Origin of the sequence: Nocardia sp. NPDC020380 (genome assembly GCF_044386975.1) — a bacterium.
GTDB lineage: Bacteria > Actinomycetota > Actinomycetes > Mycobacteriales > Mycobacteriaceae > Nocardia.
Genome location: NZ_JBIRVQ010000003.1, coordinates 679,452 through 736,312, shown reverse-complemented (window position 1 = coordinate 736,312; position 56,861 = coordinate 679,452). Strand labels below are relative to the sequence as shown.

Below are 56,861 nucleotides of genomic sequence, written 5' to 3'. Positions count from 1 at the left end.
CTGTTCACAACGCGGAAGTTATCCACATTCACCCAGCTGTGGCTGTTGCGCGCCGTCCGGGCGGTCCAAGCTTGAAGGGACCAATCGTATCGGCCGAAACGGCAAGGGGGAGAACGGTGTACGAAGCGAACCTGGCATTGATAGGGCGGGTTGTCACACATCCGACCCGGAGAGCGCTGCCCAACGGCGAGTCCGTGATCTCGTTCCGGCTCGCCAGTACATCCCGGCGATTCGATCAACCCACCGGGGATTGGGTGGACAGCGGTACGTTGTATCTGACAGTGAACTGCTGGCGTCGGCTCGTGGAAGGCGCCGAACAGTCTCTGCAGCGGGGCGACCCGGTCATCGTCTACGGTCAGCTGCGCACCAACGAGTACACGACACGGGACGGTGTGGAGCGCTGCGACCTGGAGATGCGAGCGCTGGCGCTGGGCCCCGATCTGGCTCGTTGCACGGCTCCCGTGCTGCGCAAACACTTTGGCCGCAGCGACCGGCCGGACCCCGTTCCACAGGCGGAACCCGATACCGATACTGCCGGAGAACCGGCAACACAACACAGTTAGGCTTGCCCATATGGCTGAGTTCATCTACCAAATGCGAGGGGTTCGCAAAGCTCATGGCGACAAGGTCGTACTCGACAATGTGACCCTGAACTTCCTCCCCGGCGCCAAGATCGGTGTCGTCGGTCCGAACGGCGCCGGTAAGTCGAGCGTGCTGAAGATCATGGCGGGACTGGACCAGCCGAACAACGGTGAGGCCTGGCTGGCGCCCGGCGCGACGGTCGGCATCCTCATGCAGGAACCGGCCCTCAACGAAGAGAAGACCGTCCGCGGCAATGTCGAGGAGGGCCTCGGCGAGATCAAGGTGAAGCTGGACCGCTTCAACGAGATCGCCGAGCTCATGGCCACCGACTACTCCGACGAGCTCATGGAAGAAATGGGCAAGCTGCAGGAGGACCTGGACCACGCCGACGCGTGGGACGTCGACTCCCAGCTGGAGCAGGCCATGGACGCGCTGCGCTGCCCGCCGCCCGAGGAGCCCGTCACCAACCTGTCCGGTGGTGAGCGCCGCCGCGTCGCGCTGTGCAAGCTGCTGCTGAGCAAGCCCGACCTGCTGCTCCTCGACGAGCCCACCAACCACCTCGACGCCGAATCCGTGCTGTGGCTCGAGCAGTTCCTCGCCTCGTACGCGGGCGCGGTGCTGGCCGTCACCCACGACCGGTACTTCCTCGACAATGTCGCCGAGTGGATCCTCGAGCTCGACCGCGGCCGCACCTACCCGTACGAGGGCAACTACTCCACCTACCTGGAGAAGAAGGCCGAGCGGCTCGAGGTCCAGGGCAAGAAGGACCAGAAGCTGCAGAAGCGCCTCAAGGAGGAGCTGGCCTGGGTCCGCTCCGGCGCCAAGGCCCGGCAGGCCAAGAACAAGGCCCGCCTCGGCCGCTACGAGGAAATGGCCGCGGAGGCCGAGAAGATGCGGAAGTTGGATTTCGAGGAGATCCAGATTCCGGCCGGCCCGCGCCTCGGCAATGTCGTGGTCGAGGTCGAGCACCTGGACAAGGGCTTCGGCGACCGGCAGCTCATCAAGGATCTGTCGTTCACGCTGCCGCGCAACGGCATTGTCGGCGTCATCGGACCGAACGGTGTCGGTAAGTCGACGCTGTTCAAGACGATCGTCGGCCTGGAGAACGCGGACAGCGGCACCGTCCGCGTCGGTGACACGGTCAAGCTGAGTTACGTCGACCAGAACCGCGCCGGCATCGACCCGAACAAGACGGTGTGGCAGACGGTTTCCGACGGGCTGGACTTCATCCAGGTCGGCAGCCAGGAAATGCCTTCCCGCGCTTACGTTTCCGCCTTCGGGTTCAAGGGCCCGGACCAGCAGAAGCCGGCCGGGGTGCTCTCCGGTGGTGAGCGCAACCGCCTGAACCTGGCCATGACCCTCAAGCAGGGTGGAAACCTGATCCTGCTCGACGAGCCCACCAACGACCTCGACGTCGAGACCCTGGGCTCGCTGGAGAACGCTCTGGAGAACTTCGCCGGGTGCTCCGTGGTCATCTCCCACGACCGGTGGTTCCTGGACCGCACCTGCACCCACATCCTGGCGTGGGAGGGCAACGACGACAACGAGGCCGCATGGTTCTGGTTCGAGGGCAACTTCGAAGCCTATGAGGCCAACAAGATCGAGCGCATGGGTCCGGAAGCGGCTCGCCCGCACCGGGTCACCCACCGCAAGCTCACCCGCGGATAACCGAACTCTCCGGGGCTCTCAGGGGTAAACCCCTGAAACCCGAAAGGCGGAGGACCGGGCTCTCGGGGGTAGACCCCTGAATCCCCGAAGGCGGAGGACCTGGGTCTCAGGGATAAACCCTTGAGGCCCCGAAGCCCGAAGGCGGAGGACCGGGGTTTCAGGGATAAACCCCTAAGACCCCGGGGAAGGACATTGCTCTCGCCCTCGCGGAGGTCTCAGGGGTGCGCTCCTGAGACCCCAAGGGGGACAAGGCGGGTCCGGACTCCGGCTGTGGGAGGGGTGGGCGTGCCGGCGTCTGTCCCGGGGCGTATACAAGTGACGTGTCCCGAGAGTCCGCGGTGGGCCCTCGGGGTCACGGTTCGCTTGGTGGTGACGGAGGTGTCATCGCCGGGCAAGCTGAGGGTTGTTTGCTGGATGGCTTGTGGTTTGCCAGGTGGCGTGTTGCGGCATTGCAGGTGAACGGCTATCGAGCAGCGAACTCGGCAGTTTCGCGTATGCATTTGTGTGTGAAATCCGTTTTGGTGCAAGGTTTGTCGTCCCCGACCTGGCGATTTCGGGCAGACCCGACACGAGCGATACCGTCCGGTTTGTCCGTATTGTGAGACGCGTTACAGCATTGGGAGGAATTCAGCCCGGTGCATCCGGCGTCCAGCTACTCTCGGAGCGGCGTCACTTTGTTACGGAACCGAATCCGAGGGAGTTGGCGAAATGACGGTCTCGTCCGAGTTGTCCAGTGCCGCGTGGGCTGCGAGTTTGCCCGCGTCTCTGCGTGGCAATCTGGTCTCGCTCGAAGAGGCGTATTTCCGACACGTGGATGCCGGGGACGCGGACTGCGCGATCCCGACGACCTCCACCCATATTTTCCGCTGCCACGTGGATCTCGCCATGCAGCGCACGCCCGGCACCGCCGTGGTCCGGGTGCATCACGCCGATGACGACGCGCAACTCGGCGTCGCCGTCCAGATGGTCACCGACGACATGCCACTACTGGTGGAGTCGGTCACCTCCTCGCTCAGCCGGCTGGGCATCAGCGTCAGCGAAATCGTGCACCCCATCTTCGAGGTCACCCGCGATGCCGCCGGCCGCCTGGAAACCGCTGTGCCACACGAGGTCGACGGCAACGGCGCCACGGGGCTGCGCGAGTCCTGGATGCATGTGCAGCTGCATCCGTCCACCAGCGCCGAGCAATTGGAGCGCGCCGCCGCCGCGCTGCCCGATGTGCTCACCGATGTCCGTCAGGTCATGGGTGACACCGAGGCCATGCGCGAGACCCAGGGCCGGGTCGCCGACGAGCTCGACGCGATCGCGGACAAGGGCATCACCCCCATCGGCGCAACCGATCTCACCGACTGCGCCAACCTGCTGCGCTGGCTCGCCGACGGTCACTTCACCGTCCTCGGCTACGCGCGCTACGAGCGCACCACCGTCGACGGACAGGCCAAATCGGTCATGGTGCCCGGCACCAGCCTCGGCGTGCTCGGGTCACCGGACGGCACCGACTTCCGCGTCCCCGACAACAGCGGCGACCAGCCGCTGCTCATGCTCACCCAGGGCCTGGTCCCGGCGACCGTGCACCGCGCGGTCTACCCCTACTTCGTCGGCGTGGCCGATTTCGACGAAACCGGTGCTGTCACAGGCGAACACCTGTTCATCGGCGTCTTCACCGTCACCGCGCTGCACGAGAACGTGCTCGACATCCCGGTCATCGAACGCCGGGTGCGGTCCATCATCGAAGCCAGCGGTTTCGACCTGGACTCCTTCTCCGGCCAGGAGATGCTCGAGGTCATCCAGTCCTTCCCGCGCACCGAACTGTTCTCCTCCGACGGAGACACCTTGCGCCGCACCGCCAGTGCGGTCCTGAACGTCGGCATGCGCCGCCAGGTCCGGTTGTTCATGCGCATGGACGGCTACGGCCGCTTCGTGGCCTGCATGGTCTACCTGCCGCGCGACCGCTACACCACGCGGGTCCGCCTGGAGATGCAGGACATCCTGGTGCGCGAACTGGGCGGTGAATCCATCGACTACTCGGCGCGGGTCTCCGAAAGCGACCTCGCCAGTGTGTATTTCACCGTGCGCCTGCCCGACCACGGCGCCGTCGCCGACACCTCCGAAGCCAACCGGTTGCGCATCCAGCGGCTGCTCGCCGAGGCCAGCCGCACCTGGGACGACCACCTGCGCGACGAGGCGGCCAATTCCAGCACTCTGGATCCCGTTGTGCTGGAACGCTATGTAGAGGGACTGCCGGAGAGCTACAAGGAGGACTTCGAGTCCTGCCGCGCCCTCGACGACATCGTCCGGCTGCAGGCCCTCCCGGACGGCAGCATCGACCAATACCTGTACCGCAATGCCGATTCCACCCCCGGAACCTGGCGCTTCACCCTCTACATCGGCGGCGCCGGCATCTCCCTGAGCCAGGTGCTGCCCGTCCTGCAGAGCCTCGGCGTCGAGGTCGTCGACGAGCGGCCGCACGAGGTGGAGCTGGAACACGGTCTCCGGCAATGGATCTACGACTTCGGCCTGCTGGCCCGGCCCGACTTGCTGCGCAGCGCGCTGGACCGCAATATGGACGCCGAACTCGTGGAATCGGCCGGCCGCCTGGACGCGCTCGACGCCCAGGTACGCGGACTGCGGGAACGCTTCACCGACGCCTTCGAAGCCCTCTGGTTCGGCCGCGCCGAAGCCGACGGCCTCAACGAACTGGTGCTGCGCGCCGGCCTGCACTGGCGCACCGTCTCCATCCTGCGGGCCTACTCGAAGTACCTGCAGCAGGCCGGATTCCCCTACAGCCAGGCCGCCATCACCCGGGTGCTGCTCACCTACCCGGACGTGGCAAAGATGTTCGTCGACCTGTTCGGCGCGCTCTTCGATCCGGACTCGGCCAACCCCGAGCATGCCCGCGACCTCGAGGGCGCGGTCCGGCACCGTATCGACGATGTGGTCAGCCTGGATGCCGACCGCATCCTGCGCGCCATCCTCGGCCTGATCAAGGCCACCCTGCGGACGAACTACTACGTCACCGACGCCGAGGGCCGCTCCCGGGATTACCTGTCGTTCAAGGTCGAACCGCAGGAGATCACCGAATTGCCCAAGCCCAGGCCGCAGTTCGAGATCTGGGTGTACTCGCCGCGGGTCGAGGGCGTGCACTTGCGGTTCGGTCCGGTGGCGCGTGGTGGGTTGCGTTGGTCGGATCGGCTGGAGGACTTCCGCACCGAGATCCTGGGTTTGGTGAAGGCGCAAGCGGTGAAGAACGCGGTCATCGTCCCGGTCGGGGCCAAGGGTGGCTTCGTCGTGAAACAGCCGCCGGCCGCGACCACGGATCCGGTGACCGATCGTCAGGCTCTGCAGACCGAGGGCGTCACCTGCTATCGCACGTTCATTTCCGGTCTGCTCGATGTCACCGACAATGTGGACCGGGTCAGTGGTGAGGTCATTCCGCCGGAGCGGGTGCTGCGCCGCGACAGTGACGACACGTATCTGGTGGTTGCCGCGGACAAGGGCACGGCGACGTTCTCCGATATCGCCAATGATGTGGCGAACTCGTATGGTTTCTGGCTCGGTGACGCCTTCGCTTCGGGTGGTTCGGCGGGCTATGACCACAAGGCGATGGGCATCACCGCCAAGGGCGCGTGGGAGAGCGTGAAGCGGCATTTCGCCGAGATGGACATCGATACCCAGTCCCAGGACTTCACCGTTGTCGGTGTCGGCGATATGAGCGGTGACGTGTTCGGCAACGGGATGCTGTTGTCGCGGCACATCCGTTTGGTGGCCGCGTTCGATCACCGGCACATCTTCCTGGACCCGACCCCGGATGCGGAGGCTTCCTTCACTGAGCGCGAGCGCATGTTCGCGCTGCCGCGTTCGTCGTGGGCGGATTACAACCGCGACCTCATCAGTGCCGGCGGCGGTGTCTATGACCGGACGGTGAAGTCGGTGCCGGTCAGTGAACAGGTTCGTGCCGCATTGGGTTTGGCCGATGGCATCACCGCGTTGTCGCCGCCGGAGTTGATCCGGGCGATCCTGAAATCGCCGGTGCAGTTGTTGTGGAACGGCGGTATCGGTACATACATCAAGGCCAGTACCGAGACCAATGCCGAGGTCGGCGACAAGTCCAATGACGCGGTCCGCGTGAACGCGAACGAGTTGCGGGTCACGGTGATCGGTGAAGGCGGCAACCTGGGCGCCACCGCACTGGGTCGTATCGAGTTCTGCCGTCACGGCGGCAAGATGAACACCGACGCTCTCGACAACTCCGCGGGTGTGGACTGCTCCGACCACGAGGTCAATATCAAGGTCCTGCTCGACGGCGTCGTGTCCAACGGCGAACTCCCCGAAGCCGAACGCAACCCCTTGCTGGCCGCCATGACCGACGAGGTCTCGGCACTCGTGCTGGCGGACAACGTGTCCCAGAACTACCTCATGGGTATGTCCCGGGCCGAAGCTCCGCGCATGCTGAACGTGCACAAGCGCCTCATCGAAGAGATGGAGGACAAGCGCGGACTGGACCGGGAACTGGAAGCGCTCCCCACCGACGCTCAGATGAAGCTGCGCTCGGAGCAGGGCACCGGCCTCACCTCGCCGGAACTGTCGAATCTGATGGCGCACGTGAAGCTTTCGCTCAAGGCCGACCTGCTGTCCAGCGACCTGCCCGACAGCACCTACTTCGCCGCCGGGCTGCCGCAGTACTTCCCGACCCCGCTGCGCACCCGCTTCGCCGCCGCCATCAAGCGGCACCGGCTGCGCCGCGAGATCACCACCACCATGCTCGTCAACGAGATGGTGGATCTGGGCGGCATCACCTACGCCTTCCGGCTGGGTGAGGAGATCGGGGCCTCCGCCTCGGATTCGGTGCGCGCCTTCACCGCCGCGACCCAGATCTTCGACCTGCATTCGGTGTGGAACCGGATTCGCGAGGCCGAGGTCTCCACCGGCATGAAGGACGCCCTGGAGCTGGAGACCAAGCGGACCCTCGACCGCGCGTCCCGCTGGCTGCTCAACAACCGGCCGCAACCCATCGCGGTCGGCGCGGAGATCCACCGCTACGCACAAGGCGTGCGGACGCTCTCGCCACGCGTCCCGGGCTGGCTGCGCGGACACCACATCGACACGCTGAACGAGCAGTCGCAGGCCATCATCGACCAGGGCGCGCCCTCGGAACTGGCCACCGAGGTCTTCGGACTGCTCAACCTGTTCCCGCTGCTCGATGTGCTCGATATCGCAGACATCACCGATCGCAGCGGCGAAGAGGTCGGCGCGCTGTACTACGCGCTCAACGATCACCTCAAGATCGACTGGCTGTTGCAGGCGGTCAGCCACCTGGAACGCGGCGATCGCTGGCACGCACTGGCCCGGCTGGCTTTACGAGACGACATGTACGGGTCGCTGCGCTCGCTCACCCTCGACGTGCTCTCCGCCGGCGACCCGGAGGAGACGGCCGAAGAGAAAATTGCATACTGGGAGTCGAAAAACCAGTCCCGGCTGGGTCGCGCCCGCGCGGCACTCTCGGAACTGTTCGAATCCGGAACCCACGACCTGGCCACGCTGTCGGTTGCGGCGCGGCAGGTGCGCAGCATGGTGAGCGGGGTGGGTGCGCAATCGGAGGTACCGCGTTGACGAGTGTCGGTTCGCTGAACGGCCATGGCAAGAGTGCGCTGAGCTCGGGGGAGGCCGTGTCCACGGCCTCCGGGGTCCGTCCCGATCAGCCCAAGCGCTTCCACACGAAGGTCGAGGTGCGCTGGTCCGATATGGACGCCTTCCAGCACATCAACCATGCGCGCATGGTGACCCTGCTGGAAGAGGCCCGCATTCCGTGGCTGTTCCTCGACGAACGGCCCACGGTCGAACTGCGGTCCGGCTGCGTGCTGGCCGACCTGCACGTGCAGTACAAGGGCCAGCTGCGGCACGAGGATTCGCCGCTGGACGTATCCATGTGGATCGAGCGGCTGCGTGCCGTGGACTTCACGGTCGGTTACGAGGTGCGCGCGGCCGGGTCCGCGCCGGACTCCCCGGCGGCCGTGGTGGCCTCCACGCAGCTCGCTGCCTTCGATATCGATACGCAGCGACTACGCCGCCTCAGCACCGAGGAACGCGACTACCTGGCGCAGTGGCTGGCCGACTGACAGTGGGCTCGGGACAACTCACGCTGTACGTTCCCGACCCGGCGGAACGCGAAAACCTCGCCACTTTCATCTCGCACGCGGTGCGGCTGGATCCCGCTTCGGTGATCCGGCTGCGCCGCCGCGGGGACCGCTACGTCTCCGCCTGGGCCGCAACCGGGTTCGAGGCGCTCGCGGTGCGGACCGTGGTCGCGGAACTCGGCATGGACGACGTGACCGTCGGTGCGGACACCATCCTGGCGGGCCTGCACGGCCCCGACTCCGGCAATCCGCTGGATCTGGGCTTCGCCATGGACTCCTCTTGGCGCACCGCCCTGCCGCCGGAAGCGGGCTTCGTCCACATCGACGACGTGCCCGCCCGCATGCTCGTCGAATTGGCCGAGCGTGGCGCGCAATTGGCCCAGGAACACGGCAGTAGTCACGGCCCGCCCGCCTCCCTGCTGGACCAGACGGTCCTCACCGTCTCCGGCAGCGGCGAGAAGGTGGAAGTCCCCATGCGAGTGGTATTCGCCCTGGCCGCCATGGATTTCATCCCCCACGGCGGCGAGAAAACCGACTCCCGCCGCATCTCCGTCGACGAGATAGTCCGAGTCCGGGCCGCCCGCACCTGGCTCCGCCTCGACGCCCGCTACGGCTCGGTGGCCCGCCGCCGCGGCACCGGAATGCCCCTGCTCACCAGCTGATGCCCTGAGGCACGGCCGGTTTCGGTGTCAGTGCACGCCGAGCATGCGCAGGCCGGCAGTGATGACCGCGGCCGACAGGATGACGACGATCAGCGGTGCTTTGCGCCAGGCCAGCACCGCCGCGACGAGAACGCCTGCGGGCAGAGCGAATCCGAAGTTGCCCTTGCCGGAGGGCATGAGGGTGGTTACTGCCAACGCCGTCAGCAGTACGACGGAGGCGATCTCCAGGAGCTTGATCGTTCGCGGCGAGATCGTCACTCGCTTGCGCAGGGCCGGGCCCGCGAAGCGGAATGCGAAGGTGCCCACCGCCAGCGCGATCGCACCTGCCAGCAGCGTGCTACCCACCGCAGCCCGCCGATACGGTTGCGGATCGGGCCGCGTCATCTACCCCTGCTGCGGCCGTTTCGACAGAGCTGGAAACGATGCCGGTATCGCGCCCTGCGGGTACCGGTTCCGCATCCGCACTCGAATCAGGCTCTGCGCCGGACGTCTTGCCTGCGCGGCGCACGACCAGCAGAACGGCGGTCAGGGCGAGCAGGACGGGGATGCCGGCGCCCAGGAAGGGTGTGGCGAGGGCGGCCACTGCCGCACCCGCCAGAGCCGCTGTGCGCGTGGCGGGGTCGCGGAGGGCCGGCAGGACCAGTGAGATCAGGACGGCGGGGAAGACGGCGTCCAGGCCGAAGGCGTTGGGATTGGGGACTATCGAACCCAGTTCCGCGCCGATTGCCGCGCCGATGGGCCAGGCGGCCACCACTGCGAGTCCGCAGAGCCAGTAGGCGGCGCGGCGGCGTTCGCGGTCGGGCTGGGCCAGTGCCATGGCGACGGATTCGTCGTTCATGACGTGGGTGCCGAGGAGGCGGCGCCAGCCGGTGCCGACCACGTCCGGCACGGACAGGCCGTAAGGGACGTGGCGGGCGTTCACCAGCAGCCCGGCCAGCACGGCGGCGATGAGGCTGCCGCCCGCGGTCAGAATGCCGAGGAAGACGAACTCGGAGCCGCCCGCCACCACGGCCACGCTCATGAGCATGGGTAGCCAGGTGGGGAAGCCGGAGGTGACGGCGGTGGCGCCGTAGGACACGCCGATAATGGCGACTGCCAGGCAGATCGCCGCAATACCGGTCAGCACACCCCGATCCAGTGTTCGCCATATCGAACGCATGTTGTCTATAGTGAACGAAACAGCCCTGTCCGTCAAAGGGTCATTTCAGGCCCCGGCGCGGTACCGTCTGGAGCGATCATGACTGCCCACGACGACATGCCGCCCGCGCCCACCACCCCGCAGGAGACCATCGCCGCCGCCCTGCGGCGCGAACGCGCCCGCTCCGGAATCTCGCTCACCGAAGTGGCCAAGCGCGCGGGCATCGCGAAATCGACGCTCTCCCAACTGGAATCCGGCAGCGGCAACCCCAGCCTGGAAACCCTGTGGGCGCTGTGCGTCGCCCTCGAGATCCCGTTCTCCCGCCTGTTCGACCCGCCGCGCCCCCGCGTCCAGGTGATCCGCGCGGGTGAGGGCCCGGCCGTCCTCTCGGAGCACGCCGACTACCGGACCATCCTGCTCTCGGCGTCCCCGCCCAATGTTCGCCGCGACTTCTACCGCATCGCCGCCGAACCCGGCGAGGCCCGCCGCTCCGAACCGCACATGCACGGCGTCATGGAACACGTGGTGCTCTGCGCCGGCCGCGCACTGGTCGGCCTGTCCGATGCCCCGGAGGAACTCGGACCCGGCGACTACATCGCCTATCCCGGCGACCTGCCGCACCTGTTCCAAGCCCTGGAACCGGGTACCTGGGCCACCATGGTGCTCGAATCCTCTTGACGCGCAAGAAGATCTACGCGGCACCCTCGCCGAGGTACTGCAGCCACGTCGGATCCAGTTCCGAACTGGACGACAGCAGCCGCCAATGCGGGCCCTTGGGTGCCACCATCGGGTGATGCAGGGTCCAGCCCAGCTCGCTGAGCAGTTTGTCGGCCTTGCGATGGTTGCAGGGCGCACACGAGGCCACGCAGTTCTCCCACGAATGCGCGCCGCCGCGGCTGCGCGGGATCACGTGGTCGATGGTCTCGGCCTTGCCGCCACAGAAGGCGCAGCGGTACCGGTCACGGTGCATGAGCGCGGCGCGGGTCATGGGCACGCGAGCGCGGTAGGGGACACGCACGTAATTGCGCAACCGGATGACCGAGGGCAGCGACACCGAGGTGCCGGCGGAATGCACCACCGGGCCTTCCGGATTGTCGTGCACGGTCTGGGCCTTGTCGCAGATCAGCAGCACGATGGCGCGACGCGCGGAGAGCGCGGTCAGCGGTTCGTACGTGGCGTTCAACAGCAGGACGCGGCGTTTGGCCCAGCTGGAAACGGCGGGAGGTTCGGGCGGATGATGCGCAGCAGGATGATCATGATGCGCGCCCGGATGGGCAGGCTCGGGATGAGCGCCCGCATGAGAATGCTCGGGATAAGGCTCGGAAATTACTGCATGCAGCGGAGTAGCCCCCGACCCACGATTGTGGACGTCGGCGGGCTGGAGTTGTCGGTGTGTCCGCGCCTCTTGCCTGGCGCTGTGCCGCTGCTTCATGGGTATACCCCGAATTCGTATTCGTCCGATTGTGTGGTATCTCGGCAGACTGCCACCCAGTTGACCATGGAATGGCGGACATTGCCATCTCTTTCGACACATTGTCGGGCACATTCGGATGAACAGCCCGTAACCATCGGGGCGGGGGTCCGTTTCAGGCGGTCAGAGCCCCGAAAAGGTCCGCCTGAGAGGCTTGCGGCCGTCTCGTTCTGGACTGACGCAGCGGGGGAGCGAAGCGGAGGAGCGGAGGAGGGAAGAACGAGACTTCGGGGCCGCAAGCCCGCCGGAGCGGAGCGGAGGCAAAATAGGCACTGTGACTTCGGGTGAGCAGCAGACTGCGACTTCCTTCTACGAGGCAGTCGGCGGGGCGGAGACCTTCCGCCGGATCGTGGCCGCGTTCTACCGGGAGGTGGCGCAGGACGAGGTGTTGCGGCCGCTCTACCCGGAAGCGGACCTGGGCCCGGCCGAACGACGCCTGCGGATGTTCCTCGAGCAGTACTGGGGTGGACCGCGCACCTACAGCGACGAGCGCGGGCACCCGCGGCTGCGGATGCGGCACCACCCGTTCAAGGTCGGGCCGATCGAGCGGGACGCGTGGCTGCGGGCCATGCACATCGCGGTGGCGGAGATCGAGCCGGAGAAGCTCGACGACGCGCACCGCAAGCAGCTGCTCGACTACCTGGAGATGGCCGCCAATTCGCTCATGAACTCGCCGTTCTGAATTACTTACGCTGAACACCTACGCGCCCACAGTGTTTCCGATCACACCCCGCGTCCGCTGACTATTTGCTGAAACTGGACAAGTGTCGCCGACGGGCACGCGAAAGTCGGTGTGCTTTGGCACACTACGGCTGTGAGAGACGAATCCGCCGAAGCCGTGCCCTCGGTGCCGTGGTGGCGATCGGCCGTGTTCTACCAGGTGTATCCCCGCTCGTTCGCGGACTCCGACGGTGACGGCGTCGGCGATCTGGGCGGGCTGCGCGACAAGCTCGGCTATCTGGAACTGCTGGGGGTGGATGCGCTGTGGCTCTGCCCGGTGATGCGATCACCGATGGCGGACGGCGGATACGACGTCTCCGACCCGCGCGATATCGACCCGCTGTTCGGCGGGATCGCGACGCTCGACGAGGTCATTGCCGAGGCGCACGACCGGCGGATGCGGGTCGTCATGGATCTGGTGCCGAATCACACCAGCGATCAGCATCCGTGGTTCCGGGCGGCGCTGGCCGCCGGACCGGGCAGTCCGGAGCGGGCGCGGTATCTGTTCCGGGACGGCCGCGGGCCGAATGGTGATGCGCCGCCGAACAATTGGCCGAGCATCTTCGGCGGTCCGGCGTGGACCCGCGTCCGGGAGGCGGACGGGAGACCCGGGCAGTGGTATCTGCACATCTTCGCGCCGGAGCAACCCGATCTGAACTGGGAAAACCCCGAGGTCGCAGCCGATTTCGAGCAGGCCATGCGGTTCTGGCTGGACCGCGGCGTGGACGGATTCCGGATCGATGTCGCGCACGGCATGGCCAAACCGGCCGGGCTGCCCGATATGGCGGGCCTGGACACCCGGCTGCTCTCGCACAATGACGACGATCCGCGCTTCAACAATCCGGGCGTGCACCAGATCCACCGCCGCCTGCGCAAGGTGATGGACGAGTATCCGCACGCGGTGGCCATCGGCGAGGTGTGGGTGGACGACAACACCCGCTTCGGCGAATACGTGCGGCCCGACGAACTGCACATGGCCTTCAACTTCCGGCTGGCCGAAACACCCTTCCGGGTGGACCGGATTCGCGATGCCGTCGACAACTCGCTGAACGCGGTGGCAGCGGTCGGAGCCAGCGCCACCTGGACACTCTCGAACCACGATATCGAGCGTGAGGTCACCCGTTACGGCGGCGGCGCGGCCGGGCAGGCGCGGGCCCGGGCCATGATCCTGCTGGAACTGGCTCTGCCGGGCGCCGTATTCGTCTACAACGGTGCGGAATTGGGGCTGCCGAACGTGGACGACCTGCCCGACGCCGCGCTGCGGGATCCGGTGTGGGAACGGTCCGGGCACACGCAGCGCGGGCGCGACGGCTGCCGGGTGCCGTTGCCGTGGGAGGGTGAGCGGTCGCCGTTCGGATTCACCACAGGGACACCGTGGCTGCCCATGCCGCCCGCGTGGGCGCAGTTGACCGTGGAGAAGCAGCTGGAACGGCTGGACTCCATGCTGTCGCTGTATCGGATGGCCATCGAATTGCGGGTGGTGCGGCCGGAATTCGCGGGGCCGGGGCTGGAGTGGTACGGAAGTCCTCCCGGCTGCCTGGCTTTCCGGCGGGACGGCGGGCTGCTGTGCGTGCTGAATGCCACCGATTCGGCGATCCTGTTGCCCGCCGGGGACGTTGTGCTGGCCAGTGCCCCGATTACTGCGAGGAAACTTCCGGCAAACTCGACTGCCTGGCTGGTGTGAAAGATGTTTGTTACGACACGGTCGCACTGACCCTTACCGGTCGTAGTAGTGAGGGGGGCATCGACTACCGTTGGGCCGTGAGCATTCTCCAGACAGTGCTGATCTACGTCGGCATCCCGCTTGCGATCTATCTGGTGATCGCCGGATTGTCGTTCCTCGGTAAGCCGCTGCCGGGCAAGAGGCCGGCGCACTACGAACTCGGTGAGAAGTGGACGCAGCCGCCGGTGCTGTGGAGCGCGACCGACGAGGTGACCGGTTCCGGTCATCACGACACTGCAGACTCGCATGGCAACCATGCGGCTATCGAATCCGCCGGTGCGGAGCTGATCGGAGGCCGGGCAAGTGGCAAGTTCTAATTGGCCCGCGGTGAACGAGGCCGAACTACCGCACGGATTCGCCGTCACCACCAGCGGACGCGTGTCCGGCGTGCACGAGGCCGGCGACATCTTCAGCGATGTGCCGTTCACCGATAACGAGCGCCTGCTCATGGACAACACGCTCACCGATGCCACCCGCGCCACCAAGGTCCGGTTCAACATCTACATCGGCGACCTCGGCTCGGACTCCGGCGCCGGCGCGGACGCGCTGTTCCCGACCACCCCGGAAGCCGCGCGCTCGGTGCTCATCGCCGTCGACCCGAACACCAACTCCGTCGAGGTGCGCTCCGGCCGCGATGTCGCCGAACGCGCCAACGACCGCGTCTGCCAGCTCGGCGCCACCGCCGCCCTGAGCTCCTGCCGTCAGGGCGAGCTCATCGACGGCCTGGTCTCGGCCGTCCGCGTCATGGCCGCCGCCATCGGCCGCGTCTGACCGGCTGTCTGAATCGCTGATGGGCAGTTTGGGGGCCTCGGGCCCCCAAACCCCCTTCGGGTTTCGCTGTGAGCAGATCGGGGCGCGGGATCGGTGTGCGGGAACTTAGGCTCGGGGGTATGTCCGAGAAACCGCGGTTGACCGCTATTCCTGGTGGGCGTGAGGATCGGCCGCGGGAGGCGCGGCGGGGTGCGGCGCGAGAGCCGTTGTGGCGGGAGGCGCTGGGGGAACAGCTTCGGAGTCTGCGGTTGGGGCAAGGGGAGAAGCTCACCGAAACGGCTGGGCGGGCCGGGATTTCGCCGCAGTACCTGTCGGAGGTCGAGCGGGGACGGAAAGAGCCCTCGAGCGAAATGATTGCCGCTCTTGCGGGGGCCCTTGGGACTACGTTGTGGGGGTTGACCCAGCAGGTGGCCGAGGAGCTGCAGCGGCGGCAGTTCGCGGCTTACAACTCCCCGGCTGCGCAACGGCCGGTTTCCGGGCCGGTGATGCTCGCACTCGTCGCGTGAATCAGCCTCGGGGGCCGAGGATTTGGTCGACGAGGCCGTAGTCGAGGGCTGATTGCGCGGTGAAGACTCGGTCTCGGTCGGTGTCGCGGCGGAGGGTTTCGACCGTTTGGTTGGTGTGTCTGGCCAGGATTTCTTCGACTTCGGCGCGGAGGCGGGCCAGTTCCTCGGCTTGGATGATGAGGTCGGGGATGGCGCCGCGGCCGCTGGCCGCGGGCTGGTGGAGGACGACGCGGGCGTGCGGGAGCATGGTGCGGCGGCCGGGGGCGCCGCCGGCGAGTAGGACCGCGCCGACGGCGATGGCCTGGCCCACGCAGGTGGTGATGACCGGTGAGCCGATGTGCTGGATGGTGTCGTAGATGGCGAGCATGGCGGACAGGTCGCCGCCCTCGCAGTTGATGTAGAGGCTGATGTCCTGGCCGGGGCTTTCCGCGTCCAGGTGCAGCAACTGGGCGATGAGGGCGTTGGCGACGCCGGAATCGATGGGGGTGCCCAGGTAGACGATGCGTTCGGTGAGCAGATGCGAGTAGACGTCCATGATCCGCTCGCCGCGCGGATGCTGCGCGATGACATTGGGAATGGTGTAGGAAGTCATGCCGAGATCCCCAGCTTCTGTCGTTGCGGGACGACCTGCCAGAACGAGTCGACGATGCCGTCGATGAATCCGTAATCCTTGGCCTGGGTCGCGGTGAACCAGCGATCGTGCAGCGAATCCTCGTAGATCTGGTCGAAGGGCTGCCGGGTGTCCTCGGAGATGAGCCCGAGCACGGTCTGCACGGTGTAGCGCAGATCGTCGGCCTGCACATCGACCTCCACCGCGCTGCCGCCGATCCCGGCCGAGCCCTGATGCATGAGGATCCGCGCGTGCGGCAGCGCGAACCGCCGCCCGTGCGTGCCCGCCGACAGCAGAAATTGCCCTGCGCTGCACGCCAATCCGAGCGCCAGCGTGGACACCTCGCAGGGGATCAGCCGCATCACGTCCCGGATCGCCAGCATGGCCGGCACCGACCCGCCGGGCGAATGGATCCACAGCGAGATCGGCGCCTCCGGATCCTCCGCCGCCAGGGTGAGCAGCTGCGTCATGAGCAGTGTCCCGTTGTCGTCGTCCAGCGCCCCGTCGAGGACGAGGACCCGCCGTCCGAAGAGTTGTTCCCGTGTCCGCCAGTTGAACATCGGAGTCGTGTTGTCTGCCATGACTTCACGGTGCCCGAACCACACCCGTCCCGGTGTGCCGCGCTGCTGTGAGCAGATCCGCTCACGGCAGCGCACAGCATCGGCCCAGATCAGTAGCTGTGGCAGGTGTCGGCGACGCGGTCGAACTTGGCGAGCGATGATGTCGGAGATCCGGCCCGTTCCACCCGTCCGACGGCGGTTCTTCAGTGACCTTTCAGGTCTTCAGTCATTCTTCAGCTGAACGAGGGAAGCCCCCGCCGCGAGAATGCGGCGGGGGCTCCCTGCGTCGGTGCCGCTGCTACTGCCGATCGAATTCCCGTGCGCGCAGCGAACGTTCGATACCCGCACGCCCTTCGACCACGAGGCGGCGGAGGGCCGGCGGACGCTCCTCGGCGAGGAACTTGTCGGCGACGGCGACCGCTTCGTCGGTGACCGCCCAATGCGGGTACAGCCCCACCACGACGGTCTGCGCGACCTCGCTGGACCGCCGCTCCCACACCGACGGGATCTCGGCGAAATACCGTTCGATGTAAGGCGTCAGCAGCTCGCCCTGCCCGACCGGAGCGAACCCGGCCACGATGGCGCGAGCCGTGATGTTCGGCACCGTGTCATCGCCCATGACGGTGCCCCAGGCGGCTTCCTTGACCACGGCCTGCGGGCGGGCGGCCCGCGCGGCAGCGGCCTGCCGGCGTCCCGCAGCGGTGGCGTCGCGGTCGAATTCGGCGTCGATGAAGGGGGTTTCGATGCCGTCGGCGTCGATCACACCCGACGCGGCGAGCGCCTGCACGACCCGCCAGCGCAGGTCGGTGTCGACGGTGAGCCCGGTGAGCCCGGCCGCGGCCGGATCGGCGTCGAGCAGCTGCCGCAGCACCGCGGTGTGGCGCTCGGCGAGCTTGGCGCCGGTGAGCGCGTTGACGAAGGCCAGCTGGTGGTCCGATCCCGGCGCGGCGGCGCGCGCCAGTTCCAGCAGCCGGTCGGCGTATTCGGGCCAGCCGGTCTGCGCGGCCCACTCCGGGTCGGCGTAGGCGCCGAGCGCGGTGTTGGCCTGCATCAGGAGTCGCTGCACCACACCGATTTCGGTCTCCGCGCCGACGCCGCGCTGCACCAGCGCCACGAAGTCGCGGGCCCGCAGTTCGGCCTGCCGGGTCATCTCCCACGCGGCCGACCAGCACAGCGTGCGGGGCAGCGGTTCGGCGATATCGGCGATGCGCGCGACCACGGTGTCCAGCGACGCCGGGTCCAGCCGCACCGAGCAGTAGGTGAGGTCGTCGTCATTGACGATGACCAGCTTGCCCTGCTCCACGCCCACCAGTTCCGGCACCTCGGTGCGCTCGACCGGGTTGACGTCGAGCTCGATGCGCTTGGTGCGCACCAGCTTTCCGTCCTGGTCGTCGTAGACGCCGATGGCGAGGCGGTGCACGCGGCGTTCACCGGCGCCCGGTTCCGCGCCTTCCTGGATGACCGCGAACGACGTGTACTTGCCGTCCGCCACGGTGAAGTCCGGGCGCAGGATGTTCAGGCCGGTGGTCTTCAGCCACTGTGCGCCCCAGGTGGACAGGTCACGCCCGGAGGCCTGCTCCAGCGCGCTCACCAGGTCGTTGAAAGTGGCGTTGTCGTAGGCGTTTTCGGTGAAGTAGGCGCGCAGGCCCGCCAGGAACGGCTCCAGCCCGACGTAGGCCACCAGCTGCTTGAGCACCGAAGCGCCCTTGGCGTAGGTGATGCCGTCGAAGTTCACCTCGACCGCGGCCAGGTCCGGGATGTCGGCGGCGATGGGGTGGGTGGAGGGCAGCTGGTCCTGCCGGTACGCCCAGGACTTCTCCAGATTCGCGAAAGTGGTCCAGGCATTGGTGTATTCGGTGGCGCCGACCTGGCAGAGCACGGAGGCGAAGGTGGCGAAGGATTCGTTCAGCCACAGGTCGTCCCACCACTTCATGGTGACCAGGTCGCCGAACCACATGTGCGCCATCTCGTGCAGCACGGTCTCGCAGCGGCGCTCGTAGGAGGCGCGGGTCACCTTGGAACGGAACACGTAATCCTCGAGGAACGTGACCGCGCCCGCGTTCTCCATTGCGCCCGCGTTGAATTCGGGCACGAACAGCTGGTCGTACTTGCCGAAGGCGTACGGCACACCGAAATTGGTGTGATAGAAGCCGAAACCCTGCTTCGTTTCGGTGAAAAGCCGTTCGGCGTCCATGAATTCGGCCAGCGAGGCGCGGCAGTAGATGCCCAGCGGGATATCGCCGTGCTCGTCGATGTAGCGGTCGGTCCACTTGGCGTACGGCCCGGCGATGAGCGCCACCAGGTAGGTGCTCATGCGCGGCGTGGTGTCGAAGGTGTGCTCGACCACGGTGCCGATCTTGCGGGTGGAGGTGACCGCGCCGTTGGAGATGACCTCCCAGTCCTCGGGCGCGGTGACGATCATGTCGTAGGTGGCCTTGAGGTCCGGCTGGTCGAAGCAGGCGAACATGCGCTTGCAGTCGGCGGTTTCGAACTGGGAGTACAGGTACACCTTGTTGTCGGTGGGGTCGACGAAGCGGTGCAGACCTTCACCGGTGTGCGAGTATTCGCAGTCGGCCTCGATCACCAGGGTGTTCTGGGCGGCGAGGCCCGGTAGCGTGATGCCTTCGGCCTCGTCGTAACCGCTGACGTCCAGGGCGGCGCCGTTCAGTACGGCCGACCGCACACCCGCGCCCACGATATCGATGAAGGTGGTCGCACCGGGGGTTGCCGTGAACTTCACCGTCGAGCGCGAGTGGAAGCTGTCGTCACGCGGTTCCTCGGCATTGGTGGGCTGCCCGGTCAGATCCAATTCGACCCGATAGTTCTCCACCTGTACCGTCGCGGCGCGTTCGATCGCCTGCTCGCGGGTGAGATTCGGTGCGGACAAGGGGGCTCCTTCGCTCTACGGAGAACTACGCGAACCTTGCCAGCTTGCCATGTCCGCGTACCGCCGCGCAGGCGTCCGCCCGGCCTGGTCGGGGACGCCGGAGGGCCGTCGGTAGGCTGTGGCGCGGTTGCACATCGCGCGCTCGCGCCCACCTGGAGGAGGACAGTTGAAGCATATTCACGCCGGTAAGGTGCGCGATCTGTACGAGGACGGCGATTCGCTGATCCTGGTCGCCTCGGACCGGGTGTCTGTCTTCGATGTCGTACTGCCCACACCGATCCCGGGTAAGGGCGCCATGCTCACCCAGCTGTCGAACTGGTGGTTCGGGTTCTTCGCGGATGTGCCGAACCACATCATCTCCACCACCGACGTGCCCGCCGAATTCGCGGGGCGCGGGGTCCGGGTCAAGCCGCTGAACATGGTGAAGGTCGAGTGCATCGCCCGCGGCTACCTGACCGGTTCCGGTCTGAAGGAGTACCAGCGCACCGGAACCGTGTCGGGTGTGCAGCTGCCGCCGGGTCTGCGCGACGGTGACAAGCTGCCCGAACCGATCTTCACCCCGACCACGAAGGCCGATCTCGGCAGCCACGACGAGGCGATCTCGTTCGACGATGTGGTGAACCAGGAGGGCAAGGAGGTCGCCGGGCAGCTGCGCGACCTGACCCTCGAGGTGTACACCCGCGGCGCCGAGCACGCCGCCGCGCGCGGGGTCATCATCGCCGATACGAAGATCGAACTCGGCTGGGACGGTGACGTTCTCACCCTCGGCGACGAGGTGCTGACCTCCGACTCCTCGCGTTTCTGGCCCGCCTCCGAATATGAGCCCGGCCACCCGCAGCCGTCCTTCGACAAGCAGTACGTCCGTGACTGGTCCACCTCCACCGGCTGGAACAAGGAGTACCCCGGCCCCGAGATCCCCGCCGAGGTGGTCGAGGTGACGCGCCAGAAGTACGCCCAGGCCTACGAACTCGTCACCGGCAACGCCTGGACCGGCTTCCAGGGCTAGCCGGCAAGTTCGACGCGGTCGGCGGCGAGGAAGTCGGCGACCAGGGTGGTCGAGCGGTTTTGGAGATCGGCGTACTGGGCGGCTCTTTCGGCGCCCCGGAGGACCTCGTCCAGGCGGAACCGGCCTGACGTGTCCAGACGCTGGCGGCGTTCCTCGGCGTCCGCCAGGACACCGACCCGGGATTCGGTGAGCCCGCAGTAGAGCGCGATGCCGCCGCTGAGCTGGGTGTCCAGCATGGTCTGCAGGACGGGGACGATCGGATCGTCCGCGGCCGCACCGCCCAGACCGAGCCACAGCATGCGTTTTCCGGCCAGGCGGGGTTTGCTGCGGCCGTAGGCGAAGCCGTAGTTCCAGACGCGGTCGATCCAGCCCTTGAGGACGGCCGGGACGCTGGTCCAATAGATCGGGAAGACCGCAATGATGATGTCGGCGGCCAGGATTCGCCGCATATGGTCCTCGACCTCGGGGGAGTAGGTCTTCTCGCGATCGCCCCAGTCGGGCTGGTCGGCGACGGTCATGCGCGGGTCGAAGCCCTCGGCGCGCAGGTCCAGCAGGTCGATGCGATAGCCCGCGTCCTCGAGCTGGGTGATCGTGCGGCGGGCGATGTGCATGGTCAGCGAGTCGGGCCGGTGATGGTCGACCACGACCAGCGCGGTGCGGGTGCCGTTGTTCGACAAGACATTCCTCCTGGAGACGGTGTTCGGTGACTCCAGTACATCCGCGATCCGGTGGACGATCCATGGGTGAAAGCCTCCGATCGATAGGAGTTCGTCTACGCTGGGCCGCATGGATCCGTTGAGTCACCTGCTGAGCGGCATCCGGGCCGAGGGCTCGGTACTGACCCACGCGGTGCTCGCGGCGCCGTGGACCATCCGATTCGCCGACCGCGCACCGCTGACCATGGTCACCGTGCTGCGCGGCGGCGGAGTGCTCGTGCTCGGCGACGGCACGGTGACGCCGCTCGCGGCGGGGGACACCGTGGTGGTCCGGGACCGGCAGCCGTTCTACGTCGCCGATCGTCCGGACTCCATCGGCGGACCGCACACCGAATACGAGATCGCCTGCTTCACACCGGATCCCGCATGCGAGGCCGAGGATTTGAGCGGAATCCGCTGGGGCGGTTCGGAAGACGGTGCGACCGCGCTCCTGGTCGGCGCCTACCGGACGTCGGCACGCCGCCACCAGCGCCTGGTGGAATCGCTGCCGCGGACGCTGCTGATCCGTGAGGACCTCGACGGCTGCGAATGGGTGGAATCCGCCGCGGCGCAAGCGGTCGCGCAGAGCGCCGGCTCGCAGGCCATGATGGACCGGCTGCTCGACTGGAACCTGGTGTGCACGCTGCGGCAGTGGTTCGCCGACGCCGGCCCCGACGCCCCCGCCTGGTACCGCGGCCTGAACGACCCCGTGCTCGCGCCCGCCCTGGAAATCATCCATACGGGCTTCGCGGCGCCCTGGACGGTAGCGTCGCTGGCCGCGCGGGCAGGCGTGTCACGGGCGCTCTTCGCTAAACGCTTCACCACTGTCATGGGCACCCCACCCCTGGCCTACCTCACGGCGCGGCGCATGGAGGAGGCCGAAGAACTCCTCACCGCAACGGATTTCACGACCGCGCAAGTCGCCGCCGCCGTAGGCTACGCCGACGCCTTCGGCTTCAGCGCCGCCTTCAAACGCCACACCGGCTCCAGCCCAACCGCCTTCCGTACCGCCGCCTGAATCCCGCAGTCGGGTCAGGGGTTTCAGGGGTTGCGGAGGTGGGCGGCGCGGAGCATGAGGTAGTCGCGTTCGGGCCGGCTGGCGGTGTGGCGGGCGGCGGCCGTGTAGGCGGCGATGGCTGCTTTGTCGTCGCCGGCCATTTCGTGCAGGTGGCCGCGGACCGCTTCGAGCCGGTGGGTGCCGGAGAGGGGTTCGTCGAGGGTGGTGGTGAGGTCGAGGCCGGCTTGGGGGCCGTGCACCATGGCGGTGGCCACGGCACGGTTGAGGGTGACCATCGGGTTCGGGGCGAGCTTTTCGAGGGTGTTGTACAACATCAGGATTCGTTCCCAGTCGGTGTCTTCGGCACGCGGGGCCTGGGCGTGCAGGACGGCGATGGCGGCTTGGGTCTGGTACGGGCCGGTGAGGCCGCCGGGGAGGGTGGCGGTGACCAAGCGGATGCCTTCGATGATGGTGTCGCGCTGCCACAGTCGCCGATCCTGTTCGGCCAGGGGGATGAGTTCGCCGTGCGTGCCGGTGCGGGCGGCGCGACGGGAATCGGTGAGCAGCAGCAGCGCGAGCAGGCCGGTCACCTCGGAGTCTTCGGGCAGGAGCCGGTGCAGGGCGCGGGCCAGCCGGATGGCCTCCGCGGCCAGATCGCCGCGCCGCAGCTCGGGTCCGGTGCTGGTGTGTCCTTCGGTGAAGATCAGGTACAGCACGTGTAGCACCGCCCCGACGCGTGTGCGCCATTCACCTTGGTACACAACGGCTTCGGGCGTGTCCCCGTCCGAGGGTGGGGCGAACGGCCGTTCCAGGCCGGCGAGTCGTTTCTTTGCGCGCGTGATGCGTTGCGCCATCGTCGCTTCCGGCAACAGGAAGGCGCGCGCTATCTCGGCGGTGGTGAGGCCACCGACGGCGCGCAGCGTGAGCGCGATGGCGGCCGCGGGTGAAAGGTCGGGGTGGCAGCAGAGGAAGAACAGCGTGAGCGTGTCGTCGCGGCCGGAATCAGTGAGCAGGTCGGAGTCCGCGCCGAACTCGTTGGCGCCGGGGATTTCTCGTAGCGCCGTGGCGGTCTCACGGTTTCGCCGCGCCACTTCGGCGCGCACGGTGTCGACGATCCGCCGCTGGGCGACCTGGATGAGCCAGCCGCGCGGATTCTCCGGGTACCCGTCGGCGGGCCATTGCGTCGCGGCGGCGAGCATCGCCTCCTGCAAGGCGTCCTCGGCGGTGGTGAAGTCGCCGTAGCGGCGCACCAGCGTGCCGAGGACCTGCGGTGCGAGCTCGCGCAGCAGGTCCTCGAGCCGGGTGTCCGGCATTACTGGTCGGCGGCGGGAGCGCTCATGACCTGGCGCACCTCGATGTACTCGCCGATCGGCTTGCCGCCCGGGCCGGGTGCGGCCGAGGCCTGGGCCGCGATCTCGCAGGCGCGCGCGGGGTTGTCCACGTCGACGATCCAGTAGCCGGCCAGGAATTCCTTGGTCTCGGGGAAGGGCCCGTCGGTGACGAGCGGCGCGGACCGGCCGTCCGAACTGACCACCCGGGCCTGGCTGGGATCGGCGAGACCCTGCGCGTCCACGAGTTCGCCGGATTTGGCGAGTTCCTCGCCGAGGGCGCGCTGGAAGTCGATGTGCGCCTGGATCTCCTCGGGCGTCCATTCGTTGATGGGTGTGTCGCAGTAGGCGGCGGGGCTGTAGGTCTTCAGCAGCATGTACTTCAAGATCGGCTCCTTCGTTCGGGACGCGCCGCGGTGGCACTCTCGTGCATTGGTCGGAGCCTGGCGCATCGATTCGACGTAGTTGCGATTCTCAGGGGGTGACGCTGGTCATAGTGGGCTCTTCGGGTCGGCGAGGCGGGCCGGGTCCACGGGTTCGCCGCTCAGGATGAGCTGTTTGATCCGGTCGGTGACGTCCCAGACGTTCACGTTCATCCCGGCCAGCACCCGGTCCGAGGAGCTCAGCCAGAACGCCACGAACTCGCGTTTGCCGAGATCGCCGCGCACCACGACGCGGGCTTCCCGCTGCGGCGCGACGTAGCCGGTGTACTCCATCCCGAGGTCGTATTGATCGGTGAAGAAGTAGGGCAGCTTGTCGTAGACGCCGGGTTTGCCGAGCATGGTGAGCGCCGCGACGGCGGGCTGATTCAGCGCGTTGGCCCAGTGCTCGACGCGGACGCGCTGCCCGAGGATCGGATGCTGCTGGTCGGCGATATCGCCGACGGCCACGATGTCCGGGTCGCTGGTGGCGAGGCTCTCGTCCACGAGGATGCCGCCCGCGGTGGACAGTCCGGCGTCGACGGCCAGTTCGATATTGGGCCGCGCGCCCACCGCGACCAGGACGGCGTCGGCCTCGATGACGGAGTCGTCGCCGAGCCGCACTCCGGTGGCCATCCCGTCGTGGGTGACGATCTCCGCGACCTTCACCCCGGTGCGCAGGTCGACGCCGTGTTCGCGGTGCAGTCCGCCGAAGACCGCGCCCATCTCGGTGCCGAGCGCCGCCTCCAGGGGCGTCTGCTGGGTCTCCAGGACGGTGACCTCGAGTCCCGCGATGCGGGCCGCCGCGGTCACTTCGAGGCCGATCCAGCCGGCGCCGATCACCACCAATCGCCGTGCGCCGCGGAACAATTCGAGCAGGGTCTCGCTGTCCTCGGCGGTGCGCAGCACGTACACGCCCTCGGCGTCCGCGCCGGGGAGCGGCAGCTTGCGGGGCCGGGATCCGGTGGCGAGGGCCAGTTTGTCGTAGGGGAGGGTCGTACCGTCGGGCAGGGCAATGGTTTTGGAGGCGCGGTCGATGCCGGTGACCGTGGTGCCGAGCATGACCTCGATGTGGTGGTCGCGGTACCACTGCGCGGTGTCCACGATGCAGTCGTCGACGGTTTTCTTGCCGAGCAGGCATTCCTTGGACAGTGGCGGCCGCTCGTAGGGCAGCCGTTCCTCCGCGCTGACGAGACTGACCGTCCCGTCGAAATCATTGGCGCGCAGGGCCTCCGCGAGCTTGGCCGCGGCCAGCCCCCCGCCCGCGATGACGAACCTGGATGTCGTGGTCATGCCGAAACCTCCTGCTTCGCGCAGTCGTGACGCCGCCGACGAGGCCGATACCCGACACTAACCCCCCGAACCGGAAATATCGGCGAGAATCCCGGTTGTTGCGCTTTGCAGGACGGCCGTGCCCGGCCGCAACCGTTTGCGAAAGGACTTTCCGTGAGTGACACCAAGAAGGACCGGGTCGACTTCTGGTTCGACCCGCTGTGCCCCTGGTGCTGGATCACCTCCCGCTGGATTCTCGAGGTCGAGAAGGTCCGCGATATCGAGGCGCATTTCCACGTGATGAGCCTCTCGGTGCTCAACGAGAACCGGGAAGGGCTGCCGCCGCAGTACGAGGAGCTGCTGAAGACCGGTTGGGGTCCGGTGCGCGTCGCCATCGCGGCCGCCAAGGAGCACGGCGAGAAGGTGCTGCTGCCGCTGTACACGGCGATGGGCACCCGGCTGCACAACCGCCGCGACGAGTACACGCAGGAGGACCGCGGCGACCGGCTGGCCGTCGTGATCCAGGAGTCGCTGGCCGAGGTGGGCCTGCCCGCCGATCTGGCCGCGGCCGCGAACAGCACCGACCTGGACGAGGCGCTGCGCGAATCGCATCACGCGGGCATGGACAAGGTCGGCCCGGATGTCGGCACCCCGACCATCCACATCAACGACTCGGCGTTCTTCGGGCCGGTGCTGTCGCGCATTCCGCGCGGGGAAGAGGCGGGCAAGGTGTGGGACGGCGCGGTCGCCCTCGCCTCGTTCCCGTACTTCTTCGAGCTCAAGCGCACCCGTACCGAAGACCCGAACTTCGACTGAGCGGTCCGGGTCTCCGATCGCGGGTCCGCGGGTTTCAGCTCGCGGGTCCGCGGTAGTCGTAGTAGGTCGTCGTCTCGCCGTATCCGCTCGGCATCGGTTGCGGATAAGCCCCGTACGGCGGGACGCCGGCCGGCGGTTGCGGCGGTGCCGGGCGCAGGAACATGCGCCCGTGCCGGCTGCGGTCGCGCAGCGCCGACATGCGCCAGGTGAGGACCGGGTGGGTGGCCATGGCATTGACCAGCCACACGAAGAAGCCCTTCTCCCGCGGTGCGCGGTCGGCCATTTCGTGGAATCCGACCAGCGAGTTCAGGTATTTGCCGCCCGCGAGGGTCTGCATGGCCGTGGCCGCGCCGTTCGGGCGATTGCAGAAGCCGTGATTGTCGGCGGTGTACTCCTGGGCGCGGATGAGCGTATTGCCGACGATGGGCAGGAACGGCACCAGGAACATGCCGAGCTGCCGCCAATACGAGACGTGCCCGGCCGCGATGTGCCCGACCTCGTGGCCGATGATGAAGGCGAGCGCGTCGGGTTGGCGTGCGGCGCCGCCGATTTCGAAGAGATCCGCGTACACCACGACGAACCGCCGGTATCCGTGTCCGGAGGCGAAGGCATTGATCTGCCCGTTGCCCAGCAGGACGTACGCGTCGGGCACCTTCTTCATGCCGTAGCGGGCGGCGGCCTCCTGCACCATGCGGTAGCCCTCGGGAAACTGGGTGGGTGACATCTTCACCCCGTTGACGCGCATGGTGGCGTAGGTGGTGCCGCGCCCGATCCACACCAGCAGCGGTGCGCCCAGGAACAACCCCACGTACTGGTTGATCTCGCCCAGCGCCACCATGAGGATGGCGAACAGGTAGCCGAGCACGGTGAGCGTCACCACGAGCACCAGCATGGGGATCTCCCAGCTGTGCCGGGCGGGCATGCCGTAGGGCGAGAGTCCCCGGGTCTGCTGCACGACCGGTGGCGGCGGTGGCGAATACGGTTGCTGCGGAGCCCATCCCGGCGGGCCGACCTGCGGGTTCCAGCCGGTCATCCCGGTGACGGGATTCCAGGCCGGGCCGGTGGCGGGCGGCTTGCCGGACTGCTGCCCATATTGATTGCCTGAGGTTTGCCCCCCGTAGGCGTTCGGCGGTGGAACTTGATCGTCGGACGTCATGGCGGCCACTTTATTCAGTTCTGACAGAATCGCAGCATGCGCGTATACCTGGGTGCCGACCATGCCGGCTTCGAACTGAAGAACACTGTCAAGGCCCACCTGGAGGGCCAGGGCCACGAGGTCGTCGACTGCGGCGCACTGGAGTACGACGCCCAGGACGACTACCCCGCCTTCTGCATCGAGGCCGCCCGCCGCACCGTCGCCGACCCGGGTTCGCTGGGCTTCGTGTTCGGTGGTTCCGGCAATGGCGAGCAGATCGCCGCCAACAAGGTGCCCGGCGCCCGCTGTGCCCTCGGCTGGAGCGTGGAGACCGCGCAGCTGGCCCGCCAGCACAACAATGCGCAGCTGCTCGGCATCGGCGGCCGCATGCACACCCCCGACGACGCGCTCGCGATCGTGGACGCCTTCGTCACCACCCCGTGGTCGAACGAGGAGCGTCACCAGCGCCGCATCGACATCCTCGCCGAGTACGAGAAGACCGGCATCCCCCCGGCCCTCCCCAACTGACCTGTGCCGGAAGGCCATACGCTGCACCGCCTGGCGAAAGAGCACCACAAGCGTTTCGCCGGCGGTCAGGTCCGAGTCTCCAGCCCGCAGGGCCGCTTCGCCGACGGCGCCGCCCGGCTCGACGGGCAGACGCTGCTGCGCGCCGACGCCTGGGGCAAACACCTGCTGCACCACTACGATTCGGGTGCCGTCCTGCACGTCCACCTGGGCCTGTACGGCAAATTCACCGAATCCCCGCTGCCCCTGGGCGAACCGGTGGGCGAGGTGCGCATGCGCCTGATCGGCGCGGGCCGCTCCGGTGAGTTCTACGGCATCGACCTGCGCGGCCCCGCCGCCTGCGAGGTGCTCCTCGAACCCGAGGTAGACGCGCTCACCGCCCGCCTGGGCCCCGACCCGCTGCGCCGCGACGCCGATCCGGACAAGGCGTGGGATCGCATCCGCCGCTCCCAGCGCCCGGTCGGCGCCCTGCTCATGGATCAGAAGATCCTGGCCGGTGTCGGCAATGTGTATCGCGCGGAAGTGCTTTTCCGCCACGGCATTTCACCGCAGCGTTCGGGCAATCGCCTGGATCGTGCCGAATGGGATGCGCTGTGGGCCGACCTCGTCGAGCTGATGAAGGTCGGTGTGCGGCGCGGCAAGATCGTGGTGGTGCGTCCCGAAGACGACCACGGCGCACCGGCTTACGCCAAGGACAAGCCCCGCACCTACGTCTACCGCCGGGTCGGCGAACCCTGCCGGTTGTGCGGGGCGACGGTGCTGCATTCGGTGCTGGACGCCCGGAACCTGTTCTGGTGCCCCGATTGCCAGCCGCGCTGAGAAAACCCCGCTGAAAACACCCAGGGCGGCGGATGACGTGATCGTCATGCGCCGCCCTGCGGGGTACGGGATGTCAGTAGTCGATGCGGTCCGTCTTGGCGAGCCAGGCATCGAACGGTGCGGTGCGGTTCGGCAGGTCCAGGTGCTCGATCGTGGTCGGCCAGACCTCGTCGGGCTTCTTCTCGAACAGCTCGTAGAACTTGCGGTCGTCGAACCCGGCTACCGCGGCGTCGTGGCGGTCGGCGGCGAAGACGATGCGGCTGACGCGGGCCCACAGGGCCGAGGACAGGCACATCGGGCACGGCTCGCACGAGGTGATCAGGATGCAGCCCTCGAGCGAGAAGGTGCCGAGCTGCTGACAGGCGGCGCGCATGGCGTTCACTTCGGCGTGGGCCGTGGGGTCCAGGTTCGTGGTGACCTTGTTGTGGGCGATCGCGACGATCTCGCCGTCCTTGGCGACCAGCGCCCCGAAGGGACCGCCGCCATTCGCCACATTGTCGGTGGCAAATTTGATCGCCTCGTCCAGCCAGGCGCGTTCCAGCTCCTGCAGACTCGTTTCTTGGGCGTGTGCGGTCACGGTCACTCCTTGATCCCTTACTGCGTGTGTGATGAATTACACCGAATACCGGAGGCCGCTATCTAGGGCGGTAAGCATGAAAACGTTCGCGGGCGGGGACCGGGTTTTCGTAGACACTCACAAAGGCCGTAACAACCTCGGCCGAAGCCCGTAACGAGATCAGCGCAGCACCGTCTTGGTACGCATCAGGAATTCGGCGAGATAGCCCTCGTGCGGCAGGCCGGGCGCCATCCAGGGGGTGGGATGGTCGCCGGCATAGACATTTGCGATGGTCGGCTCGGCCACCAGCGCGTCGATCAGCTCCGCGTCGGTGGTGACGGCGGTCAGAACGAGGGTATTGCGCAGGGGCCGGATTCCGGCGGCGCGATCCCAGGATGAGATCCACACACAAGGAAAACTCAATTCCGTGCCGAGCTGTTCCGCGAAGGGGTTGTCGACCTGATGGACGGCCGGTCGGAGCACGGCACGGCCGTCGCCGAGGTCGTCGACGATGGTGTCGCCGCCCAGCCACGCCTTGGTGCCCGCGGCCCGCTGCCGGAGATGGGCGTCCCAGCGGCGGGCGAGACCGATCGGCGCTACCGGCAGGACCGCGCGGTCGTCGGTCGCGGGCAGGCTGGGCAGGGCGGCGAGGCGTTCGGCGAGCGCGGCGGCCAGGGGTGCGGGGTCGCCTTCGACGAGTACGCCGGTGGCATTGACGCAGCCGACGCCGCCACCGCTGCTGATCGATTCCACGAGGGTGCCGAGGATCGGCTCCCAATCCGTCTCGGCGGTGATGAGGATCTTCGAGCGGCCCGGACCCTGCGGCAGGATGCGCGGATCGCCCGCGTACTTGCGCATCACCTCGTCACCGCCGTAGACCATGCCGAGGTCGGCGTGCCGGAGGATGTCGTCGGCGGCGGTGTGGTCGGTGGGCAGCAGGACGATTCGGTCGTCGCCGACGCCGGCCGCGCGGAGGGCGGTGATCAGCCGATGCGGCGTGAAGGGCTCACGCCGGGAGGGACGGACGGCGACGCGATAACCGAGCGCCACGGCGTCCAGCCAACCCTGGTGCACCGCAGGGTGATTGCCCGCCGCGTGGACGGCGAACACGTTTCCGCGCCGGGTCCACACCGCCGCGCCGCCGCGGGTCAGCGGATCGCGCCATGAGACGGCCGCGCCGGCCGGGCGCGCCTGCTGCACGCTGTGCTGGATCCGCGCCAGGGCCTGCGCGATATCGGCGGTGGCATTGCGCACGGCCGTGATCGGTATGCCGGTGGTCGCGCTGACGGTGTACTGGTACTCCTCCGGAGTCAGTCCAGCGATGGACTCGGTGGCGAAGGCCCGGCCCGCCTCCGCGAGCGCGGCGATGCGCGCGTCGAGGGGCAGTTCCGGCGCTCGGTGCAGCGTCTTCATCGTGCGGGTGACGTAGAGCGAGGGCGCGAGACTCAATGTCGCGACCGGGTTTCCGGTGAAGTCCTGGAGCGTCTCCACGCGCCGGGACCGATACGGACCGCCCGGGCCGAGGACATCGAGGGTCAGCATCAGTACACGCCTTCGATCACGGCCGCGCCGCTGAAGGAGGCGACGGGTGCGACGTCGGCGACGGAATCGCCGAAACCGCCCGCCGCCGGTGCGATCCGGGTGGCGTAATCGCGCTCGATATTGTTGACCAGCAGGGCAGTTCGGCTCATGTGGTGCACGACGATCTGCCCGCGCTCGCCGTAAGGAACAGCGCGGCCGGTGCCGGGGTCGACCACCCGGAATGTCGTGTACGGGGCGAAGGAGTCGAAGACACAGGGTTCGTCGGCGGCGAGGCCGGGGCGTTCCACCGCGGTGCCCAGCATCATGGTGCTGCCGTAGCCGCCGACCAGTTTGGTGTTCGGGAAGACCTCGTCGCGCAACAGATCCCGGGTGTCGGCGTCCAGACTCGTTCCGCCCCAGATGATCGTGCGGATCTTCCGGTTCACCAGTTCGACCAGGTCATCGTGCTGGGCGAGGCGTTCCAGCATGGGCGGGGTGGCGAACAGCACGCCCACGTCCTGGCTCGCCAGGATGTAGCCGATCTGCTCGATGAGATGGTCGGTGTAGGCGCTCGCCATGTCCATCCGGCCCTCGGCGATCAGCCTTTTCACCCAGCGCGGGTCCAGGTCGATGCCGAAGTTGAGGCCGCCGCGGGCCGCCGCCGTATCGACCGCCATGGCGCCGACATTGTGCGGTCCGGCGGGAACGGCGCTGAGCCAGTCGACATTCCGGGGTACGCCGTGGGCGTCGAGGCGTTCGCTGAACCATTCGATATTGCGGCGCTGCCATTCCGCGGTGAACATTACGCGTTTGGGTTGTCCGGTGGTGCCGCCGCTCTCGTAGACGGCGGCGGCGTGGTCGTCGCCGTAGCCGCGGGGAATCAGTTCGCGGACAGGGACATCGCGGAGTTCGTCCACCACATTGGGAAACAATCCGAGGTCGTCGAAATCCCGGATATCGGTCAGCGGATCGAAATCGAGGGTCTGCGCGCGCCGCAACCAGAATGGCGATCCGGTTTCCGGGTGGAAGTGCCACCGCATCATCTCCCGTACGAATTCCCCGAATTCCGCGCCATTGTGCTCGGCCATGAACCATCCTCTCCCAAGATGAAAAGTATTATGGCGCAACGAAATACGATTTCACACTGGAGGAGTCTACGAAATGCGCGGCCCGGCTCGCGTTCGGCTTCGTGGCTTCCACGCCTGGCCGCCGCCACCCGGTCGCGGGTGTACTCGCTCACGGCAGTTGTGAGTTGTTGCAAGGGAATCCCCTTGCCGGACAAGGAGTTCCCGTGGCCATCCAGCGGAAGCATATGATGTACGACTCGACGATCGTCGACGCCGATCCGGATACCGTCTGGTCTGTTGTCCGCGATGCCCTGCGGGTGGTGTCCATCGTCTCCGGGCCCGCGGCGAAGGACGTGCACTGGGTCGGAGACGCGTCACCCGAACGGGTTCCGGCGCTGTACAACTTCACGCTGGTGTTCAGCGACGGCCTCGTCCAGCAGGAGGTCGCCGGGCGCAACGAGCTGGAGCGGTCGCAGACCTACCGATCCATCGAACCGACCATGGGCGTGGACCTCTACGTCGGCGCCATCCGGGTGCGGCCGATCACCAACGACCCGCACCGCAGCTTCTTCGACTGGACGCGCGAACTGACCATCGCCGCCGACGCGGACACCGAGGTGGTCGAAACCATCATCGACATGATGTCGAAGCAGACCGACGCCATCCGTGACCACTTCGCCCAGCAGTAGCAGCGGCAACACCTCACCTGATGAAGGAGCAAGCCTTGGCTGAGACGTTGTCCGGTCGGCAGATCGAAATCGCCTGGCCCGAACTGGGTATCACGGTCACCGCGGAACTCGACGATCGCAATCCCGAACTGGCCGACGCGCTGTGGGAAGCGCTGCCCTACCGGAGCCTGCAGGGCCACGCGCTGGTCGCGGGACAGCACCTGTACCACGTGGCGCCGATCCCCTCACTGCTGCATCTGCCCGCGTCCACCCGGATCGCGGACCGGCGCGAGGCGCCCGACGGCACCGTATTCTGCTCCGCGCTACAGCATCTCGGCATCAAATACGGCACCCTCACCGAGCCTATGCCCGCCTCCCCGGTGGGCCGGATCCGCGACGAGGACCTGCCCGCGCTGCTGGACGCCGGGCAGCAGATCTGGGATTCGGTCTATTCGACCAAACAGCCGATCCTGGCCGAGGTCCGCAAGGCGGGTACGCCGGGCGGGCACCGCATTCCGCATCTGACCGCCGCCGATCCGGACGCGAACCGCCTCATCCATGACGTGTACACCGCGACCGAACAGGCCTGGCTCACCGAACCGCGCGAACTCGCCGACATGCACCGCGGGCTGATCCCTTCCGGGGCCGGGAGTTTCGAGACGGTCCTGCCCACCCTGTTGTTCGTGAACGGGGAGACCCGCCCGCTCGGCTACGCCACCTACGGCGGTCTGGTCCGCGCCGCGATCCAGGACATGCCGCTGGATTCGCTGCGGCACATGACCCGCCTGCTGGTCGGCATTCCGGCCGAATTCCTGGGCTACTGCGGCCTGGACGACCTGTGGTCCTTCACCCGGCGCTTCCTGGACTGCCTCGACCGGCTCGACCGCGACGACTTCCTCGCGGTGGTGAGCCAGCTGGCCCTCTACGTCAACTGCCTGGGCGGCTGGAATCTGCACCTGTTCCCGTGGGACGCGGGCGACGACCTGCGGCAGCTGCGGCCCGCGGAAGTGGGCCGGCAGTCGTGAACGAGCTGCCCGAGCGCACGGACGTCCTGGTCATCGGCGGGGGAGTCATCGGCACCTCGATCGCCGCCCGGCTCGCCGAGGCGGGTGTCGGCACCGTGCTGCTGGAGCGCGGTGCGCTCGGGTCGGGATCCTCCGGGAACACCGCGGGTGTCATCCGGACCTACTTTCCCGGCAATACGCTCATCAGCAGCCTCGCCGCGCGCAGCCTCGCGGCCTATCACGCGCTGGCCGAGCGGACGGGAAACGACCTGGGCCTGCGGCGAATCGGCTTCCTGGTGCTGCTCACCGAGGAACGCCAGCTGGAAGACTTCCGGCGCACCCGGGCCGCGCAGGGGGCGGCGGGGGTCGAGGTGGAACTCGTGAGCCGTTCCGAGGCAGTACAACTCAATCCGCTGCTCGATCCGGGCAGCATGCTGGCGGCGGCCTGGGCGCCCGAGGCCTATGCCTGCGACCCGGCCGCCATCGTCAGCGCCTACGCCACCCTCGCTCGCGAGGCGGGTGCGATCCTGCGCACCGAAACATCAGTCACCGGAATCGATCCCGACGGTCAGGTCCACACGACCGCGGGCAGCATCCGCGCCGGACTCGTTGTCTGCGCGGCGGGACCGTGGGCGGGGACGGTCGCCGCCGCGGCGGGCGTGCGCCTGCCGGTGAGCACGTACCCCGTCGACATGCTTCTCACCGATGCGCCCGCCGATTTCGCGGGTACCACGCTGCCGATGACATTGCACCCGTCCAGTCTGCGAATCCGATCCTGGGGAGACCGCATTCTCGTCGGAATGGGCCGCCCCGGGCCGGGCGAATCCCGGGAGGACTGGCTGCGGCGGGTGTCGCACCAGCTCGGCGCCACTTTTCCGGCCCTCGCCGGGCAACGCCTCGAGCACGGGTGGAGCGGGGACCTCGATGTCAGCCCGGACGGGATGGCATGCATCGGCCGCGATTCCACCCGCCCCTTCGTGTACGCGGCAGGGTTCTCGGGTCAGGGGCTGTGCCAGGCGCCCGCGGCGGGAGAGATCGTGCGTGACCTGGTGCTCGGCCGGAAGTCGTGGACCGACACCACCGGCCTGTCGACCGACCGCTGGCCCGCCGGCGCCGTCGCGGCCGGGTGAGAGAAGGAAATTGTCATGATCATCTTGGGGTGCAACGGTTTCACCCGCGTCTCGCAGTTCTTCGCCGAGCATTTCGGCGCCGTCGGCATCGACAAGCACTACCTCATGGGCCACGACGCGGGTGCGGCGCTGCTGGTGGACGGGGTGCTGGTCGCGGCCGTGGAGGAGGAGCGGCTCAATCGCGAGAAGAAGACCACCGATTTCCCGGTCGGCGCCGTGCAATGGTGCCTGGAGTCCGCGGGATTGCAGTTCTCCGACATCGATCTCATTGCCGTTCCATGGAATTGGTCCGCCGAGGTCGTGGACGAGCTGCTGGCCGATATCTCCGCCGCGCCGATGGCTCCGGACGCGAAGCAGTATCTGCTGAGCAATATCGCCGAGCTGGCCCGCCGAGTCGTCGGCCCCGAAGCGATCCTGGCCGATTTCGCCGCCCGGACCGGCTTCACCCCCGACCCGGACAAGGTGGTGTTCGTACCGCACCACCTCGCCCATGCGATGACCGGCTACTACCTGGCCGGTATGCCGGACAGCGCCTTCCTCGTCAGCGATGGTCGCGCGGAACGGTTTTCGGCGCTGCTGGGCGAGATCCGCGACGGGCGCATCCGCGTCTTCGAGGAGTCGACCATCGGCGCGGAATACTCGGTCGGCATCTTGTTCAGCGCGATCACCCGTTTCCTCGGCTTCGTGCCCAACAATGACGAATACAAGGTGATGGGCCTGTCGGGGTACGCCGCGCCGCCATCCCCGAACCCGTTCGTCGAGGAGTTCATCGAACTGCACGAGCACGGCCGATACGCCTTCCGCCGGCCGCTCGAAACGGACGACCCGCACAGCCTGGATCCCCTGTTCGAGCAGTTCTTCGGCCCGTTCCAGGACACCCTCGAATACAAGTCGCGGGTGGCCGCGGCGGCGCAGGAGATGCTGTATGTCCTGACGAGTCACCAAATCCGCGCGCTGGAAGCCGAATCGGATCTGAACCATCTGCTGTTCGAGGGTGGCGTGGCGCTGAACTGCCTCAACAACACTCCGCTGTTCGAGGGTTCGCGATTCGACGAGATGGATGTGAGTTTCGGCGCCAGCGACACCGGCATCGTCCTCGGCGCAGCGGTTTACGCGTGGCTCGAACACTCCGGCACCGCGGGTGAGCGGCAGGCAACGGCGCCGGTCACGCCGTATCTCGGCCCGGAGTACGACGATTCGGCCATCGAGCGGACCTTGCGGGAATTCGGTGATCGGGTGGGCTGGACCCGGCTCAGCGATGACGAGGTCGTGGATCAGGTGTCGAAACTGCTCACCGAGAAAGTCGTCATCGGCTGGTTCGAGGGCCGGATCGAGCATGGCCCAAGGGCTTTGGGGCATCGCAGCATTCTGGCGAATCCGAAGTTCCCGGATATCAAGGACGTCATCAATACTCGCGTCAAACATCGGGAACCGTTCCGCCCGTTCGCGCCGCTGGTGCTCGAATCGGAGGCGCCGAAGATCTTCGAGATGGGCCGCAAGACCCGTTCGCCCTACATGACTTTCGTCTTCCCGGTGCGGCCGGAATTCCACGAGGTCATTCCGGGCGCGACCCATGTGGACGGCACCTCGCGGGTACAGACCATCACCGATCGGGACACTCCGCGACTTGCCGCGCTGTTACGCCGGTTCACCGCGCTGACCGATGTGCCCTGCCTGATCAATACCTCGTTCAACGTGGCGGGCGAGCCCATCGTCTGCACGCCGGCCGATGCGCTGAACTGCTTCCTCGGCACGGAGATCGATTACGTCGTGCTCGGCAACTACCTGGTCACGAAGGCGGCTTCGGTCGTATGACACTCGGCCTCGACCCCGGGTCGACGACGACGCTGGTCCTGCTGCGGCACGGCGAGACCGCGTTGACGCCCGGGAAACGCCTCTCCGGCAGCGGCGGTTCGGATCCCGCCCTGTCGGAGACCGGCTCGCGGCAGGCCGAGGCCACCGCGGCCCGGCTCGCGGCGGACGGCACGGTGCGGGCGGTGGCGTCCTCGCCGCTGCGCCGCTGCCGGGAGACCGCCGCGGCCGCCGCGAACCGGCTGGGCCTGCCCGTCGAGATCGACGACGACCTGCGCGAGGCGGATTTCGGTGTGTGGGAGGGGCTTACGTTCGCCGAGGTCCGAGCACGCTACCCGGAAGAGATGGCCGCCTGGCTGCGATCGCCCGCGGCGGTGCCGGGCGAGACGGGCGAGCCGTTCGAAGCGGTGACCCGCCGAGTCGAATCGGCGCGGGACCGGCTGCTGACCCGGTACTCGGGGAGTACCGTCCTGGTCGTCTCACATGTCGCGCCCCTGCGGACGCTGATCCGGCTCGCGCTGGGCGCGCCACCCGAGTCGCTGTTCCGTATGGAGCTGTCGGCCGCGTCGCTGTCGACGGTGGTCTATCCCAGCGCCGGCGACGCGTCGGTGCGATTCCTGAACGACACCTCGCACCTGCGGTAAGCCGTCTGTCGGTTCGGACACATTTCGCGGACGTTTCCGGGAGCCGTTCCGTTTGTGCGATGAACCTATTCGTTCACGGGTCCCCGATCGGTTTGTCATAGGTTCCTGCAAACTATCTCTGGCCTGCGCACATCGGCTTGACCGAGGGGTCCACCGCGACGTAGTTTCGAGTTCACCGACTTGTGAGCTGTTGGAAGGAGGCGACGTCGGATGTCGATTATTTCCGACCTGCGTCACCTCGCTCACCGGTCTGCGTGGGTTCCGGGTCGTGTCGCGCACGGCTGCTGAGTAGCCCCTTCTCGGCTCCTTCCGATCTTTTTCACCGCTTCCGGCACGTCGCTGCGTGCTGCCTGCGCTCCGGGTACCCGGGCTGCGCCACCGAAAAAAGAAAGCTCCTGAGATGACGATTAGGTTCACGATCGCGCACCGAAATGAGGATGTGCCATGGTAGACGCGCGGATTACGGTCAATGGGAAGGTTCAACCCCTCTCTCCGGCCGCACCCCACACGACGGTCCTGGACTTCCTGCGTGATCGTGGCCTGACCGGGAGCAAGGAAGGCTGCGCCGAGGGTGAATGCGGCGCCTGCTCGGTGCTGGTGGCCCGGCCCGGCGTGAACCGGCCCACCGACTGGGTGGCGGTCAATGCCTGCCTGGTGCCGGCGGCCGCGCTCGACGGTCAGGAGATCGTCACCTCCGAGGGCCTCGGCGACCTCGATCCGACGGGCGTGCCCACCGAGCTGCACCCGGTGCAGCAGGAGATGGCGATGCGCGGCGGGTCGCAGTGTGGTTACTGCACACCGGGATTCATCTGCAGCATGGCCTCCGAGTACTACCGTCCCGGGCGCTGTGGTTCCGCGCCGGCGGCGGAGGCGGCCGAGCCCGAGGTCGAGGCGCACGGTCACGAGGATGACCACGAGCACGGCCCGAACGGCTTCGACCTGCACTCGCTGAGTGGAAACCTGTGCCGCTGTACGGGATACCGCCCGATCCGTGACGCCGCGTTCGCGCTCGGCGCGCCGAGCGACGAGGACCCGTTGGCGCAGCGTCGTGACGCGCCCGCGCCCGCGCCGGTCGCCACCGAATACTCCCAGGACGATCGCACTTTCCGCCGTCCGGAAACGCTGGCCGAGGCGGTGCAGCTGCTCCGCGACGTGCCCGGTGCGGTGCTGGTCGCCGGCTCCACCGACTGGGGTGTGGAAGTGAATATCCGTGCCCGGCGCGCGGATTACGTGATCGCCATCGATCGGCTCCCCGAATTGCGTTCGCTGCGCGTGGAACCCGATTACCTCGAGGTCGGCGCGGCCGTGCCGCTGACCGAGATCGAGCGCCGGCTCGACGGCAGTGTGCCGTTGCTGGCGCAGTTGTTCCCGCAGTTCGCATCCCGGCTGATTCGTAACAACGCCACCTTCGGCGGCAACCTGGGTACCGGTTCGCCGATCGGTGACAGCCCGCCGGCGCTGCTCGCGCTGGGTGCGTCGGTGGTGCTCGCCTCCGCCGACGGTGAGCGGGTCGTCGAGCTGGCCGACTACTTCACCGGTTACCGGCAGAGTGTGCGGCGGGCGGATGAGCTGATCCAGGCCGTGCGCATTCCGCTGCCGCTGGCGCCGGTGACCGCGTTCCACAAGATCGCCAAGCGCCGTTTCGACGATATCTCCAGTGTGGCAGTGGCTTTCGCGCTGGATATCGAGGACGGCATCGTCCGGTCCGCGCGTATCGGTCTGGGCGGTGTGGCCGCCACTCCGATCCGCGCCCGCGACACGGAGGCCGCGCTGGTCGGTAAGGCCTGGTCTGCCGAGGTCGTCGAGGCCGCCGCCGCGGTGCTGCAGTCCGAGGGCACGCCGATGAGCGATCACCGGGCCAGCGCCGCCTACCGCGCCGCGATGCTCGGTCAGAGCCTGAAGAAGCTGTACGCGCAAACCACCGAGGCGGTGTTGTCATGAGCGAGCTTGCGAGCGAATCGAAAACACAGCGTCCCTGGCTCTTGACGGAGCCGAGCGCTAGCGAGGCGGAGTCATGAGTCATTTGTCCGAACGCCCCGAGAAGCCCGTTGTCGGCGTACCGATGCCGCACGAGAGTGCGTCCCTGCATGTCACGGGGACCGCGCTCTACACCGACGACCTGGTGTATCGCACCAAGGATGTGCTGCACGCCTACCCCGTGCAGGTCATGAAGGCCCACGGCCGGGTCGTCGAACTGCGCACCGAGGCCGCGCTCGCCGTGCCCGGTGTGGTGCGGGTGCTCACCATCAAGGACGTGCCCGGCGTCAACGACGCGGGCATGAAGCACGACGAGCCGCTGTTCCCCGACGAGATCATGTTCCACGGCCACGCGGTGGCGTGGGTACTGGGCGACACCCTGGAAGCGGCCCGGCAGGGCGCGGCGGCCGTCGAGGTGGAGCTCGAGGAACTGCCCTCCACCATCACGGTGCGCGAGGCGATCGCGGCCGAGAGCTTCCACGGCGCCCGGCCCACCATGATCCGCGGCGATATCGACGCGGGTTTCGCCAACTCCGCGCATATCTTCACCGGCGAGTTCGAGTTCAAGGGCCAGGAGCACTTCTACCTCGAAACCCATTGCGCGCTGGCGCAGGTCGACGAGGCCGGGCAGGTGTTCATCCAGAGCAGCACCCAGCATCCCTCCGAGACCCAGGAAATCGTCGCGCACGTGCTCGGCCTGCACAGTCACGAGGTGACCGTGCAGTGCCTGCGCATGGGCGGCGGCTTCGGCGGTAAGGAAATGCAGCCGCACGGCTTCGCGGCCATCGCCGCGCTCGGCGCCAAGCTGACGGGCCGCCCGGTGCGCTTGCGGCTCAACCGGACCCAGGACCTGACCATGTCCGGGAAGCGGCACGGCTTCCACTCCAGCTGGAAGATCGGCTTCGACGCCGACGGCCGGATCCAGGCGCTGGACGCCACACTGACCGCGGACGGCGGCTGGAGCCTGGATCTGTCCGAGCCGGTGCTGGCCCGCGCGCTGTGCCACATCGACAACACGTACTGGATTCCCAACGCGCACGTGGCCGGTCGCATCGCCAAGTGCAATACGGTGTCCAACACCGCGTTCCGTGGTTTCGGCGGCCCGCAGGGCATGATCGTGATCGAGGACATCATGGGTCGCTGCGCGCCCCTGCTGGGCCTGGATCCGGCCGAACTGCGCGAGCGCAACTTCTACGCGCCGAACCAGTCCACCCCGTACGGGCAGCCGGTCGAGCAGACCGACCGGATCGGCAAGATCTGGCATCAGGTGCAGGACGACGCCGACTGGACCGAACGCCAGCGCGATATCGCCTCGTTCAATGCCGCGCACCCGAACACCAAGCGCGCCTTGGCGATCACGAACATCAAGTTCGGTATCTCGTTCAACCTCACCGCCTTCAACCAGGGCGGTTCGCTGGTGCTGATCTACAAGGACGGTTCCGTCCTGATCAACCATGGTGGCACCGAAATGGGCCAGGGCCTGCACACCAAGATGATGCAGGTGGCCGCCACCACGCTCGGCATCCCGCTGCACAAGGTGCGGCTGGCGCCGACGCGAACCGACAAGGTGCCCAACACTTCCGCCACCGCGGCCAGCTCCGGCGCGGACCTCAACGGCGGCGCCATCAAGAACGCGTGTGAGCAGCTGCGCAAGCGGCTGGTCCAGGTCGCCGCGACCCAGCTGGGCGGGAGCGCCTCGGATGTGCGCATCGTCGAGGGCGTCGCCCGGGTGCTGGGCAGCGACAAGGAACTGGACTGGGACACCCTGGTGCACACCGCCTACATGCAGCGGGTGCAGTTGTCGGCCTCCGGCTACTACCGGACCGAGGGCCTGCACTGGGATGCCAAGGGGTTCCAGGGCTCGCCGTTCAAGTACTTCGCGTACGGCGCCGCGGCGACCGAGGTCGAGGTCGACGGGTTCACCGGCGGCTACCAGATCCGGCGCGTGGACATCGTGCACGATGTGGGCGACAGCCTCTCGCCGTTGATCGACATCGGTCAGGTCGAGGGCGGATTCGTGCAGGGCGCGGGCTGGCTGACCCTCGAGGACCTGCGCTGGGACACCAGCGACGGCCCCAACCGCGGGCGGTTCCTGACCCAGGCGGCCAGCACCTACAAGCTGCCCAGCTTCTCGGAGATGCCCGCCGAGTTCAATGTCACGCTGCTGCAGGACGCCACCGAAGAGGGCGCGGTCTACGGCTCCAAGGCCGTCGGCGAACCGCCGCTGATGCTGGCCTTCTCGGTGCGCGAGGCGCTGCGGCAGGCCGCCGCCGCGTTCGGGCCGAGCGGGGTCAGCGTGGATCTGGGTTCGCCCGCGACGCCGGAAGCGGTGTACTGGGCGATCCAGGAAGCGCGCAAGGGCGATGCTTCTTCGAACGGCCACACCCTGCACGCCACCAATGGTCACGGCCTGAACGGCAACGGCCACAATGGAAATGGCAACGACAGCAATGGCAACGGCAAGAACGGTAACGGCACGAACGGGCATGCCGGCAACGGCAATGGCAACGGTAAGGCCCGGACCGACGACGCAAGCACCCTGAGCCGTGTCTGACATGACGTGGGTGGCCGCGGTCTCGCGGTTACGAGCACGCCGGGAACCCGGCGTGCTGGTGACCGTCGCGACCGTGCGCGGCCACGCACCCCGTAAGGCCGGCGCCAAACTCGTTGTGGGGCAGTCCGAGACCTGGGGCTCGATCGGCGGCGGCAATATCGAGGCCGTCGCCATCGATCGGGCGCGCGAACTGATCGGCCAGGCCGATCCCGAGACCGAACTCATGGAGTTCGCGCTCAATGACAAGGTCACCAACCGGCACGGCGTGCAGTGCTGCGGCGGCGCGGTCACCGTGCTGCTGGAACCACTGCCCGTGGTGCCCGCGGTGGCCTTGTTCGGTGTCGGGCACGTCGGGCTGGAACTGGCCCGAATCCTGGCCCGCCACAACCTCGATCTGCATCTCATCGACACCCGCCCCGAACAGCTCACCGAGGAACGTCTCGGTGTGCTCGCGGATTCGGTGGCGCAGATCCACGTGCATCACACGCTGCTGCTGCCCGAGGAAGTGCTCGCGGAACTACCGCGCGGCACCCACGTCCTCATCATGACGCACGATCACGCCGAGGACGCCGCGCTCTGCGATACCGCCTTGCGCACAGCCGATCTCGGCTCCATCGGGCTGATCGGCTCGGCGGCCAAATGGTCGCGGTTCCGGCAGCGCCTGGCCAACGAGGGCGGGCACGACGCGGCCACCATCGATCGGATCAAGACCCCGATCGGACTGCCGGAGATCACCGGCAAAGAACCCGCAACCATCGCTGTGAGCATCGCGGCGGATCTCCTGCTGACCTTCGAACGGGAACGGCAGCAAGCGGTTCCGGCGCCAGCGGTCGCGATACTCAACGCAAGCTGATATTCCACCGAAAAGTCACTGCGGCGGCGCACATCAGTGCGCCGCCGCAGTCTTGTTTCTGTCAGCCGGTGAGACCCGCGCGAGTACGCAGCCGGAGCAATTGCCAGAGGCCGACCGCGAGCAATGCCGCGGTGGCGATGATGTACACGTCGCCCAGCGCGTGTTCCCACCAGGACCAGTGCAGTTCGCGGTGATCGCCGTTGGGTACCAGGCCGGGACCGATCAGGAACACCAGGGTGAACGCGGCGATGGCGATCAAGGGGCCGCGCCCGGGATGCGTGGTTGCCCAGGCGACCGCCGTCACCAGCGCGGGCGCCACCCACACCCAGTGATGCGTCCACGACACCGGCGAAATCAGCAGCAGCACTGCCGCGTTCACGAGCAGCGCCGTCACGGAAAGGATGGTGATCGGCGGCGTTGCGGAGCCGGTGCCCTCGAGCGTGGCGTTCTTTCGCTCGACGGTGACCAGGTGATGCATCAGGACCGCGCCGGCGCAGACGAACGCCAAGCCGACCCCCAGCCACACCAGAGTGGTCGCGGAATGCGGTACGCCGAGCCGGAACACCATGCCCTTGATGGACTGATTACCGACATAGTCGGGCGAGCCGATGCGGTTGGTGTCGATCACGGCGTGGAACCAGTAGTCGCGCGATTCCCGTGGGAACACCAGGAATCCGGCCACCACCACCGCCGCGGCCGTTGCCGCCGAGGTGGCCGCGGCCTTCCAGTCCTTGCGGATGAGGAAATACAGCACGAAGGCCGCCGGGGTCAGTTTGGTGACCGCCGCGAGGCCGATGAGCACGCCCCGGGGCCACCGTGGCTTCACGGAGAGGCAGTCGAGGGCGACCGCGGCCATCAGGACCAGATTGATCTGCCCGAACCACAAGGTGGTTCGCACCGGTTCGATGGCGGTCATGGCGACCACCGCGGTGGTGGTCAGCGTGACCCGGGTGCGCAGTTCCAGGTCCGGCCGGATGCGGGACAGCACCAGCCCGATCGTCACCGCCAGGCAGGCCAGCGAGGTCGCCGTCACCATGAATTCGGCCAGCCACAGCGGCACCACGGCGAGCGGGATCATCAGCACCGCCGCCGACGGCGGATAGGTGAACGGCAGATCGGTGTGATTGGCGACCCGCAGCGTCGGCCCGTACAGCGTTTCGTGGTGCAGCCAGGCGCGGGTGTCGACCCGGTAGACCTGCAGGTCCAGGAACCCGTGCAGCGCCGAGAAGATCGCCGTGAACGCCACCGCGAGCAGAATTCCGAGCACAATCGGGATGCGGGGAAGGTATCGCTTTTCGTCTGTCTTCGTCTTGCGCAGCAAGCTTCGCTGCCCCGCCCGGATCGTGATCATCGAGACAGACACTAACCCTTCGGCCTTGCACGCGAGTAGTCCGGATTGCGTTGCGGGAGTGGCCTGTCGATGACGGGCCGGGTGTCGCTCGTCGCGTCCCGGCCACCCCAGTGCGCCAGCCGGCTCCCCGGCGTGGCGAACCAGGTTGTGTAGAAGACGAATACGACCGCCGCCAGTGCCCCCAGCACCGCGAACCCGGCGAGCACCGGGTACTCCGACATGGTGACCGGCAGGAAGCGATACGACAACAGCAGTCCGCAGAACACCAGGACGCCCAGCGACACGATCCGCGCCCGGTAGAGGTCCCAGCCCCGATCCGGGTCACGCAGCGCCGATTCCACCGTCAGGCACAGCACGATGCCCGCCACGAGATCGCAGCCGTAGTGGTAGCCGAAGCCCAGCGTGGCCAGCAGCGTGCACACGAACCAGAAAGCACCCGCCCAGCGCAGCCACCGCGGCCCGATCCGGGAGTGGATGAACAGTGAGGTGGCCCAGGCGGCGTGCATCGACGGCATGCAGTTGCGGGCCGTCTCCGAATCGAACAGCATCGGCTCCGGATTCGCCGTCAAGGCGGGTAGCACGTGCGGCCAGTCGCCGATCTGCAATCCGTGTCCCAGCGGGCCGTACGCGAACACCGGGCCGACCACGGGGAACAGCACGTAGCCGAGCGGGCCGATCACGCCGAGCACCAGGAAGGTGCGCAGCAGGCTGTGCCGCGGCCACGGGGTAGTGGTCACATTGCGCAGCTGCCACACCGCGACCACCATCGCCGCCACCGGTAGCTGGACGTAAACCACATGCAGGATGTGCGACGGGATCGGGCCGGCCGCATCGAGCAATCGGCCGACGAGCCAGGCGGGTTCGCCCAGTGCGTGATCGGCGAGCTGGACATATTGGTCGAGCACCCGCGGCCCGGCAATGATGCTGACCAGTAGCCAGGTGTCCGCAAGCTTCGAGGCCATGATCAACAAGGCGCCGAATGCGATGGCGTGCAAGGCCGTTCGCCGCCGCTGTCCCTGCCAGCGGAACGCCACCACGGTCAATGCGGTCAGCGCCAGCGTCGGGCCGGTCCCGATGGAGACATGCCACCCGCACAGCGCCTGCAATCCCAGCGCCAGCAGATCGAGCACGGCCGCCGCACTCAAGCTGACGATCCGGGCCCGCATCGGAACGCCGATGCAAGCCAGCCCCAGCCCCGCCCAGGACACGGCCGCCGATTGCGGGTTCCCCAGATAGTCGTCGAGCAGGCTGCGCAGCGGTCCGATGACCCCGTGCCAGCTGGCCCACGCCTGCGCGACCGCGAGCAGAGCCACCGCCGCGAGCACTCCGGCCGCCGGTAGCGCACGCGAAACGGTCCCGCCGCCGGACAACGACGAGCCGGAAACGTTCATCTCGTGGTCGACCAGCACTGTAAATCGATAACACAAGATAAACGGAGGCACAACTTCCGGTTACCGTTTGGTGTGTCGAGCATCACTCGCGCAAACGCGCGGGGAACCGCGGAAGAACAGAACAGCCCGGAGCCGAGCTCCGGGCTGTGGGCGATTCGTCTGCCCTAAAGCTTTTGCCGCGAATTCATGGCTGAGTGACGGCCTGCGGCCAGGGGCAGTCGAATGCGGGCAGCTTCGCGGCCAAGCACTCGCCGTTCAGCCGGTTCGCGCTGGCGGCCATGACGCCGGCGCTGACGATCGATCCGACGCCCGCGCCCAGCACTCCGCCCGCCACGCAGCCGACGGCGGTGCCGATCCCGATCGCGGGCAGCGAGGCCTGCCCTGCCTGCGCCTGCACGGCCGCATAGTCCTGGTTGTAGGTGTCGATGGCGTCGACCGGTTGCGCCGTGGGTATCGCCGCGTCGGCGGTCCCCGCCGACGCAACCACCGCGACTGCCGTCAGTCCCGCGACCGCAAGCGTGGAAATCGAAAGTAACGAAAGAGATTTCATGGGCAGATACTCGACGTTGCCGTTGAACACACCCCGGGTGTGACCTGTCGATACCCTGTGAAATCGCTGCGCCCGGACCGGCCCGTCCGGGCTGTCGTGGCTGGTAGAGAATGAATGATGGTCGGGGTGACAGGATTTGAACCTGCGACCCTCCGCTCCCAAAGCGGATGCGCTACCAAGCTGCGCTACACCCCGAAAGGACCCCGAAGGGTCTAGAGCGGGCGACGGGAATCGAACCCGCACCATCAGCTTGGAAGGCTGAGGTTCTACCATTGAACTACGCCCGCAGTCACCGCATCGGCCGGTCGGGAGTGCCGATCAGCGGATGTGCTGTGCGTTGAGCACTGTACCGAACCTCACTCGTGTAATGCCAATCCGGAGATGTTCCCGCACGTCGGAGCCGGTCGGGTGAGTTGTCCGGCGAGTCGCGGAAAACATGCCGAAATAGGGTGTAACACGGCGGTCACCTCAGCGATCTCACCTTCGTCGCCATTCGCGAGACAACGGGAACCTGTTCTGAATCAGGGGTTTTCGAAGTCGGGTGGCTTGCTAGGATCCTTTTTGTCCGGACGGGGGTATCTGGAAAGGGGGCGGTGAGCATGCACCAGAGGTGTGGGCGACCGCGAAGTAGTGAGTTCGATCCGAAGGGCGTGACCGGCGAAGCGGCCGGTCCGAGCATTTCGTACGCAGGGTGAGCCGCATGCCCATCCGACTCGACACTCGAACCACCGCGATCGTCGCGGCCACCATTCGAGAATGGGTGCGGGCAGTGCACCCCGGCGCGGGTTCCGGCGCCGAACCTGCCATACCGCTACAGGAACTGGAACGAGTCTTCGCCCAGATCATCGATGAGCTGCTGGAACTGGCGGGCTGCGAGCCCTTTCCGGTCCCGGCGGCCCGCGCCATCGGGCATCGGCTGGCCGAAGCGCCGTTCGACCGGACCCGCATGCTCGCGCCCGCCAGCCGCGCGCTGCTCGGTCTCGCGCCCGGCGAACCCGGCTCGCTGATCGCCACCCGCTGGCCGTTCATCGCCAGCCAGGCCATCGACAGCTATGCCGAGGCGCTGCAACAGCGGGCACTGATCCAGCAGGAACGCAGTCTCACCGAGAAGGTGTCGGTGCGGGTGCAGGAAATCGCGGCACTGCAGACGCGATTGCGGCACGAGGCCACCCACGACGCGCTCACCGATCTGGCCAACCGGTCACTGTTGCAGGAACGCGTGCGGATGATGGCCACCGATCCGGCGCGCGGCGTCGGATTGCTGCTCATCGACCTCGACGATTTCAAGGCCATCAACGACGGGTACGGGCACACGGTCGGCGACGAGGTGCTGGTCACCATCGCTCAGCGGCTGCGCGCGGTGTGCCCGCCGGAGACGGTGATCGGGCGCTACGGCGGCGACGAATTCGTGGTCGCGCTGCCCGCACGCCGGAACAGTCTCGGCGAGCTGGCCATGCGGGTGCTGGCGGCCCTGTGCGAGCCGGTGCCCACGGCCTCCGGGCCGGTGCCGGCGTCGGCGTCGGTCGGTACGTCCTTCTGCCCGCCGGGCCGGGAGTGTGATTTCTCCGATCTGCTGCGCAGTGCCGATCGGGCCATGTATTCGGCGAAAACCGCCGGCAAACGAGGGTTCGCGGTCTCGGAACTGGACGCTGAGGAGGCTGATCCAGCAGGGCCGCGTTCCCGCTACGCGGCGGTGGCCGGCTGATCGGGAAGCGCGAGCTCACAGCGCGTAGCAAAGGGCAGGCAAATTCTGCCGCGTAGGGTGGGTGGCGTGACTACGGTAGTCGTGCTGCTCATCGTGATGGTGCTCGTCCTGCTGGGAGTGGTCGCGGTCAACCGCGCCCAACGCTCCCAGGCCAACAACCAGCTCGCCGACGCGAAAGCCGATGCGCGCCGGGTCATCGAACGGCTGGGCGGTCAGGTCTACAACCTCACCGGCACCGACGATGCCTCGAAGCAGGCGCTGGCCGACGCGGGGGAGCGGTTCAATGCCGCCGGCTCGCAGATCGAACAGGCCACCACGGCCGCGCAGGCCCGGCTCGCGAAAGAGACCGCGCTGGAAGGGCTCTACTACGTGAGCGCCGCGCGGACCGCCATGGGCATGGACCCCGGGCCGGCCGTCCCGGAACTCGACGGCCAGCGCAGCGCGGGCCGCGTCACCGAGGACCGTGCCATCGATTACGACGGCCGCCGAATCGAAGCCTCCCCCAACCCTTCTGCCGCCACCCCCAACTACTACCCGGGTGGCCGGGTCGCCGGCCGTCCCGTCCCGGCCGGCTGGTACTCCGAACCGTGGTGGAAGACCGCACTTGTCGCCGGCGCCTGGGGCGTGGGCTCCGCCCTGCTCTTCAGCTCTCTGTTCAACGGCATGTCCGGCGTCGGCTACGACGCCGTCGGCTTCGAAAACGGTTACGGCGACGGCTATCAGGACGGCTTCGCGGCCGGCGACGGCGGTTTCGGCGGCGACCAAGCCGGCTACGACCAGGGCGGCTACGACCCCGGCTACCAGGACACCGGATACGACATGGGCGGCAGCGACTTCGGCGATTTCGGTGGCGGCGGCTTCGACGGCGACTTCTGACCCGCGGATCGACTTCTGATCCCCTGCACCGACTTGCGCCTCTGCGAGCAGTGCCGCGCCCGTCCCTCCCCCCTTCGGAGGGACGGGCGCGGCCGTCACCGGAGGAACGTCATCGCCTCCTCGACCACGCGGCCGGGATCCTCGGCAGTGGGGAAGTGGCCGACCTCCTCGAGTACGCACACCTGGAGATCGGTTGCGTACTCGCCGAATTCGGTCATGGTGCTGGTCGGGAACAACGGATCGCGATCACCGGCCAGCACCAGCGTCGGCACGCGCAGTCGTTGCCACCGGAATTGGCCCGCGAGCAGGAGCGGGATCTCGTGTGTCACGAGATTGCGGTAGTAGCTGACGGTGGCGTGCACGCGGGCGGGCTCCTCGAACTGCGCGAGGAATATGCCCCGGTCTTCCCCGGTCATCGTGTCCGACCGGTGAATCCAGTGGCGCAGTGCCCAATCCGGCGTCGCATGTGCCACGGCCAGCGATCCTGCCACGGGGGCGGCATTGGCCGCGATGTGCCACAGCCGGACAGTGCTCGCGAGCACCTGCGGCGTCGGTCGCAGGAACGGGCTCGCCGTATTGAGCGCGATATATCGTTCGACCCGCTCCGGAAACCGCAGGGCCAGTAGATAGCCCACCAGCCCGCCCCAGTCGTGCCCCATGGCCCGGAACCGGTCGACGCCCAGCCGGTCGAGCAATCCGATGATGTCGTCGGCCATGACATCGGGCCGATACCCGCCGGCCGGCGCTTCGGTCCAGCCCAGTCCCCGCAGATCCGGGCAGATGACGCGATACCGAGTTGCCAACGGCCCGAGGACATGCCGCCACTACCACCAGTGCTGCGGCCAGCCGTGCAACAGCACCAGCGGTTCACCCTGCCCCGCCAGCGCCACATGCACGCGCAGGCCGGCGACGTCCACGAACCGATGCTCGATGCCGTCGAGCACGGGCAGCTCCCGGCCGCCCGCCTCGCGGATTCCCTCCGCCGGATCGTTCGGGCGCGAGGTCCGGTGCGGTGCCGTACTGGTGGCGGTCATCGGAATTCCCCGGTGGGAGCTGCTTTTCCGTCGCCGGTAGTGGCGGTGTCGTGGAGGAAGGTGGCGATGGTGGATGCGAGAAGGGCGGGCTGGTCCTCGGGGGAGTAGGTGCGGGAATCAGGGATCAATTCCAGGCGGGCGTCGGGGAAGTCGGCGGCCAGGCGGTCGGCCCAGCGGCGGGTGAAGAAGCGGTCGTCGGCGGACCAGGCCAGCAGGACCGGGCGAGGGAAGGTGGCGAAAGACTCTGCGGCGGCGAGGGTGTGTGTCTTGTCGATGCCGCGGAGGACCCGGCGGAGGTCGGCACGAATGGCGGGGGACCGGTCGACGGGGCGGGTGTAGGAGTCGCTGGCGGCGGGGTCGATCGGTTTGCTGCTGAGCCAGCCGTAGGCATTGGGCAGGCGGCGGATCAGGTTCGCGCGCATGCCGATTCCGAGCATTGCCATGCCGCCGGGCAGCCGGGGCAGTAGCGACAGGTAGCTGTAGGCGGGTGGCGGGAAGTTCTCGTAGGCGTCGCAGGCGGTGAGGACCAGGCGGTGGATGAGGTCGGGGCGGGCGGCCAGGACGAGCTGGCTGATGGCGCCGCCGCTGTCGTTGCCGACCAGGGTGACCGGGCCCAGGTCCAGGGCCTCGAGGACGCCGATGACCAGCCGGGCGAGTCCGGGCGGGGTGAGGTCGTCGGCGCCGGGCAGCGGGCGGGTGTGCGAGCCGAGGGGCAGATCGATTGCCATGCAGTGGAATTCGCGGGCGAGCGGCGGGATCACGCCGCGCCACAGGTTGGCGTTGGACAGTACTCCGTGCAGGAAGACGACGGGTTCGCCGGTGCCGCTGTGGAATACGTCGAGGGCGCCCTGCGGCAGGGTGACGGTCTGCCGGGTGCCGAGTGCGGTGTCGCGCCAGGTGGCGCGGGTGTCGAGGGTGTGGTCCGTCATCCGATAACTCCCCTTGGTCAGTGACAGTGGATGAGGGCTTCAAACTAACAAACAGGCTGCCTGTTTTTCAATGGGTGGCGATAACATGCCTGGAAAAGGCGCAGAAAGGTGACGATGGCCAAGCAAGCCGAACGCTCCGAATCGACCCGCGCGGGCCTGATCGCGGCCGCCCGCGAACTGTTCGCCGAACGCGGGTACGCGGCCGTCGGCACCCCCGAGATCGTGGAACGCGCGGGCAGTTCACGCGGCGCGATGTATCACCAGTTCAAGGACAAGCAGGATCTCTTCCGCGCCGTCTACGAACAGGTGCAGCAGGAGATCATGGCGCAGATCGCCGAGGCCATGGCCGACGTCGACCGCAGCGATCCGGCCGCCGCGCTGAAATCCGGTCTGCACACCTTCCTGCTCTCCTGCACCGATCCCGAACGCATCCGCATCTCGCTCATCGACGCCCCGGCCGTCCTCGGCTGGCAGGAATGGCGGGCCCTGGACGAGCAGTACGGGCTCGGGCTGGTCATCGCGGGCCTCGAACAAGGCATGGGCACCGGTGCGCTGCGGACCGATCTCGCCGTCCGGCCGGTGGCCCTGATGATCCTGTCCGCGCTCGGCGAGGCAGCCCTCTTCATCGCCGGCGCCGCCGACCCCGAAACCGCCCGCGCCGAGACCGAACCCGCGATCTTCGCCCTGCTCGACGGCCTGCGCGCCGGATGAATCCGCCAAGGCTCCGCGAAACATCTTGGCTGGGGCCAGAATCGAGGGCGTGACGGACCTGGTGTTGAGCGCGGAACGGAGATCGTGGCTGGCCGAGCTGCTCGGGGACGAGAAGCGGTTACGGGCCGAGTACCCGCGCGTGGCCGAATATCTGGAGACCGCGGGGATGCTGCCGGGGAGCGGCGACGAGCGCGCCGACGCCGCCTTCGACCTGCGCATGGTGCACTACCTGACCGGCGGCGAATCCGAGACCGGGAATCCGTACTGGGACATCGTGGGGCCCGCCGTGTTCGAGCAGGAGGGGTGCCGGGTCGTCAATGGCGGCCGGGTGAAGGGGAGCGCGCGGCTGGGGTTCGCGCAGACGATTCTGCAGGCCGCCTACGCGTACGCGATTCCGTCGCCGGAGACCCTCGGCTGGGTGTCGGGATTCTGCGCCGGGCGGCCGCTGGTGGAACTCGGTGCGGGGCGCGGCTATTGGGCCGCACAGCTGGCGCGGGCGGGCGTGCGGGTGGACGCCTATGATTTCGAGCCGCCGGACGCGGCCGAGAACGTGTCGTTCCCGAGCGCTCAGGGTCAGCCGGACGTCTGGTATCCGGTGGGTGATGTCGCGCGCTTCACGGAAAGATCGCACGCCGGCGCGGATTACGTGCTGATGCTGTGCTGGCCGCCGGGCTGGGGAAACACCATGGCCTCCGACTCGCTGGCGGAATTCGCGCGCGCGGGCGGGGAGCGGCTGGTCTTCATCGGAGAGCCGAAGGGCGGGAAGACCGGGAACGACGCGTTTTTCGACGCGCTGGCCGCCGGATGGGAGCCCGCGGCGCAGGACGCGCGGTATGTGTCCTGGTGGAACCTGTCGGATGTCGCGCAGGGCTGGGTGCGGCGGACTTAGCCGATGCCGGCGGCGTGGCGCTATCCGGCGTTGTGGGGCGCTTCCGGCTCTCCCGGCGGTTCGATGCCCCAGTCGTCCAGGTTCATGCGGAAGACGAAGCCGTCGTAGCGGTCTCGGGGGTAGGAGATGTCGGCGACCATGAGGACGCGTTCCTCGGGGTCGAGGAAGCGCTGGTGGACGGCCTTCACCAGGTCGCCGGCCGGGGTGCCGAGCCATTGGGCGTGGGTTTCGGTGGGGAGGCGGTCGGCGAGGGTCTCTTCGAGGAAGCGGGCCGCGGTGGTGTCCTCGATCTCGGGCGGCTGGTAGGTGTCGGAGATGGAGATGGGGCGGCCGTCCTCGCTGGCGCGGGTGACGGTATGGGTGATCTCCTCGCCGATCTGCAGGCCGAGCCACGAAGCGAGGACCTCGGTGGCGAGGATGCGTTCGGTGTCCCGCTCGACCCGTACCTCGCGGTCTGATTCATTGCCGAAAGTGGTTTCCGGGCTTTCCAATTGCCGCTCCGGTGCGACCCGGATCAGATTCGGGCGATCCGTCACGAAGATCCCGCGCCGTTCCACCGTGCGGACCAGGCCTTGGCTGGCAAGCAATCTCACCGCCTGACGCACCACGATCGGCGAGACGCCGCTGCGTTCGGCGATGTCGGTGAGGCTGGGCAGGCGGCTGCCGGGAGGTAGCGCGCCGGTGCGGATTCGGCGTGCGTAATCGCCGGCGATGGAGACGTAGGCCGGTTCACCCATGGCGCTGAATCCCTTCGAATCTGCGGCATCTCGATGATGACGCGTGATTTCAGTATATGGGGGTGGGTATGCACAAATCGACAATGCGTATACGCATCTGCGCATACACTTGGCGTACGGGAGTTGAATCGAATCTGTGAAGGGGTAGCTGTGAGATTTCGACCGACTGCGGTCGGCTACGTGCGCAGCGATATCAGCGGTGCGCGACAAGCCTGGGACGAAGAACGGATCCGCAGTCGCGCAAAGCGACTCGGATACGACTTCGCCAAGATCGTGGTCGCGGACGCGCGATCAGGTGGCCAAGCGCAGGGAGGTGGAGCGTTACTAGCGGGACTGAAGTCGACCTTGCGGCGACTCGACGCCGAGGCCGTCATCGTCCCCAGTGCGAAACATTTTGCCGGTGAACAGGTCCCGTCCGACCTGGTGCAGCTCGTCGATGTGATCACCGTCGAACCCGAGGAGACCTACGCGCGCTGGGCCATACCGCCGATCCCGCCGGAAAAGTCGTGAATGTCAGGAATTCCCGCCGGCCCAATCGTCGCCGTGCTCATGGCGTAAATGCTCGGCGAGAATGGCGGCCTGCGAACGGCGGGCCAGGCCCAGCTTGCCGAGCAGCGCCGACACATAGTTCCGAACGGTCTTCTCGGACAGGAAGATCTCGGCGGCGATCTCCTTGTTACTGCGGCCGTGCCCGATATGCGACAGGATCTGCCGCTCGCGTTCGGTCAGATCCACACCGGCCAGCGGATCCGCGCGATCCGCCCGGTGCCGCAACCGCTCGGTGACCTCCGCGGCGGTCCGGGGATCGATGAGGGACTCCCCGGCCGCCACCCGGCGGATCGCCGTCACCAGCTGCGGGCCGCGGAGCTGTTTGAGCACATAGCCTTTCGCACCCGCCAGCACCGCACCCAGCAGCGCCTCGTCATCGGAGAACGAGGTGAGCATGAGGACATTCAGATCCGGCAACTCCGACAGGAGGTCACGGCACACGCTGACACCGTCACCGTCCTCCAGCCGGACATCGAGTACCGCCACATCGGGGCGCACGGCCGGCACCCGGCGCAGCGCCTCGGCAGCGGTACCCGCCTCACCGACGACCTCGATATCGCCCTCCGCCTCCAGGAGATCCTGGACGCCGCGGCGCACGATCTCGTGATCGTCGAGCAGGAAGACGCGGATCTTGGCTGAGTTGTCCACGGCAACATCTTCGCAGGTCTAGTAGGTGACCAGCCCGTGCGACTCGAACTCCTGCCGGGCCCGGCTCACCTGTTCGGCCGTCGGAGCCGGGGTGTCGGCGAGCACGAAGCGGCGGCCCAGGGCCTCCCACTTGGCGCGGCCCAAGGTGTGGAAAGGGAGTACGTCGACGCGCTCCACATTGCCGAGGGTGCCCGCGAACCGCGCGACTTCGCAGACTTCCTCGGGTGCGTCGGTGAGGCCGGGCACGAGCACGTACCGCAGCCAGACCGGCTTGTTCATCTCCGCCAGCCGCTCCGCGAATTCGAGAGTCGGCGCGAGCTCACGCGAGGTGAGACGGCTGTAGGTCCCGGGCTGCCCGGCTTTGATGTCCAGCAGCACCAGGTCCGTGGCCGCGAGCAGCTCATCGGACGCCAGGCGCCCCAGGTAGCCGGACGTGTCCAGGGCCGTAGGCAACCCGAGACCTCGGAACCCCCGCAACAGCCCGGTCGCAAAATCCGGCTGCTGCAACGGCTCCCCGCCGCTGATGGTCGCGCCGCCGCCACTCGCGCGGATGAACGGCACATACTTCGCCGCCTCCGCCACCATGGCGTCCACGGATTGCAGGGTTCCGTTGCCGCGCAACCAAGTATCGGGGTTCTGACAATAGAGACACCGCAGCGGACAACCACTGAGGAACGTGACGAACCGGGTGCCGGGACCGTCCACGCCGGTCGAGATATCCCAGGAATGCACGAATCCGCTGTCACTCGAGCCGCCGGTGGCGCACCCGGCCGGCGGCTCACCCAGACCGATGCCCGGCTGCAGCAGGAGCGTGGTCATCAGAGGCTCGCGTGGAAGGTGCGGTTGATGACATCCAGCTGCTGCTCGCGGGTCAGGCGCACGAAGTTGACGGCATAGCCCGAGACGCGAATGGTCAACTGCGGGTAGTTCTCCGGATGTTCCATGGCATCCCGCAACGTCTCCTGGTTGAGGACGTTCACGTTCATGTGGAACCCGGTGGTCGCGATATAGCCGTCCAGAACGCCCACCAGATTGGTGACACGCTCCTGCGGGCTGCGGCCCAGACCCTGCGGCGTCACCGTGCTGGTCAGCGAAATACCGTCCGTCGCATGCTCGTACGGCAGCTTCGCCACCGACATGGCCGAGGCCACGATGCCGTGCGTATCGCGGCCGTTCATCGGATTCGCGCCTGGCGAGAACGGTTCGCCCGCGCGCCGGCCGTCGGGGGTGTTGCCGGTCTTCTTGCCGTACACCACATTCGAGGTGATGGTCAGCACCGACTGCGTGTGCTCGGCATGCCGGTAGCTGGGGTACAGGCGGATCTTCTGCATGAACCGCATCACCAGATCGGCGGCGATGGAATCGACGCGGTCGTCATTGTTGCCGTACTGCGGGTACTCGCCCTCGATGCGATAGTCGGTGGCCAGGCCCGACTCGTCCCGCACCACACGGACTTTCGCGTACTTGATGGCCGACAGCGAGTCGGCGGCCACGGCCAGGCCCGCGATACCGCAGGCCATGGTGCGGCGGACATCGGTGTCGTGCAAGGCCATCTCGATGCGCTCGTAGGCGTACTTGTCGTGCATGTAGTGAATGACATTGAGCGCGTGCACATATGTCTTGGCGAGCCAGTCCATGAGCTTGTCCAGGGCCGCGTCGACCTCGTCGTAGTCGAGCAGCTCCGCGGTGATCGGCTCGAAGCCCCTCGCCACCACCTTGCCGGACTTCTCGTCGCGGCCGCCGTTGATGGCGTACAGCAGCGTCTTCGCGAGATTCACCCGCGCACCGAAGAACTGCATCTGCTTGCCCATCTCCATGGCCGAGACACAGCAGGCGATGGCGGTGTCGTCGCCGAAACGCGGGCGCATGAGCTCATCCGACTCGTACTGGATGGAGCTGGTGTCGATGGAGACCTTGGCGCAGAAACGCCTGAAGCCCTCCGGAAGTCGCGGCGACCAGAACACGGTCAGGTTCGGCTCCGGCGCCGGACCCAGGTTGTAGAGGGTCTGCAGGAAACGGAAACTGGTGCGGGTCACCAGCGGCCGGCCGTCGCTGCCGATACCGCCGAGGGATTCGGTCACCCAGGTGGGGTCGCCCGAGAACAGTTCGTCGTATTCGGGGGTGCGCAGGAAACGGACGATGCGCAGCTTGATCACGAAGTCGTCCACCAGTTCCTGGGCGCGCTCCTCGCCGATCACGCCGTCGGCCAGATCCCGCTGCAGGTAGATGTCCAGGAAATTCGCGGTGCGGCCCAGCGACATCGCGGCGCCGTTCTGCTCCTTCACCGCCGCCAGGTACGCGAAGTACAGCCACTGGATGGCTTCCTGCGCGGTGCCGGCCGGCTTGGACAGGTCGAAGCCGTAGGTGGCGGCCATGGTCTTCAACTCGGTGAGGGCGCGGATCTGCTCGCTGACTTCCTCACGCTGCCTGATGATTTCGTCGACGGCCCACAGGTCGTCGAGGCTGTTCTTGTCGGCCATCTTCTCCACGATGAGCCGGTCCACGCCGTACAACGCGACACGGCGGTAGTCGCCGATGATGCGGCCGCGGCCGTAGGCATCCGGCAGGCCGGTGACGATGCCGGCGCTGCGGGCGGCGCGAATATCCTCGGTGTAGGCGTCGAAAACGCCGTCGTTATGGGTCTTCCGGTACTTGGTGAAGATCTCGGTGACGTGCGGGTCCTCGTCGACGCCGTACGCGTGCAGGCTGTTCTGGACCATGCGGTAGCCGCCGTTGGGCATGATGGCGCGCTTCAGCGGGGCGTCGGTCTGCAGGCCGACGATGAGCTCGTTGGCCTCGTCGATATAGCCGGGGGCGTGCGAGGTGATGGTGGAGGGGGTGTGCGGGTCCACGTCGTGGATGCCGCGCTCGCGCTCGGCCGGGAACATGGCCGAGAGCTTCTCCCAGATGCCGAGGGTGCGGGCGGTGGGGCCGCTCAGGAAATCGCCGTCGCCGGTGTAGGGGGTGTAGTTCTGCTGGATGAAGTCGCGCACGTCGATCTGGTCGCGCCACAGGCCGCCCTTGAATCCGGCCCAGGCTGCGAGACGGGGTGCGTTGCCGATCATGGTCATCGTTGACTCCTTTTCCAGCCGAATGCTCCGATTCCATGCTGGACGGTCGCGACACTCGGCGGCAGAGACAAATGTCCCCAGGTTGCCGCTGAGTAGCCTTTCGGACATGCCGGAAGAACCATGGGGTCTCGTACCGGACGAACTACGCGAACTGACCGCCTCCCGGGAACGACTTCACGATCTCGTCGAA

The 56,861-nt window shown here is 67.5% G+C and carries 53 protein-coding genes, 2 tRNA genes and 1 pseudogene (1 of these 56 only partly in view); 30 read left to right on the top strand and 26 right to left on the bottom strand.

The features are described 5' to 3' along the window. Positions 1 to 116: 116 nt before the first annotated feature. From ssb to ACH438_RS10990, 5 genes are all read left to right on the top strand, one after another. Complete coding sequence (gene ssb, locus ACH438_RS11010) at positions 117 to 563, top strand: single-stranded DNA-binding protein (RefSeq protein WP_397003662.1); 447 nt, start codon at positions 117 to 119, stop codon at positions 561 to 563. A 10-nt stretch (positions 564 to 573) separates the two neighbouring features. Further along, entirely contained in the window at positions 574 to 2,250 is a 1,677-nt protein-coding gene (ettA, locus tag ACH438_RS11005; protein WP_397003660.1) for an energy-dependent translational throttle protein EttA, read from the top strand. 708 nt (positions 2,251 to 2,958) lie between these two features. Then, positions 2,959 to 7,860 carry an NAD-glutamate dehydrogenase gene (locus tag ACH438_RS11000; protein WP_397003658.1) on the top strand — a complete coding sequence of 1,634 codons (4,902 nt, stop codon included), beginning with the start codon at positions 2,959 to 2,961 and terminating at the stop codon, positions 7,858 to 7,860. A 56-nt stretch (positions 7,861 to 7,916) separates the two neighbouring features. Beyond that, positions 7,917 to 8,366 carry an acyl-CoA thioesterase gene (locus ACH438_RS10995; RefSeq protein WP_397003762.1) on the top strand — a complete coding sequence of 150 codons (450 nt, stop codon included), beginning with the start codon at positions 7,917 to 7,919 and terminating at the stop codon, positions 8,364 to 8,366. Beyond that, on the top strand, positions 8,351 to 9,046 hold the full coding sequence (locus tag ACH438_RS10990; RefSeq protein ID WP_397003656.1) for a hypothetical protein: 696 nt from the start codon (positions 8,351 to 8,353) through the stop codon (positions 9,044 to 9,046). Before ACH438_RS10995 ends, ACH438_RS10990 begins: the two co-directional genes overlap by 16 nt. A gap of 27 nt (positions 9,047 to 9,073) precedes the next feature. Here the strand turns inward: ACH438_RS10990 and ACH438_RS10985 are convergent, their stop codons facing one another. Further along, positions 9,074 to 9,430, bottom strand: coding sequence for an AzlD domain-containing protein (locus ACH438_RS10985; protein WP_397003654.1), 357 nt, complete (start codon positions 9,428 to 9,430; stop codon positions 9,074 to 9,076). Beyond that, on the bottom strand, positions 9,384 to 10,205 hold the full coding sequence (locus tag ACH438_RS10980) for an AzlC family ABC transporter permease (protein ID WP_397003652.1): 822 nt from the start codon (positions 10,203 to 10,205) through the stop codon (positions 9,384 to 9,386). Before ACH438_RS10980 ends, ACH438_RS10985 begins: the two co-directional genes overlap by 47 nt. Before the next feature lie 78 nt (positions 10,206 to 10,283). Between ACH438_RS10980 and ACH438_RS10975 the strand changes: the two genes are divergently transcribed. Continuing rightward, positions 10,284 to 10,862 (top strand): helix-turn-helix domain-containing protein, encoded by a 579-nt coding sequence (locus tag ACH438_RS10975; RefSeq protein ID WP_397003650.1) that lies wholly within the window; start codon positions 10,284 to 10,286, stop codon positions 10,860 to 10,862. A gap of 13 nt (positions 10,863 to 10,875) precedes the next feature. On the opposite strand, the gene ACH438_RS10970 is transcribed toward ACH438_RS10975, so the two are convergent. Then, positions 10,876 to 11,616 carry an HNH endonuclease gene (locus ACH438_RS10970; RefSeq protein ID WP_397003648.1) on the bottom strand — a complete coding sequence of 247 codons (741 nt, stop codon included), beginning with the start codon at positions 11,614 to 11,616 and terminating at the stop codon, positions 10,876 to 10,878. A gap of 313 nt (positions 11,617 to 11,929) precedes the next feature. On the opposite strand from ACH438_RS10970, the gene ACH438_RS10965 reads away from it, so the two are divergent. From ACH438_RS10965 to ACH438_RS10945, 5 genes are all read left to right on the top strand, one after another. Beyond that, the gene (locus tag ACH438_RS10965; RefSeq protein WP_397003646.1) at positions 11,930 to 12,337 is read left to right on the top strand and encodes a globin; all 408 of its coding nucleotides are present in this window, start codon (positions 11,930 to 11,932) and stop codon (positions 12,335 to 12,337) included. A gap of 132 nt (positions 12,338 to 12,469) precedes the next feature. After that, a complete protein-coding gene (locus tag ACH438_RS10960; RefSeq protein ID WP_397003644.1) occupies positions 12,470 to 14,059 on the top strand; it encodes a glycoside hydrolase family 13 protein in 1,590 nt (529 codons plus the stop codon). 77 nt (positions 14,060 to 14,136) lie between these two features. Continuing rightward, positions 14,137 to 14,415, top strand: coding sequence for a hypothetical protein (locus ACH438_RS10955; protein ID WP_397003642.1), 279 nt, complete (start codon positions 14,137 to 14,139; stop codon positions 14,413 to 14,415). Next, positions 14,402 to 14,869, top strand: coding sequence for a DUF5130 domain-containing protein (locus ACH438_RS10950; protein ID WP_397003640.1), 468 nt, complete (start codon positions 14,402 to 14,404; stop codon positions 14,867 to 14,869). The genes ACH438_RS10955 and ACH438_RS10950 overlap by 14 nt, the downstream gene beginning before the upstream one ends. Before the next feature lie 119 nt (positions 14,870 to 14,988). Then, on the top strand, positions 14,989 to 15,375 hold the full coding sequence (locus tag ACH438_RS10945) for a helix-turn-helix domain-containing protein (protein WP_397003638.1): 387 nt from the start codon (positions 14,989 to 14,991) through the stop codon (positions 15,373 to 15,375). Between the two features lies 1 nt (position 15,376). On the opposite strand, the gene ACH438_RS10940 is transcribed toward ACH438_RS10945, so the two are convergent. The 3 genes from ACH438_RS10940 to pepN form a co-directional block, all read right to left on the bottom strand. Beyond that, a complete protein-coding gene (locus ACH438_RS10940) occupies positions 15,377 to 15,967 on the bottom strand; it encodes a ClpP family protease (RefSeq protein WP_397003636.1) in 591 nt (196 codons plus the stop codon). Continuing rightward, entirely contained in the window at positions 15,964 to 16,566 is a 603-nt protein-coding gene (locus tag ACH438_RS10935) for a ClpP family protease (RefSeq protein ID WP_397003634.1), read from the bottom strand. The genes ACH438_RS10940 and ACH438_RS10935 overlap by 4 nt, the downstream gene beginning before the upstream one ends. Positions 16,567 to 16,843: 277 nt before the next feature. Continuing rightward, a complete protein-coding gene (pepN, locus tag ACH438_RS10930) occupies positions 16,844 to 19,432 on the bottom strand; it encodes an aminopeptidase N (RefSeq protein WP_397003632.1) in 2,589 nt (862 codons plus the stop codon). Between the two features lie 166 nt (positions 19,433 to 19,598). Here pepN and ACH438_RS10925 point away from each other — a divergent pair, with 166 nt between their 5' ends. Further along, complete coding sequence (locus tag ACH438_RS10925; protein ID WP_397003630.1) at positions 19,599 to 20,438, top strand: phosphoribosylaminoimidazolesuccinocarboxamide synthase; 840 nt, start codon at positions 19,599 to 19,601, stop codon at positions 20,436 to 20,438. Here ACH438_RS10925 and ACH438_RS10920 read toward each other — a convergent pair. Beyond that, the gene (locus ACH438_RS10920) at positions 20,435 to 21,115 is read right to left on the bottom strand and encodes an NAD(P)H oxidoreductase (RefSeq protein ID WP_397003627.1); all 681 of its coding nucleotides are present in this window, start codon (positions 21,113 to 21,115) and stop codon (positions 20,435 to 20,437) included. The genes ACH438_RS10925 and ACH438_RS10920 overlap by 4 nt on opposite strands. A gap of 109 nt (positions 21,116 to 21,224) precedes the next feature. Between ACH438_RS10920 and ACH438_RS10915 the strand changes: the two genes are divergently transcribed. After that, the gene (locus ACH438_RS10915) at positions 21,225 to 22,151 is read left to right on the top strand and encodes an AraC family transcriptional regulator (protein WP_397003625.1); all 927 of its coding nucleotides are present in this window, start codon (positions 21,225 to 21,227) and stop codon (positions 22,149 to 22,151) included. A 23-nt stretch (positions 22,152 to 22,174) separates the two neighbouring features. On the opposite strand, the gene ACH438_RS10910 is transcribed toward ACH438_RS10915, so the two are convergent. The 3 genes from ACH438_RS10910 to ACH438_RS10900 all read right to left on the bottom strand — a co-directional run bounded on the left by ACH438_RS10910 (position 22,175) and on the right by ACH438_RS10900 (position 25,170). After that, the gene (locus ACH438_RS10910) at positions 22,175 to 23,443 is read right to left on the bottom strand and encodes an RNA polymerase sigma factor (protein WP_397003623.1); all 1,269 of its coding nucleotides are present in this window, start codon (positions 23,441 to 23,443) and stop codon (positions 22,175 to 22,177) included. Continuing rightward, positions 23,443 to 23,844 carry a YciI family protein gene (locus tag ACH438_RS10905; protein WP_397003621.1) on the bottom strand — a complete coding sequence of 134 codons (402 nt, stop codon included), beginning with the start codon at positions 23,842 to 23,844 and terminating at the stop codon, positions 23,443 to 23,445. The genes ACH438_RS10910 and ACH438_RS10905 overlap by 1 nt, the downstream gene beginning before the upstream one ends. Positions 23,845 to 23,949: 105 nt before the next feature. Continuing rightward, positions 23,950 to 25,170, bottom strand: a complete 1,221-nt coding sequence (locus tag ACH438_RS10900; RefSeq protein WP_397003619.1) for an NAD(P)/FAD-dependent oxidoreductase — start codon at positions 25,168 to 25,170, stop codon at positions 23,950 to 23,952. A gap of 153 nt (positions 25,171 to 25,323) precedes the next feature. On the opposite strand from ACH438_RS10900, the gene ACH438_RS10895 reads away from it, so the two are divergent. Further along, positions 25,324 to 25,965, top strand: coding sequence for a DsbA family protein (locus ACH438_RS10895; RefSeq protein ID WP_397003617.1), 642 nt, complete (start codon positions 25,324 to 25,326; stop codon positions 25,963 to 25,965). Between the two features lie 34 nt (positions 25,966 to 25,999). On the opposite strand, the gene ACH438_RS10890 is transcribed toward ACH438_RS10895, so the two are convergent. Then, positions 26,000 to 26,998, bottom strand: a complete 999-nt coding sequence (locus ACH438_RS10890; protein WP_397003760.1) for a M48 family metallopeptidase — start codon at positions 26,996 to 26,998, stop codon at positions 26,000 to 26,002. A gap of 159 nt (positions 26,999 to 27,157) precedes the next feature. Here ACH438_RS10890 and ACH438_RS10885 point away from each other — a divergent pair, with 159 nt between their 5' ends. After that, positions 27,158 to 27,628, top strand: coding sequence for a ribose-5-phosphate isomerase (locus tag ACH438_RS10885; RefSeq protein ID WP_397003615.1), 471 nt, complete (start codon positions 27,158 to 27,160; stop codon positions 27,626 to 27,628). Between the two features lie 3 nt (positions 27,629 to 27,631). Then, positions 27,632 to 28,444, top strand: coding sequence for an Fpg/Nei family DNA glycosylase (locus ACH438_RS10880; protein WP_397003613.1), 813 nt, complete (start codon positions 27,632 to 27,634; stop codon positions 28,442 to 28,444). 73 nt (positions 28,445 to 28,517) lie between these two features. Here the strand turns inward: ACH438_RS10880 and ACH438_RS10875 are convergent, their stop codons facing one another. The 3 genes from ACH438_RS10875 to ACH438_RS10865 all read right to left on the bottom strand — a co-directional run bounded on the left by ACH438_RS10875 (position 28,518) and on the right by ACH438_RS10865 (position 31,609). Next, complete coding sequence (locus ACH438_RS10875; protein WP_397003611.1) at positions 28,518 to 29,021, bottom strand: nucleoside deaminase; 504 nt, start codon at positions 29,019 to 29,021, stop codon at positions 28,518 to 28,520. A gap of 159 nt (positions 29,022 to 29,180) precedes the next feature. Next, a complete protein-coding gene (locus tag ACH438_RS10870; protein ID WP_397003609.1) occupies positions 29,181 to 30,542 on the bottom strand; it encodes an aldehyde dehydrogenase family protein in 1,362 nt (453 codons plus the stop codon). Beyond that, complete coding sequence (locus ACH438_RS10865; RefSeq protein ID WP_397003607.1) at positions 30,542 to 31,609, bottom strand: AMP-binding protein; 1,068 nt, start codon at positions 31,607 to 31,609, stop codon at positions 30,542 to 30,544. Before ACH438_RS10865 ends, ACH438_RS10870 begins: the two co-directional genes overlap by 1 nt. Positions 31,610 to 31,812: 203 nt before the next feature. Here ACH438_RS10865 and ACH438_RS10860 point away from each other — a divergent pair, with 203 nt between their 5' ends. The 8 genes from ACH438_RS10860 (at position 31,813) to xdhC (ending at position 42,230) form a co-directional block, all read left to right on the top strand. Next, positions 31,813 to 32,277 carry a hypothetical protein gene (locus tag ACH438_RS10860; RefSeq protein WP_397003605.1) on the top strand — a complete coding sequence of 155 codons (465 nt, stop codon included), beginning with the start codon at positions 31,813 to 31,815 and terminating at the stop codon, positions 32,275 to 32,277. Between the two features lie 35 nt (positions 32,278 to 32,312). Continuing rightward, positions 32,313 to 33,281: a hypothetical protein gene (locus ACH438_RS10855; RefSeq protein ID WP_397003603.1), complete on the top strand. Its 969-nt coding sequence runs from the start codon at positions 32,313 to 32,315 to the stop codon at positions 33,279 to 33,281. Further along, complete coding sequence (locus ACH438_RS10850) at positions 33,278 to 34,390, top strand: NAD(P)/FAD-dependent oxidoreductase (RefSeq protein ID WP_397003601.1); 1,113 nt, start codon at positions 33,278 to 33,280, stop codon at positions 34,388 to 34,390. The genes ACH438_RS10855 and ACH438_RS10850 overlap by 4 nt, the downstream gene beginning before the upstream one ends. A 15-nt stretch (positions 34,391 to 34,405) precedes the next feature. Continuing rightward, complete coding sequence (locus ACH438_RS10845; protein ID WP_397003598.1) at positions 34,406 to 36,205, top strand: carbamoyltransferase; 1,800 nt, start codon at positions 34,406 to 34,408, stop codon at positions 36,203 to 36,205. After that, positions 36,202 to 36,846: a histidine phosphatase family protein gene (locus ACH438_RS10840; RefSeq protein ID WP_397003596.1), complete on the top strand. Its 645-nt coding sequence runs from the start codon at positions 36,202 to 36,204 to the stop codon at positions 36,844 to 36,846. Before ACH438_RS10845 ends, ACH438_RS10840 begins: the two co-directional genes overlap by 4 nt. A gap of 444 nt (positions 36,847 to 37,290) precedes the next feature. Then, positions 37,291 to 38,787, top strand: a complete 1,497-nt coding sequence (locus ACH438_RS10835; RefSeq protein ID WP_397003594.1) for a xanthine dehydrogenase small subunit — start codon at positions 37,291 to 37,293, stop codon at positions 38,785 to 38,787. A 73-nt stretch (positions 38,788 to 38,860) separates the two neighbouring features. Continuing rightward, positions 38,861 to 41,377 (top strand): xanthine dehydrogenase molybdopterin binding subunit, encoded by a 2,517-nt coding sequence (gene xdhB, locus ACH438_RS10830; protein WP_397003592.1) that lies wholly within the window; start codon positions 38,861 to 38,863, stop codon positions 41,375 to 41,377. Position 41,378: 1 nt separating this feature from the next. After that, positions 41,379 to 42,230, top strand: a complete 852-nt coding sequence (xdhC, locus tag ACH438_RS10825) for a xanthine dehydrogenase accessory protein XdhC (RefSeq protein WP_397003758.1) — start codon at positions 41,379 to 41,381, stop codon at positions 42,228 to 42,230. A 61-nt stretch (positions 42,231 to 42,291) separates the two neighbouring features. Here the strand turns inward: xdhC and ACH438_RS10820 are convergent, their stop codons facing one another. The 5 genes from ACH438_RS10820 to ACH438_RS10800 form a co-directional block, all read right to left on the bottom strand. Further along, positions 42,292 to 43,581 carry a glycosyltransferase family 87 protein gene (locus tag ACH438_RS10820; RefSeq protein ID WP_397003590.1) on the bottom strand — a complete coding sequence of 430 codons (1,290 nt, stop codon included), beginning with the start codon at positions 43,579 to 43,581 and terminating at the stop codon, positions 42,292 to 42,294. Between the two features lie 11 nt (positions 43,582 to 43,592). Then, positions 43,593 to 44,972: a phosphatase PAP2 family protein gene (locus ACH438_RS10815; RefSeq protein WP_397003756.1), complete on the bottom strand. Its 1,380-nt coding sequence runs from the start codon at positions 44,970 to 44,972 to the stop codon at positions 43,593 to 43,595. Positions 44,973 to 45,156: 184 nt separating this feature from the next. Beyond that, a complete protein-coding gene (locus tag ACH438_RS10810; protein WP_397003588.1) occupies positions 45,157 to 45,522 on the bottom strand; it encodes a hypothetical protein in 366 nt (121 codons plus the stop codon). A 118-nt stretch (positions 45,523 to 45,640) separates the two neighbouring features. Next, positions 45,641 to 45,717: transfer RNA gene (locus ACH438_RS10805), tRNA-Pro, on the bottom strand. A gap of 21 nt (positions 45,718 to 45,738) precedes the next feature. Next, a tRNA-Gly gene (locus ACH438_RS10800) sits at positions 45,739 to 45,809 on the bottom strand. A gap of 413 nt (positions 45,810 to 46,222) precedes the next feature. Here ACH438_RS10800 and ACH438_RS10795 point away from each other — a divergent pair. Together ACH438_RS10795 and ACH438_RS10790 are read left to right on the top strand one after the other, a co-directional pair. Continuing rightward, positions 46,223 to 47,227, top strand: a complete 1,005-nt coding sequence (locus tag ACH438_RS10795; protein WP_397003586.1) for a diguanylate cyclase domain-containing protein — start codon at positions 46,223 to 46,225, stop codon at positions 47,225 to 47,227. Between the two features lie 96 nt (positions 47,228 to 47,323). Beyond that, entirely contained in the window at positions 47,324 to 48,103 is a 780-nt protein-coding gene (locus ACH438_RS10790) for a DUF1542 domain-containing protein (protein WP_397003754.1), read from the top strand. A 95-nt stretch (positions 48,104 to 48,198) separates the two neighbouring features. On the opposite strand, the pseudogene ACH438_RS10785 reads toward ACH438_RS10790, so the two are convergent. The 3 genes and pseudogenes from ACH438_RS10785 to ACH438_RS10775 all read right to left on the bottom strand — a co-directional run. Continuing rightward, positions 48,199 to 48,915, bottom strand: a pseudogene (locus ACH438_RS10785) (alpha/beta fold hydrolase); the annotation flags it as partial. Between the two features lie 12 nt (positions 48,916 to 48,927). After that, complete coding sequence (locus ACH438_RS10780; RefSeq protein WP_397003583.1) at positions 48,928 to 49,137, bottom strand: alpha/beta fold hydrolase; 210 nt, start codon at positions 49,135 to 49,137, stop codon at positions 48,928 to 48,930. After that, positions 49,134 to 50,066, bottom strand: coding sequence for an alpha/beta fold hydrolase (locus tag ACH438_RS10775; protein WP_397003581.1), 933 nt, complete (start codon positions 50,064 to 50,066; stop codon positions 49,134 to 49,136). The genes ACH438_RS10780 and ACH438_RS10775 overlap by 4 nt, the downstream gene beginning before the upstream one ends. A 114-nt stretch (positions 50,067 to 50,180) precedes the next feature. Here ACH438_RS10775 and ACH438_RS10770 point away from each other — a divergent pair, with 114 nt between their 5' ends. Continuing rightward, on the top strand, positions 50,181 to 50,777 hold the full coding sequence (locus tag ACH438_RS10770; RefSeq protein WP_397003752.1) for a TetR/AcrR family transcriptional regulator: 597 nt from the start codon (positions 50,181 to 50,183) through the stop codon (positions 50,775 to 50,777). Between the two features lie 49 nt (positions 50,778 to 50,826). Further along, entirely contained in the window at positions 50,827 to 51,666 is an 840-nt protein-coding gene (locus tag ACH438_RS10765) for a hypothetical protein (protein ID WP_397003579.1), read from the top strand. 20 nt (positions 51,667 to 51,686) lie between these two features. Here the strand turns inward: ACH438_RS10765 and ACH438_RS10760 are convergent, their stop codons facing one another. Next, positions 51,687 to 52,403: a GntR family transcriptional regulator gene (locus ACH438_RS10760; RefSeq protein WP_397003577.1), complete on the bottom strand. Its 717-nt coding sequence runs from the start codon at positions 52,401 to 52,403 to the stop codon at positions 51,687 to 51,689. Between the two features lie 150 nt (positions 52,404 to 52,553). Between ACH438_RS10760 and ACH438_RS10755 the strand changes: the two genes are divergently transcribed. Beyond that, a complete protein-coding gene (locus ACH438_RS10755; RefSeq protein ID WP_397003575.1) occupies positions 52,554 to 52,913 on the top strand; it encodes a hypothetical protein in 360 nt (119 codons plus the stop codon). 3 nt (positions 52,914 to 52,916) lie between these two features. On the opposite strand, the gene ACH438_RS10750 is transcribed toward ACH438_RS10755, so the two are convergent. Genes ACH438_RS10750 through pflB form a run of 3 tightly spaced genes read right to left on the bottom strand, consistent with a single transcriptional unit; the run spans position 52,917 to position 56,671 of the window. Next, complete coding sequence (locus tag ACH438_RS10750) at positions 52,917 to 53,600, bottom strand: response regulator (RefSeq protein ID WP_397003573.1); 684 nt, start codon at positions 53,598 to 53,600, stop codon at positions 52,917 to 52,919. 18 nt (positions 53,601 to 53,618) lie between these two features. Next, positions 53,619 to 54,419 (bottom strand): pyruvate formate-lyase-activating protein, encoded by an 801-nt coding sequence (gene pflA, locus ACH438_RS10745; protein ID WP_397003571.1) that lies wholly within the window; start codon positions 54,417 to 54,419, stop codon positions 53,619 to 53,621. Beyond that, positions 54,419 to 56,671 carry a formate C-acetyltransferase gene (gene pflB / locus ACH438_RS10740; RefSeq protein ID WP_397003569.1) on the bottom strand — a complete coding sequence of 751 codons (2,253 nt, stop codon included), beginning with the start codon at positions 56,669 to 56,671 and terminating at the stop codon, positions 54,419 to 54,421. Before pflB ends, pflA begins: the two co-directional genes overlap by 1 nt. Positions 56,672 to 56,777: 106 nt before the next feature. Here pflB and ACH438_RS10735 point away from each other — a divergent pair, with 106 nt between their 5' ends. Next, positions 56,778 to 56,861, top strand: partial view of a GAF domain-containing sensor histidine kinase gene (locus ACH438_RS10735; RefSeq protein ID WP_397003567.1) — the beginning only. Its footprint extends 1,128 nt past the window's final position; 84 of the gene's 1,212 nt are visible here — the first part of the coding sequence; its start codon is at positions 56,778 to 56,780; its stop codon lies off the right edge, out of view.

Bases quoted from the DNA above. Each gene is read 5' to 3' on its own strand.
- ettA (WP_397003660.1), top strand. From the start codon at position 574: ATGGCTGAGTTCATCTACCAAATGCGAGGGGTTCGCAAAGCTCATGGC.
- ACH438_RS11000 (WP_397003658.1), top strand. From the start codon at position 2,959: ATGACGGTCTCGTCCGAGTTGTCCAGTGCCGCGTGGGCTGCGAGTTTG.
- ACH438_RS10985 (WP_397003654.1), bottom strand. From the start codon at position 9,430: ATGACGCGGCCCGATCCGCAACCGTATCGGCGGGCTGCGGTGGGTAGC.
- ACH438_RS10980 (WP_397003652.1), bottom strand. From the start codon at position 10,205: ATGCGTTCGATATGGCGAACACTGGATCGGGGTGTGCTGACCGGTATT.
- ACH438_RS10975 (WP_397003650.1), top strand. From the start codon at position 10,284: ATGACTGCCCACGACGACATGCCGCCCGCGCCCACCACCCCGCAGGAG.
- ACH438_RS10970 (WP_397003648.1), bottom strand. From the start codon at position 11,616: ATGAAGCAGCGGCACAGCGCCAGGCAAGAGGCGCGGACACACCGACAA.
- ACH438_RS10945 (WP_397003638.1), top strand. From the start codon at position 14,989: ATGTCCGAGAAACCGCGGTTGACCGCTATTCCTGGTGGGCGTGAGGAT.
- ACH438_RS10940 (WP_397003636.1), bottom strand. From the start codon at position 15,967: ATGACTTCCTACACCATTCCCAATGTCATCGCGCAGCATCCGCGCGGC.
- ACH438_RS10935 (WP_397003634.1), bottom strand. From the start codon at position 16,566: ATGGCAGACAACACGACTCCGATGTTCAACTGGCGGACACGGGAACAA.
- ACH438_RS10915 (WP_397003625.1), top strand. From the start codon at position 21,225: ATGGATCCGTTGAGTCACCTGCTGAGCGGCATCCGGGCCGAGGGCTCG.
- ACH438_RS10910 (WP_397003623.1), bottom strand. From the start codon at position 23,443: ATGCCGGACACCCGGCTCGAGGACCTGCTGCGCGAGCTCGCACCGCAG.
- ACH438_RS10900 (WP_397003619.1), bottom strand. From the start codon at position 25,170: ATGACCACGACATCCAGGTTCGTCATCGCGGGCGGGGGGCTGGCCGCG.
- ACH438_RS10890 (WP_397003760.1), bottom strand. From the start codon at position 26,998: ATGACCGGCTGGAACCCGCAGGTCGGCCCGCCGGGATGGGCTCCGCAG.
- ACH438_RS10885 (WP_397003615.1), top strand. From the start codon at position 27,158: ATGCGCGTATACCTGGGTGCCGACCATGCCGGCTTCGAACTGAAGAAC.
- ACH438_RS10870 (WP_397003609.1), bottom strand. From the start codon at position 30,542: ATGCTGACCCTCGATGTCCTCGGCCCGGGCGGTCCGTATCGGTCCCGG.
- ACH438_RS10865 (WP_397003607.1), bottom strand. From the start codon at position 31,609: ATGGCCGAGCACAATGGCGCGGAATTCGGGGAATTCGTACGGGAGATG.
- ACH438_RS10845 (WP_397003598.1), top strand. From the start codon at position 34,406: ATGATCATCTTGGGGTGCAACGGTTTCACCCGCGTCTCGCAGTTCTTC.
- ACH438_RS10840 (WP_397003596.1), top strand. From the start codon at position 36,202: ATGACACTCGGCCTCGACCCCGGGTCGACGACGACGCTGGTCCTGCTG.
- ACH438_RS10835 (WP_397003594.1), top strand. From the start codon at position 37,291: ATGGTAGACGCGCGGATTACGGTCAATGGGAAGGTTCAACCCCTCTCT.
- xdhB (WP_397003592.1), top strand. From the start codon at position 38,861: ATGAGTCATTTGTCCGAACGCCCCGAGAAGCCCGTTGTCGGCGTACCG.
- xdhC (WP_397003758.1), top strand. From the start codon at position 41,379: ATGACGTGGGTGGCCGCGGTCTCGCGGTTACGAGCACGCCGGGAACCC.
- ACH438_RS10820 (WP_397003590.1), bottom strand. From the start codon at position 43,581: ATGATCACGATCCGGGCGGGGCAGCGAAGCTTGCTGCGCAAGACGAAG.
- ACH438_RS10815 (WP_397003756.1), bottom strand. From the start codon at position 44,972: ATGAACGTTTCCGGCTCGTCGTTGTCCGGCGGCGGGACCGTTTCGCGT.
- ACH438_RS10810 (WP_397003588.1), bottom strand. From the start codon at position 45,522: ATGAAATCTCTTTCGTTACTTTCGATTTCCACGCTTGCGGTCGCGGGA.
- ACH438_RS10795 (WP_397003586.1), top strand. From the start codon at position 46,223: ATGCCCATCCGACTCGACACTCGAACCACCGCGATCGTCGCGGCCACC.
- ACH438_RS10790 (WP_397003754.1), top strand. From the start codon at position 47,324: ATGGTGCTCGTCCTGCTGGGAGTGGTCGCGGTCAACCGCGCCCAACGC.
- ACH438_RS10780 (WP_397003583.1), bottom strand. From the start codon at position 49,137: ATGACCGCCACCAGTACGGCACCGCACCGGACCTCGCGCCCGAACGAT.
- ACH438_RS10775 (WP_397003581.1), bottom strand. From the start codon at position 50,066: ATGACGGACCACACCCTCGACACCCGCGCCACCTGGCGCGACACCGCA.
- ACH438_RS10770 (WP_397003752.1), top strand. From the start codon at position 50,181: ATGGCCAAGCAAGCCGAACGCTCCGAATCGACCCGCGCGGGCCTGATC.
- ACH438_RS10760 (WP_397003577.1), bottom strand. From the start codon at position 52,403: ATGGGTGAACCGGCCTACGTCTCCATCGCCGGCGATTACGCACGCCGA.
- pflA (WP_397003571.1), bottom strand. From the start codon at position 54,419: ATGACCACGCTCCTGCTGCAGCCGGGCATCGGTCTGGGTGAGCCGCCG.
- pflB (WP_397003569.1), bottom strand. From the start codon at position 56,671: ATGACCATGATCGGCAACGCACCCCGTCTCGCAGCCTGGGCCGGATTC.